The sequence below is a fragment of the Streptomyces sp. NPDC020747 genome (assembly GCF_044334695.1).
Classification (GTDB): Bacteria; Actinomycetota; Actinomycetes; order Streptomycetales; family Streptomycetaceae; genus Streptomyces.
This window is the reverse complement of record NZ_JBIRTJ010000023.1, coordinates 57672-114657: the sequence shown is the minus strand read 5'-3', so window position 1 is coordinate 114657 and position 56986 is coordinate 57672. Positions and strand designations below refer to the sequence as shown.

Sequence of the window (56986 nt, the reverse complement as noted above, 5' to 3'; positions counted from 1 at the left end):
TTGGTACGTATCCGACCTGTGGGTGGGCACGCCCGTGCTGCTCGCCGTACTCGCCGGCGTGGTGCTGATGGTGACGGTCAGCGCGCTGGCGGGACTGCGTCAGGTCGTCGTGGGCCCGCTCGGTGTCGTACGTCGCTCACGTGCTCCCCGCATCATGGCCGTGCGCGCGCTGCTGTTCGTCGCCGTACTGATCGGCTACTGGCAGATCACCAAGAACAACCAGATCGGCATCAACACGGTGGTGTACAGCTGCGCCGCGGTCTTCGCGGCGATGTCCGTCATCGGCCCCTGGGTGGTCGGTGCGCTCGGCAGTCTCGTCACCGGACTGGCCAAGCGCCCGACGACACTCCTGGCAGGACGCCGACTGCTCGACGACCCCAAGTCCGTGTGGCGCGCGGTGTCGGGCCTGACGCTGGCGGGCTTCGTGGCAGGCTTCTTCGCCCTGTTCGGCATCGCCGGCGACTCTCCCTGGGGCAGCCCGGACCAACTCGCGATGTCCGTATCGAAGGAGCGGGTCGCGGTAGTACAGCAACAGGCCGAGGCCCGCCTGAAGCACGCGCACATCGACGCCACCACCGGCACGAACACCGAATGGGTCGCCACGGGTACGGGGGAGGACGGCGCAGTCCAGGTCACCGCGACCATCACGAACCCGGATCAACTGAACGCGGCCCGCGCCGCACTCACCGGCCTCGTCCCCGGCCAGTACCCGATCACCGGCACGGACGTCGCCTGGCAGTCGCGCCAGTTCGATGACGACTTCCACCTCTCGACCCTGGCCGTGCTCGGCGCGAGCTTCGCCATCGCCATCGCCTCGACAGGCATCACGGCCGCCTCATCCGTCCTGGACCGCCGCCGCGCCTACGGCCTCCTGCACCTGGCGGGCACCCCGCTACGGGTCCTGGACGCGGCCAGGCGCACGGAGTCGGTACTCCCCGGCGTCGTACTCACGAGCGGCGCGGTCCTCACCGGCCTGTTCTGCGCGGCGCCGCTGACGTTCGCCGGAGGTACCCCGCAGCTGGACGCCCGAGGTGTCACGCTCCTCGTCGGCTGCCTGGCGCTGGGCTTCACCGGTCTGGCCGGCGCGAGCGCGGCGAGCCGCCCGCTGTTGCGCAGGATGGTGAAGGACGCGGGCCCGCGCCCGGACTGAAGCATGCCTCCTCGGCCGACCGGGCAACCGGGCAAGGCAGTCCAAGGGACCGCGCCCTTCCCCGCGCCCCTCTCGGGGCGCGGGGCGCGTCGGCTCATGCCATCGTCAAGAACCTCTGCACCAGTGAGGCGAGCAGCAGCGCCAGCAATGGCAGTGAGAACCAGAAAGTGCTCTGCAGCCACTGCAGTTGACGCACGCTCGGGCGTACGGCCACCCGTACCACCTCGCGGGTCGTCAGCAGGAGGATCAGGGCGATCGCCGCGAGGCCTCCGACGACCGACCAGGGTGTCCAGGTCACCTGGGGGCCGATCGGGCCGGGGTCGGGCTTGGCGACCTTGCCGGCGGGCTGTTTGCGCAGCGTGTAGATGGTCACGTCACCGTTGGTGAACGCCTTGCGCAGCTCCGGCCGGGCGTCGAGGTTGTGGACGAGCCGGGTGTCCCAGGTCTTGGAGTAGCCCACGTCCAGTTGGAGATAGGTCACCTGGCTGCGGTTGACCATGAGGAACGAGTTCGGACCAGCGTCCTTGAGGGACTTGACCAGGCCCGACACCAGGACCGGATCGGGCGGCGCCAGCGTCGGCAGGTACTCCACCTTCTCCATGTCCCTTGCGCCCCACGGCATCGCGGGCGTCACGTTGTTCACCGTGTCGTCGCTGAGCCACAGCAGCCGTACGGTCGGCTTGTCGTGCGCGTACACGTACTCCATGCCGGCGACCTCGCCCGGCCGGATCCGCTCGAACGGCTCGTTGCCCCAGCGTGCCACCAGGAAGCCGCCCATCAGGACGAGACCCGCCATCAGGGCGGCGAGCGGGGCGAGGCTCACCCGGTCCTTGTCCCGTTCCTTCGCGGTGACACCGGTGCGCGGGAAGAGGGCGAGCGCGGCGAGCAGGGCCGCCCCCGGGAGGGCGAACATGAAGACGCGCAGCGCCATTTCGCCGCCGTACGACTGCATGCCGAAGCCCAGGAACGGGACGAAGGTGAGGACCAGCAGCGACCGCTCGCGGTACTTGTGGTCGCGCCGCCGCCACCAGCCCCAGCAGGCCAGCGCCATCACACCGCCGGCCAGCACGACACGCGCGTACAGGACGAGCTTGTGGGTCGAACTGCCTTCCCCGATACGGCCGGAGACCGACGAGGACACATTGCTGCCCACGCCGCCGACCCCGCCGAACAGCTCGTCGAAGTGCCCCGACCAGTACGGCTCGGCGAGGAAGCCGATCCACACGGAGACCACGACGGCGAACAGGATGGGCAGGCCCCGCAGTTCGGAGCGGCCGACCAGGACGAGCACCGCGAGAACGCCCAGCATCACGAACGGCGTGAGCTGGTGCGCCGGGACGGTCGCCATGAACAGCCCGATCAACACCATGAGCAGCACGGCCCGTTGGCGCCGGTCGGTCGGCTCGACCTCCAGCTCGCCGGGCCGCGCCTTCGTCCACAGCACCCGTGGTGCCCGGAACCACACGAGCAGGATCGCCACGAAGACGAGATAGAGGAGGTACGTGAAGCCCTGCGGCGAGAAGTAGTCCTGGCCGACCCAGCCGCTGAGCACGAAGATCCAGATGCCGGTCCACTTGGCCCGCCAGCTCGCGCGCATATGGCGTACGAGCAGGAACAGCGGTGCCAGATAGAGGAGTTGCATGGCCGTCGGCCACCAGCGGATGACCTCGGTGAGGTCGTTGACCCCGCAGGCCTTCGTGACGAACGCGGCCACCGCGAAGAAGCCGGGCCAGCTCCAGCGCGCGTCCAGGTCGGGCACGGCCGACCCGGTCCGGTCGATGTAGTCGATGAACCCGAGGTGCTGCCAGGCCGTCGCGAACCGCGGCTCGGTCTCGATGACCGCGGGCAGGGCGTGCAGTGACACCACGGTGGCCAGCAGTGTGACCAGCAGCAGGGCCCGGTGCTCGTGGCGCAGCCAGAGCAGCGAGGCGAACACCGTCACCAGCAGACCGGCCCCGACCAGCGTCGGCGTCGGCAGCACGGAGACCAGGCCGAGCCCGCCCATCCGGTCGAGATCGCGCTCCCCGAGTCCGGCCGCGGGCACCCAGTACAGGACCAGCGCGGCCGTCAGCAGTCCGCCGAGCACCACCCCGAGCCGGGTCGGCCGCAGCCGCTCCCACACGGACACCGGCGGCGCGGACGGACCGGACTGACCGGGCGTACCGGACGATCCACCCGCTTCGAGCGCGAGCGGCGAAGACCCCTTCCCGCGCACCGCCCCCGACGCGCCGTACGCGCTCCGTTCGCGGGAGCCCTCCGACTCGTACTCGTCGCCGGCCCTGCTGCCCACCGACGACTCGAAGGGAGCGTCCACCTCGACCTCGGACGGGCCGAGGGAGGTCTCGGAGCCGGGTTCCCGTTCCTCGACGGGCAGGCCCACCTCCACGCGGGGGGCGGGTAGTTGGAGGGGCGCCTTGAGCGCCCAGGTCGGCCGGTGGTCAGGACGCGGCTCGCTCCGGTGCTCCGGCCGTTCGACCTTCGGCGTCCCGACGGGCGGGGTCCCAGGACCGGGCCGTACGTCCGGGCGCCGCTCCAGGTGGTCGAAGTCCAGCTGCACACCGAGCGCCAGCGTGTCCGTGTCGAGCCGCTGCGCCCAGGCCGGGCCGCGCCCCTTCTTCGGCGTGCTCTGCTGCGACACGGGCACCTCGCGGGCACCCAGGTCCGCCAGGTCGCCGTCGGGAGCAGCGCCCTCGGGCACGGCGTCGGCCGGCGCGGTCCTGACGATCCGGTACAGCCTCGGCGCGGCGAGCGCCACGATGACCGCGAGGCTGGAGATCTCCGCCACGCCCGCGCCGACCAGGCCCATCCGGGGCAGCAGGATCACCGTGAGGCCGAGTACCAGCAGGCACAACAGGCCCTGCAGCCAGGCGAGTCCGGAGGTGCGGCTCTGGGCGCGCAGCACCGCGAAGTACGTCTCCATGACGACCCGCAGCACCGCGCCGACCGCGAACCAGCGCAGCAACGGCGTCGCCGCGTCCGCGTACCCCTGGCCGAACACGCCGAGTATCCACGGCGCCCCGAAGAACAGGACGCAGGCCACCGGCAGCATGATCCGTGCCATCCGGCGCAGCGCGGCCCGGGTGTTGGCGGCGAGCCGCGCCGGATCGTGCGAGCCCTCGACGGTCAGCGAGGCGCCCATGTTGATGGCGAGCAGGTTGACCGTGCCGCCGATGGTCGTGGTGATGTAGAAGTACGCGTTGTCGGTGGAACTGACCTGCGCGGCGACGATCACCGGGACGAGGTACACCACGGCGAGCGAGAACAGCGAGCCGGTGTAGTCGCCCGCGAGGAACCGCCCGATCTCCCTCGTGGTGGGCGCCTCGGTGTGCTCCGCGGTCGCCTTCACATGCCGCGGCACCAGGCGGCGGAACACCAGCCAGCCCAGCGGCAGCACGGACACCGCGATGGCCGCGACCCACGACACGAAGACGCCCATGGTCGGGACCGCCGCGGCGAACGCCACCAGCAGCACCAGCTTCACCGCCGAGAACACGGTGTTGCCGACCGGCACCCACAGCGCGCTGCGCAGCCCGGTCAGCACCCCGTCCTGGAGCGTCAGCACCGACCAGGCGACGACGGCCAGCACGAAACCGACGGCGATCGGCGGGCTGTGCAGGAAGCGGTACGAGGAACCCCAGAGGCTCAGCGTGAGCAGGAAGACGCCCGCGGCCAGCGCCACGACCACCGAACTGCCCGCGTACGTACGGAAGATCAGCCGTCCGGTGCCCCGCCCCGCGACCGGGATGAAGCGGGCGAGAGCGCCCGTCAGCGTCACCGCGGTGAGCCCCGCGAGGAGCTTCATCGCGGCGATCGCGGCGGAGCCCTGGCCGACCGCGGACTCGGAGTAGTACCGGGCGGCGGCCAGCCAGAAGCCCAGCCCCAGTACGGCGGAGATCCCGGTGTTCAGCATCAGGGCGTAGGCGTTCCGGAACAGCGGGCTGCCTCCGGACGACCGGCCGAGGCCGGGCAGGCGAAGGCGGCGCCCGGACCGCTCGGGTGCCTCGGGCGTGGGAGTGTCGGCCTGGGCCGTGGTCGTGTCAGACACGGGAACGGATGGCCTTCCGGCGAACCTGTCGTGCTCTGCGGACCATGGCGTACCCCTTGGTGAGGGCCCGGTCCCTGGCGAAGGTACGGGCGATCGCGCGGCCCTCCACGAGCCGCTCGAACTCCTCGATACCGGTGCTGCGGCGCACGGTGACCCGCCGCAGCGCGTACGGCCCCTGGCGGCGCCGCGCGAGGCCGTTGCCGACGGCGAGCGCCTGGGCGAACCCGGCCTCGCGCACGATCCGGCGCACCCGGCCGCTGGAGTAGCCGTACGGGTACGCGAACGACGCCGGACGCGCGCCCAGTTCGCCGGCGACGATCTCCCGGCAGCGCAGCAGCTCGAACCGGAGCGCCTCGTCGGTCAGTTGGTCCAGCTGCGGATGCGTGTGGCTGTGGCCGCCGATCTCGACGTCCGCGCCCGCGAGTGCGCGCACCTGGTCCCAGTCGAGCATCTCGTCGAGGGCGCCCCCGCTGTCGTACGCCCCGCGCAGCCAGCCGGTCGTCACGAACAGCGTGGACGCGAAGCCGTGCTCGGCGAGCACGGGCAGCGCGTGCCGGTGCACGCCCTCGTAGCCGTCGTCGAACGTGATCAGCACCGGCCGGCTCGGCAGCGGCTTCGACGCACGCCAGCACTCCGCCAGAGCGGCGGTGTCGACCGGCGTGAACCCCAGGTCGCCGAGGAGCGCCATCTGTTCGGTGAACGCCTCGGGCGCCACGGACAGCTCCCGGGTCGCGTCGTTCGGCGCGGTGGCGACGGAGTGGTACATGAGAATCGGCACGCGCGCGTCACGCGGGTCACGCGGATCATGTGAGTCACTCATCGTTCGGCCCCCTCGATCTGCACGACCGAGAACGTGGCCCCACCCCTGCGTGCCCGGACGCTGCCGAGTACGTACCCGCCCGCCGCCGTCACCACTCCGGTCACGATGGCCGCCGCCCGGCCCGCGCCGCCGGGGCGGGCGAGCAGCGCGTCGCGCAGCCCGCGCGCGACCCCGGCGGGCAGCACGCGCGTGGTGTACCGGCGCTCGGACTCAAGGCCCTTGCCGGCGCCCACACTCCGCGCGACCAGGGCCTTCGACAGGCCCTCGGCGTACGTACGCGTACGGAAGTACGCGAAGTGCTCGCGCGCCTCGGGCACCCGGTGGTGGATCACCGCACGGTCGTCGATCAGCAGGATCGCCTCCGGCCGGGCGTGCGTGAGGCGGATGCACAGCTCCGTCTCCTCGCAGCCCAGCGGACGTTTGTCGCCGTCGCGGCCGATGCCGGTCGCGAAGCCGCCCGCCGCGTCGAAGGCGCTGCGCCGGAACGAGGCGTTGCCGCCGAGCACGTTGCGCACCTGGACCCGGCCGGGCGGCAGGCCCTTGTACGTGCAGCCCACGACCCAGTCGAACTCCTCGGGGAACCAGGCCGGCCGGCGGCCCGACGCCCAGATCGGCACCGTACGGCCGCCGACGGCCATGACCAGCGGATCCTCGTACCCCTCGGCGAAGTGGAGCAGCCAGTCGCGCTCGGCCACCGCGTCGTCGTCGAGGAAGGCGATCACGTCGCCGTACGAGGCGGCGATGCCGGTGTTGCGGCCCGCGGAGAGGCCCCGGGGGCCCGCGTTGGCGAGCACCCGAACCCCTTCGGTCTCCTTGTACTCCTTCGACAGCCGGTCCAGGAGCGCCTGGTTGTGGTCCACCACCAGGAGCGTCTCCAGGGCCGGCCTGGACTGCGCCCGCACCGAGGTGACCGCCGCGAGGATGTCCTCCCAGCGGTCCTCGGTGTAGACGCAGACCACCACGGAGATGTCCGGAGTTCTCAAGACACCTCTCCCGGACCGGAGTTGAGTGCCACGGCGTGCGGACGACGGCGCAGCGAGCGCCGGTTGGAGCGCTCCTTGAGGATCACCTTGAGCACCCGCAGCCCGTCCCGCACGGCCCGCAGATTGCTGGAGCCGTGGATCCGGAGGTACTCGTGGCTCGGTATCTCCTGGACCTTGAGCCCCGCCTTGACCACCCGGATGTTCATCAGGGTCTCCACCTCGAAACCGGTGCAGTCGAGGTCGATCTTGTCCAGGCAGTGCCGCCAGAAGGCGTTGTAGCCGTAGCAGAGGTCGGTGTAGCGGGCGCCGAACTTGGCGTTGACGGCCGCGCACAGCACATGGTTGCCGAGCTTGCGGATCGGCGTCATGTCGGAGGTGCCGCCGCCGTTGGCGAACCGCGACCCCTTCGCGAAGTCAGCCCCGGAGACCAGCGCGGAGACATAGCTGACGATCTCGTGGCCGTCGGCCGAGCCGTCCGCGTCGACCATGACGATGATGTCGCCGGTGGACGCCTCGAACCCGGTGATCAGGGCGTCTCCCTTGCCCTTGCCGACCTGCTTGACGACCTTGACGTCGGGCCACAGTTCGCGGGCGACCTCGACGGTGTTGTCGGTGGAATTGCCGTCGACGAGAACCACTTCGTGGATCCATCCCGGCAGTGTCTTGAAGACGTACGGGAGATTCTCCGCCTCGTTCATGGCGGGAATCACGACGCTCACCGGAGGCGCTATGGCCAGGTGAGTCGATATGGGCCGGTACTTACTGGCTGTGAGCGGATCCTGGCCCGAAACCGCCGGGCGCACAACAGAACTCATGAGTCTGGTCCCTCTCGTCCGGTGGACCGCCCGCCCCTGGGCGGTCCGGCATTTTGTCCGGTTCGAAAGGGGGGTTTTGTCACTTACGGCATGCCGAAATCGATCTCCGTGCAAGCCGGGTGAGCTGGCAAAGCTGGCCGACTGACTGGGTCGGTCGCGCGGCGGCACTCGGCACAAAAGCGGTTACCGAGCACGGCACCCCCCTACCGCGCCCCGCGCCGGGCCCTCTTCGCGATCCTGAGCCCTCCCCTGAATCGCATGTGCGTGATGGTCCGATGCGGGTGGATGTACGACGGTATTGATGATTGAGACGATATGGCAAGACCTGGAACGTGGCCTCACGTTTTTGTTGGTTTGGACGTTACCTAACGGCCCGAGCGGATCTTCCCCATCCGCTTGAGCGCTTTGTCGGCCGGCTCGAACAACTCCGGCCGCGACAGCACCACGTTCCGCAGTGCCCGGACCGGGGCGCGACGCGCCCTGTGCCCGAGCGCCACGGGATGGCGGCGCGTGACCAACCCCTCGGACACGGCGAGTTCGCGTGTCTTCAGGGAGTCCTTGTATTCCTTCTGCCCCCGGCCGAGATCCAGATAGGCGATGCCGTCGGCGGCAGCCGCCTCGGCCATGCGCAAATGCAGGACAAGGCCGGGGGAGTACTTGGAGAACGCCGGGTCGTACGCGGGGAACCAGCACGCCAGGACGCGCCCGGAGCGCAGCCCGAAGTGCGCGGCGATCGGCTTGCCGCCCGCGTAGAGCACCGACAGGATTCCGGCGAACGGCTCGGAACGGGTGTGGAAGAGCTGGTGCGTCAGCCGGGTGATCCACGGCTGCGCGAAGCGGTCGCTGCGTCCCGTCCTGCGGTACTGCGCCGACTTCCACCCCATCAGCGTGAGCAGCGCCTCGGGATCACGCTCGTCGTGCACATAGCGCACCTCGCCGTGATCGCGGCCGAGCCTGCGGTCCTTGGCGAGCGTGGTCCGGGTGAACTTCGGTGACCGGGCCCGCAGTTCGGCGAGATACGTCTCGTAACCCCGGTCGACGTCCATGACCGGGGAGGGGAAGGTGCCGGAGGCCTCGGCCTCGAACGGCTCCTGGCCCTCCACCAGATGGTCGAACTCCCACACCGCGAGCCCGCAGGCCCGCAGCAGCTCCCGTGCGTCCCAGGTGAAGCCGGGCCCGTGGACGAGGCCCTGACAGTCGGAGACACCCAGGCCGACGGCCCGGCCGACGCCGGCGGTGGTTCTCTGGAACGGGAAGAAGGCCACCGGTTCGCCGCGCTCTCTGACCACGGCGATCCGTACGCCGCGCCGGCAGCGTCCTACGGCGAGCGTGAACTCCGGTGACAGGAACGGGTTGGCGAGTTCCGGCGAGCCGTGCAGATGCGCCTTCGACTGGAGGGCCGACCACGCCGCCCGGTCGGCGGCGGTCAGTTCGCCTGGGCGGTACACGCTGATGTTCACGTCAGGATGCCCGTCTTCTCACCGTACGGCCACGGAACCGCCGTACCAGGACCAGCAGGAGAATGAGGGAGCTGAGCGCGGCCACGGCCGCGATTCCGCCACGGACCGACCACCGGTGCACCGCGAGCATGCCTTGGGCGACCAGGAGGTTGAGAGCTACTGCTGCTGACAGGGACGCCACGGTACGGCCGAACGGTTCCATGCCGCGCAGTGCGATTCCGACCGCGGTTCCCGGAGCGGCCAGCAGGAAGAAGAGCGCGAACGGGGCGCGCAGTGGCGAGTCCACGTCGGTGAGGGCCAGCACGGCTCCGACGCCGGCGATGGCCACGGCGGCGCCCGCGAGCAGGGGGAGCAGGTCCCTCCCCGGATCCTGGTCCAACCGCTCGTCACCACCCGGTGGAGATGGGTCCGATGAAGATGGCTTGATACGTAAGGTCTGCATTGGCGACTTTGCCCCCCGACGCGCCGGATGCCGGGCTTCAATGTGGCCCAGCGCGGCCCGGGGCGTCAAGACGAGGGCGCCGTTGATGTTTGGCCGCGGCGTCGTTGTGGCTGGTCGCGCAGTTCCTCGCGCCCCTAAAAGCTAAAAGATTGCGCAGTTCCTCGCGCCCCTAAAAACCAAAAGACTGCGCCGTTCCCCGCGCCCCTCAAGAGGGGCGCGGGGAACGGCGGCTTGCGTGTTACGGGACGATCTTCAGGAGGCGGTTCGGGGAACCCGTGCCGGGGCTGGTCACCACGCCGGTGGTGGCGCCGTTCACGAGGGCCGTGGCCACCTGGGCCGGGGTGGCCGAGGTGTGGCCGGCCAGGTAGACGGCGGCCGCGCCCGCGACGTGCGGGGTGGCCATGGACGTACCGGAGATGGTGCTCGTGGCGGTGTCGCTGGTGTTCCAGCCCGCCGTGATCGACGAACCGGGGGCGAAGATGTCGAGGATCGAGCCGTAGTTGGAGTAGCTGGCCTTGGCGTCCGTGCTGGTGGTGGCGCCGACCGTGATCGCCGTGGCGACGCGGGCCGGGGAGTACGAGGAGGCGTTGGCGCTGCTGTTGCCCGCCGCGACCGCGTAGGTCACGCCGCTCGCGATGGAGCCGGCCACCGCGTTGTCCAGCGTGGTGGAGGCGCCGCCGCCGAGCGACATGTTGGCGACCGAGGGGCCACTGTGGTTGTCGGTCACCCAGTCGATGCCCGCCACGACACCCGCGGTGGTGCCGGAGCCCGAGTTGTCGAGCACGCGGACCGCCACGATGTTCGCCTTCTTGGCGATGCCGTAGGTCGAGCCGGCGATGGTCGTGGCGACGTGCGTGCCGTGACCGTTGCCGTCCGAGGCGGTGGTGTCGCCGTCCACGGCGTCGTAGCCGTAGCTGGCCCGGCCGCTGATCTGCGAGTGCGTGATGCGCACGCCGGTGTCGATGACGTACGCCGTCACCCCGCTGCCCGCCGTGTCCGGGTAGGTGTACGTGCCGGAGAGCGGGAGTGCCGCCTGGTCGGAGCGGTCCAGGCCCCAGGGGGCGTTGGACTGGGTGGTGTCGGTGACGTGCACCGTCTGGTTCTGCTCGACCACGGCCACCGACGGGTCGGCTGCCAGTCTCTTGGCCTCGGTCGCGGACAGAGTCGCCGTGTAGCCGTTCAGCGCGGCGCCGAAGGTCTTCTTGACCGTGCCGCCGTACTCCTTGATCAGGCCCTTGCCCTCGGCCGACGAGGCCTTGAAGTCCACGCCCTTCTTGAGCGTGACGATGTAGCTGTCCTTGACGGCGGTGGGGGAGTCCGCCGCGAGGACCCGGCCCTCGGCCGGTGCGGCCTGGGCGGGAAGCGCGGTGACGGCGCCGAGCAGAGCGGCGGTCGCCACGGAGGTTATCGCGGCGATCCGGATCTTCTTGCTACGCAGCTGTGCCATGCGAGGGAGTCCTCCTCATAGGCGGCGTGCGCCTGGGTGGGGCGCACGTCTGTGGGGGATGCGCGCGTGACCGCACGCACAACCAGGAGCGTCGCGTTCCGCTACCGGTTGAGACATCAGCGTGATCGATCCACGGGTGCAGCTCAAGGGAGTTGACGCTTTGTCACGCGTCTGTCATGAACACGCAATCGAACTCACAGTGAACACACAGCGGGGGTTCCGGTAGGTCCTGAAAAGTCTTGGCATGGACACTTCCTGTCAACACGCGTAGCTGCTACGAAAGTTACGGCAGAGATCCTGCTAAAGGGAGGTTCCATGAGACGTTCCCGACTTACGGCATACGTGACCTCGCTCCTCCTCGCCACCGCCTTCGCCCTCACCGGCGCGACGACGGCCCAGGCGTCCCGGCAAGCCGCCGCCACGGGCTATGTGGCCCTCGGCGACTCCTATTCGTCCGGTGTCGGCGCCGGCAGCTACATCGGCTCCAGCGGCGACTGCAAGCGCAGCACGAAGGCCTACCCCTACCTCTGGGCGGCCGCCAATTCACCCTCGTCGTTCAGCTTCACGGCCTGCTCCGGCGCTCGTACGGGTGATGTTCTGGCGAACCAGCTGGGCCCGCTCGGCTCCGGCACCGGCCTCGTCTCCATCAGCGTCGGCGGCAACGACGCGGGCTTCTCCGACGTCATGACGACCTGTGTCCTGCAGTCCGAGAGCGCCTGCGTCGCCCGCATCAACACGGCGAAGGCGTACGTCGACTCGACGCTCCCCGGCAAGCTCGACTCGGTCTACTCGGCGATCAGCGCGAAGGCCCCGGCCGCCCATGTGGTCGTCCTGGGCTACCCCCGGTTCTACAAGCTGGGCGGCAGCTGTCTGGCCGGCCTCTCCGAGACCGAACGGACCGCCATCAACAACGCCGCCGACTACCTGGACAGCGCCATCGCCAAGCGCGCGGCCGACCACGGCTTCACCTTCGGCGACGTACGCCCCACGTTCACCGGTCACGAGATCTGCTCCGGCAGCGCCTGGCTGCACAGCGTCAACTGGCTGAACATCGGCGAGTCGTACCACCCGACGGCCTCGGGCCAGTCGGGTGGCTATCTGCCCGTCCTCAACGCCTCGGACTGATCACCGCCGAGGCCTGACCGCTCCGTTCGGCGCGAGCGCCTACTGAGCGTCCGGGGAGGAGGTCCCGCCCGTCGGGACCTCCGTCTCGCACGTCACCGAGAAGGCCACCTGGTCCGAGTTCGTCTCCACGGGGCTCCGGACCTCGACACCGATCTTGTTCTCGTAGGTCCCCGACGCGTCGTACGTCGTCACGATGACCGTGTTCTGCTTGGTGTTCCCGCCGTTCGCGGGGAACGAGAGCGTCTTCCAGGTCGAGTCCGACACCTCACCCTTCTCCGTCACCCAGCGGTACTCCACGTCCGCCGGCACGACCGCCACCGTGAACGTCGCCGTGAAGGTCGGCGCCTCGGCTTCGGGCGGCGGGCAGGCGCCGGTGTAGTCGGTGTGCGAGCCCGAGACCGTGACCTTCACGGACTGGGCGGGCGGCTTGGTGGTCTGGCCGCCGCCGGTGGTCGAACCGCCGTCGCTCCCGTTCGAGCCCGAGCTCTCGGTGGCCGTGCCGCCGTCCGTGCCGCCCCCACTGCTCCCGTTGCTCCCGCCGTCGTCACCGCCGCCCGTCGAGCCGCCGGTGCTCGACCCGCTGTTGGTGGTGTCGTCCCCGCCGCCTCCGTCGTCCCGGTTGACCAGGGCGTACGTCAGTCCCCCGAGCGCGATCGCGAGCGCGGCCAGACCCGCGATCACCACGATCGTCGCGCGCCGCGGATGGGCGGGCCCGGTGGTCGTGGTCGTCGCGGACGGCGCCTGCCGGGACCCGTAGGAGGGCTGTGTGTAGGCGGGCTGTGCATAAGCCGGACTGGGGGTCGGCGGGGTCGGGGCGGGCTGCGGCAGCGCCGCGACCGTCGGCGCGTAGGCGGCGCCGCCCGTACGGGGTGTGTCGCCCGCCGCGACGAGCCGGAGATCCCGTTCGGCGTCCTCCGCCGACACCCGGTCCGCCGGGTCCTTGCGCAGCAGGCCCTCGATCACCGGAGCCAGCGGCCCCGCGCGCAGCGGCGCCGGCAGCTCGTCCTCGACGACCGCCCGCAGGGTGCTCAGCGGGGTGTTCTGGCGGAACGGCGAGTTGCCCTCGACCGCCGCGTAGAGGAGCACACCGAGCGACCACAGGTCGGACTCGGGTCCAGGCGTACGCCCCAACGCCCGTTCCGGGGCGAGGAATTCGGGCGAACCGATGACCTCACCGGTCATGGTGAGCGCCGAAGTGCCCTCCACCGTGGCGATCCCGAAGTCCGTGAGGACCACCCGGTCGTCGTTCGACAGCAGCACGTTGCCGGGCTTTACGTCCCGGTGCAGGACCCCCGCCTCGTGCGCGGCCCGCAGCGCGGCGAGCACCTCGGCGCCGATGTGCGCGGCGCGCTGCGGCGACATCGGGCCCTCGGCGTCCAGAAGGTCGGAGAGCGCGATCCCGCGGATCAGCTCCATCACGATCCACGGGCGCCCGTCCTCCGTCGCCACGTCGTAGACCGTCACCACATTGCGGTTGGCCACTCGGGCCGCCGCCCACGCCTCGCGCTCCAGCCTCGCGTACATCCGCTCGGCGTCCGGGCCCGGCAGCCCGCCCGGGGCCCGTACCTCCTTGACGGCGACCTCGCGGTGCAGCACCTCGTCATGGGCACGCCAGACCGTCCCCATCCCGCCCTCGCCCAGCGGAGAGAGCAGACGGTAGCGCCCCGCGATCACTCGTTCACCAGCTGGTTCCTCAGACACGGGCGCCCCCCATCAGCATCCGCACGATTCTGAACAAAAGTAGCTCAACCGAGCACGGTTGCCGCCCCCCTGAACACCAATCCAGCCCCAAGGGCCACCACGACGAACGCGGATCCGATAGGCACGGTCCGCCGGAGCAGGGCCGCGGTCCGGCCGCCCGACCACCGGGCGCCGTTCTCGATGGCCTTCGCGACCCGGCTGCCGATCTTGACCACGGCGAACCCGGCCGCCGTGAGCGTGAGCGCGAGCCCCGCCCCGAAGGCGAGTACGAGCAGCAGCCCGAACCAGGCCTTGCCGAGCGCGGCGGCACCGACGAGCACGACGACCGCGGAGGGACTCGGTACGAGCCCGCCGGCGAAGCCGAGAAGAAGGGTGTCCTTGAGCTTGAGAGAGGGGGAGTGGGAGTGGGTGTGCGGGTGGGGATGGGAGTGGTGGCCGTGACCGTGATCGTGGGGGGCGTCGTGGTCGTGGGCGCGGGAATCGTCGTGGTCGTGGGTGTCGGACGGGCCGTGGTCGTGGGACGGCGCGTGATCGTGGGTGTGGGACGGGCCGTGGCCGTGCGTCTGCTTGTCACCGTGTTCGTGGTCGTCCCTGTGTGTGTGGACGCCCTTGTGGCCGTCCTCGTGCCCCTGCGCATGCGCAAGAACAAGCGCGCGATCCTGACTGTGGGCGTGAACGTGGCCATGGCTGTGGCTGTGCCCATGGCTGTGACCGTGACTGTGTCCATGGCCGCCGTGGGAGTGGCTGTGCCCCTGTCCGCGCTGCCGCCAGGCCCGTCGTGCGAGGGTCGCGCCTGCCAGCATGACGATGACGCCGCTCGTCACGCCCAGCCAGGCGATCACCGAGGGCGCGGCGGCCGAACCGGCGGCGACCAGGATGCCGAGGGCGACCACGCCCAGCGTGTGGGTGACGGTCACGGACATGGCGAGCGGCATCACGTCGCGCATCGTGGCGTTGCCGCGGGCGGCGGCCGTGGCGGCCATGATCGTCTTGCCGTGACCGGGCGCCAGTGCGTGCATCGCGCCGAGCAGCACGGCGATGCCCAGGGCGAGCGCGGCGAAGCCGAGGGTCAGGTCCTGGCGGGACACCAGGTCGTCCAGCGCGCGGGTGAAGCGGTCGGCGCCGCGCGGCAGGATGGACGAGCCGGGCGCCTCCGAGTTCTCCTCGACGAGCGCGGGACCGCCGGGGCGGACGCGCAGCGAGGCCGTCGCCGTGTCCGCCGGGGACGACAGCAACTCCTTGGGGTACTCGGTCAGTTCGTGCGAGACGGACTTCGTCGGTACGTCCGAGGCGGTGAGCGTCATCCGGTCGCCGCGTGCCGTGACCTCGCGCCAGCCGGGGCCGTCGTCCACGGAGGCGTGGAAGCGCACGGACACGTGCTTCTCGGTCTTCTCCGGCAGCTGGGCCGTCCAACGGCACTCCACCCGGAGGGTGTTGAGCCCGGCCTGACCGGGCCGCACGTGGGCGACGCTCTTGCCGACGGTCAGCGCGACGGCCTCCCCATCGACGGTCACCCGGCTCTTGTCGGCCGCCGTCGCGCACCGCTCCCGGGCCCAACTCTCCATGCCCGCCTCGTCGATGGCGGGCTTGGCCTGGGTCGCCGGGATCTCCGCGAGGTCCTCCACATGGTCGACCCGCACCTTTTCGGGACCGATGACGAGTCCGTCGTACCGGTTGACGGTGAAGTTCCCGAGCGGATGCGCCGACGCGGAACCGGCGGGGACCAGGACGAGCGCGCAGGCCGCCACCAGGACCGCCGCACCGGACGCGAACACGCGGCGGCGCAGGGCCACTTGCCGGGCCGGCCGGACGCGGAGGCCACGCGCGGGGACGGTGCTCACTTGGCACCGCCCAGCGCCGTCAGGGTCTTCTCGGCCAGCTTCGCGCCCACCGGCGAGAAGCCCCGGTTGAGCTTGAGCGCGGCCGACAGACTGCCGCGGGCCTCCTTCTTGTGGCCCGTGGCCTGTTCGATCATGCCGCGGTGGTAGAGGAACGTCGCGTCGCGGTAGCCGGTGGCCGTGGCGCGTCGCGTGTAGGGAAGGGCCTCGTCGTCGCGGCCGTTGACGTGCAGGGCCCAGGCGAGCGCGTCCGCGGTGTGGACGGTCTCCCGGCGCTCCCACTCGGCTTGGGCGGCGCGCAGGGCGGCCTTGCGGTCGCCGTGGTCCGCCGCCGCGAGGGCCGTGTCGAGGTCGGCGTTGACGCCGTTCGCCCGGGCCAGCGCGGTCCAGGCGTTGACCAGGGCGTACTGGGCGCGGGCCTTCGCCTTGTCTCCCTCGTCCCCGCGGGCCTCGTACAGCTCGCCGAGGACGACCAGCGGGCCGGGGAGCGGGAAGCGGGCCACGACGTCCTCCATGCCGGTGATCGCGGCCTTGCGGTCGCCGTTCGAGGCCTGCGCCCTGGCACGGCCCTCCATCGCCGGGAGGTACACCTTGTCGGCCCGCAGGGCCTGTTCGTAGTACGTCAGCGAGGTCTTGTACTCGCCCTCGCGCCAGGAGAGCTGTCCGAGCGCCGTCGCCACGTACGCGATGTCGCCGGGGGTCGAGGCGCTGGCGAGCGCCTGCTTCAGCACACGCCGCGTGGCCGTGACGTCGCCGCGCAGCTCACGTACGTAGGCGTAGCGGGTGAAGACCGGGATGCCGGGGCGGCGGGCGTCGGCCTGGTCGGCGGCCTTGGACGCCTCCTTGTAGCGGCCGAGTTCGACCAGGGCGTCGATCCGTGTCGACAACGCCCGCTCGTTGTACGGGTTCTCGTACAGCGCCTTGTCCGCGTACCGCAGCGCGTCGGGGAAGTCGTGCCGGGCCGCGGCCAGCGCCGAACGGCCCGCGAGCGCCGGGTCGTTGTCCGGCATCAGCTTCAGTGACCGGTCCAGCGCGCGTTCCGCCTGCGGATAGCGGGACGGGTCGCCGTTCGTGCGCGCCTGCTCGATGTAGGCGGCACCGAGTGTGGACCAGCCGCCGTAGTCCTTGGGCTGTGCCTTGAGGTGGGTCTGCAGTGCGGAGATGCTGGAGGCAAGGCTTCCGGTGGCCAGCAGTTCAGGAGCGAGACCGGGCGCGGACGCCACCGTACGCACGCCGTCGTCGTCCTTGTTGCCCAGCACCACGGCCCCGGCGGTCATCGCGACGGCGATGGCGGCAGCGCACGCGCCGAGCCGCAGCATCCGCGCCCGCGGGGACTCCGGACTCCGCTTCGGCCGGTCGGGCCTCTCGGACCGGTCGGGCTGTTCGTGGCTGTCCTCGCCCTCGGGCGGCGGGGTCACGTCCGCGCGATCGTTCTCCGGCGCGTCCTCGTTCGTACCCGGGGCCATGCCCTCTCCTCAATCTCCTTGATGGAAGCGGTGGTTCGGGGGGAGCGGCGCGGCCCGCGCGCCGTGGGGGACGGATACGCGCGGGCCACGCCAGTCGGAGTGCGGGTCAGTAGGCCCGGCGGCGGCTGCGCCACCACAGGAGACCCGTGCCGATGAGCAGGAACCCGGCCGCGCCCGACGCCGCCGAGACGGCGATCAGGGTGGTGTCGTTCATGCCGGCCACGCCACCCGTGGTGCCCGCGGGCTGCAGTGCGTCACCGAGCTGGTTGCGGACGTCGTTCGTGCCCGTCGTGCCCTTGGCGAGCGGACCGCGCGAACCGGAGGTCGGCAGTGCGACGTACGGGAACGCCTTCTCGAACTTCTGGTCGTTCTTGTCGACCGCGTCGCCCAAGTCGTTCTTGGCGCCCACGAGTTCGCCCTCGACGACCTGCAGCGCGATGTCCAGCACGTCGTCGCCGAGCCGGCGTCCGTTCGGGAAGCCCGCGTTGTCACCGTCCAGCACGCCGAGCCGCTTCTCCTTGGCCGCCGGCTTGATCGAGGTGTTCAGACGCAGCATCTCCGAAGGAGTCACGTGAGGCGGCTGGTTGAGCTCCGGCACACCCTTCAGGAACACGTCGACCAGGTCGTTCCTGGGCTCCTTCGGGGCCGGGATCTTGTAGATCGCCTCGATGAGCTTCGGCAGCTCGGGGTTGGTGACGTTCTCCAGGAAGTCGGCGTCGTACTCGGGCTCGGACGCGTTGAACTTGTCCTTGTCCTTGATCGGGTTGACGACCTCGTTCACCAGCGGCATACCGAGGCGCGAGACCTGCCGGTACTCACCGCTCGCGCTCCTGCGCTGGGTCGTCGACCAGATGCCCACGATCGGCTGCTCGGCCGACTCCTGGATCATGTCGCTCGGCAGCTGGAGGGCAACGGAGTTGACGTTGTACTCCTTCAGCGTGTCGTTGCCGACCTCGGACAGGTTGCCGCCGTACAGCAGGTCGAAGACGCGCAGGTCCAGGAAGAACGGGTCGTCCGCCTGACCGGCGAACGTCTTCGCCCCGCCCGGGAGTTCGTGCACGGCCTGCTCGCGGAGCTTGGCGTAGTCCGGCATGGACGCCTGGCCGACGTTGGACGGGGCGACCGGCACGTCGTCCGCGTACGTCGACTTCTTGACCAGATGCCCGCCCTTGCGCTGCAGCAGGTCGATGTCGTAGGTCTGCGTGATGTTGAGGTCCGGGTCGTCGAGGCTCTCGACCGGACCCGTGTTGTACAGGAAGGTCTTGTCGTTCTTGACGTGCGTCTTGAACGTGTAGCGGAAGACCAGGTCTTCCTTCGCGTCACCGTCGTTGTCGATGTTCAGGTCGTACTGGGCGTCCTCGGCGAACGTGAAGAAGTTCGGCCCGCCCGCCGGTTCCTCGAACGGGATCCAGTTGGCCACGAGCGTCGTGGTGTCCGGATGGTCCGGACTGACGAACGCGTACACGTCCGTGTTGTCGAACTGCGGCTGCCCCGAGATGAGCGGAGCCTCCCGGTGGCTGGACGCGCTCGCCGTCCCCGGTCCGAGCGCGGTCACGCCGACGGCCGCGAGCCCGCCGGTGGCCAGCGCACCGCAGACAAGGGTCGCGAGGCTCCTGCGTCCCACGAACCCGCTGGTGAAAGGTGTCATGCCGTCCGTCCTCTGTCCCAAAGCTGTGTCCCGGCGGTGATGTCCGCGAGGAGTGACCCGTCGACTGGTCTCTCCCGCTCTCGTTCCGCGTCGGTTGGTGTTGCCTGATGCACGCCATTCGGAGCGGTCGGTCGGAAGGATTGGTTCGGGATTCACCCGCGTTTTCGAGCAGTTGATCCGTAACCCCATCCGAAGGCGTTCCGGCGCCGAATACGTGAGGATGAGACGGGCCGTTCAATGGCCGGAGAGGGGGAAACAAGTGGAGGCGGACGAACTTCTGGTGCTCGTGGCCGGAGGAGACCAGAAGGCCTTCGAGGATTTGTACGGGTTGGTGTCCGGGCCGGTGTTCGGGCTGGTACGCCGCGTGGTGCGGGATCCGGCCCAGTCGGAGGAGGTGGCCCAGGAGGTGCTCCTCGAACTCTGGCGGTCCGCCGGACGCTACGACCCCGGCCGCGGCAGCGCGTTGTCCTGGGTCCTCACCCTTGCGCACCGCCGGGCGGTGGACCGGGTCCGCAGTGCCCGCGCCGCCGGGGAACGCGAACTGCGCATGGCCCGGCGTTCGAACGGTCCCGCCTTCGACCAGGTCGCCGAGGAGGTCGAGGCAGGCCTCGAACGAGAATGGGTGCGCCGCTGCCTGGACCGGCTCACCGCACTGCAACGACAGTCCGTCACCCTCGCCTACTACGACGGCTACACGTACCGTGAAGTGGCCGAACGGCTCTCCCTGCCGCTCGGCACGGTCAAGACGCGCATGCGCGACGGACTCACGCGGTTGCGCGACTGCCTGGGAGGTGTCGCATGACCAGCCTCTTCCGGCGGAGTGATCTGCACTCCCTGGCCGCCCCCTACGCCCTGGACGCTCTGGAACGTCATGAGCACAAGCGTTTCGAGAAACACCTGAGGCGCTGCGACAGCTGCGCCGCCGAGGTGCGCGCGCTGCGCGAGGACGCGGTCCGCCTCGCCTGGTCCACGGCCGCCCCGGCACCGGCCGCGATGCGCGACCGGGTCCTCATGGCCGTACGGACGACCCCTCAGGAACCGGCGGCCTTCGCCCAGCCACCGGCTCGGTCGATCACGGACCGGTACGAGGAGCGGGCGCCGTCGCGGGCCCGTCGCTCGTCCTTCTCGCCGTTCCTCATCCCGCTCGCGTCCACCACGGCCGCGGCCGCCCTTGTCGTCGCCGCGCTGTTCGGCATGCAGGCGGCCCGCACCCAGGACCAGCTGGCCCAGGAGCGGGCCCAGTCACGTGAGATAGCACACGTCCTCGCCGCGCCGGACGCCCGCGCGAGCACCGGACGCGACGCGAACGGACAGGGCATGAGCGTCGTCGCGTCCGCCTCGCAGCGCACCGCGGTGGTGACCGCGGCAGGACTGGGTACACCTTCGAACGGAAGGGTTCACCAGCTGTGGCTCATGCGACCGGAGGAGAAACCGCGTTCCCTGGGACTGCTCGACGGCGACACGCCCTTGATTGCCACCGGGCTGAACACGAACGCGACATCACTCGCTGTCACCGTCGAGCCGTCGGGAGGTTCAGTGCAGCCAACAACCGCACCGGTTGTCCAACTCGCCCTGGAATCAGTTGGATTCGGAGAGTAACCGTCAACACCCTTACCGGAAAGGTGAATCCCGCGCCCGGGATACACGGGTGTGGAGAGGGAGCGATAGGGTTAACCTGCCCGGGCCGGGTGCCCTCGTATGGGTGGGGAGTGACATGGAACAGATAACAGTGCGTGGCAGGGCGCGAGTCCCTGCGATCACGTGTGGCAGCACCGCGACCAGTTCGCGTCTCGACCGCCATCTCTCGGTGATGGGTGGCCCAGCCATCCCTCAGCGCGAGGCGGCAGAGGCGACGGACCTGATGCGCGAGCTCACCGCACGTGACACCGCGCACGACCGCACCGGCAGGGGCGCGCGAGTGAGGCGAGTCTCGCTCTTCGCACCGCTGCGCCGGCTGCGCCGTTCCCTGTTCGGCGGCCGCTGAGCGGCCTCGGCCGCTGACAGGCGGCCGAACCCGAGCAGGACCCCGACCCGCGCTCAGGCGGCCACACCGTCCCGGCGCAGTGCTGCGATCTCATCGTCCGTCATCCCCACGGCACGCAGCAGCGCCCCGGTGTGTTCCCCGAGCGCGGGTACGGGCCCCATCCGCGCCGATTCCCCGCCCGGCAGCGTGATCGGCGGCAACAAGGCCCTCAACGGCCCGACCGGCGAACCCACTTCCCGCCACCGGTCCCGCGCCGCCAGCTGAGGATGCTCCGCGACCTCCCGTACGTCCCGCAGCCGCGCACACGCGATCCCGGCCGCCTCAAGACGCGCCACCGCCTCGTCGGTGACCAGCGCCGCCAGCGCCTTGCCGACCAACTCGTCGGTGTGCTCCCGGTGTTCGACCCGCGCCGCGTTCGTCGCGTACGCCGGGTCGTGCGCCAACTCCGGCCGCCCAAGCACCTGTTCGGCCAGCCGCCGCCACTCCCGGTCGTTCTGCACCGACAGCAGCACCCGCCCGCCGTCCGCCGTCGGATAGGCGTCGTACGGGGCGATGACGGCGTGCGCGAGACCGGTACGCGCCGGGGGAGTGCCGCCGTGCATCGCGTGGTGCAGCGGATGCCCCATCCACTCGGCCAGCGCCTCCAACATCGACACCTCCACCGGCCCGCCGCGCCCCGTCGTGCCACGCCGCACCAGCGCCGCCAGCACCCCCGAGAACGCGTACATCGCCGCCGCGATGTCGGCCGCGGGGATCCCCGCCTTCACCGGCTGGTCGGCCGTCCCCGTCACGGACACCAGCCCCGCCTCGCACTGCACGAGCATGTCGTACGCGCGCTTGCCGGCGTACGGACCGAAGGCCCCGTAACCCGAGATGTCCACGGCGATCAGCCGCGGGTCCGCCGCGCACAGCGTCGCCGCGTCCAGGCCGAGCCGCGCGGCGGCCCCCTGCGCGAGGTTCTGCACGAAGACGTCGGCGTCCGCGACGAGACGGCGTACGACGTCAAGGCCGCGCGGGTCCTTCAGATCGAGGGCGATGGACTCCTTGCCGCGGTTGCACCACACGAAGTGCGAGGCGAGACCGGCGGCCGCGGTGTCGTAACCCCGCGCGAAGTCACCGCCGTCGATCCGCTCGACCTTGACGACCCGGGCGCCGAGGTCGGCGAGCTGTCGGGTCGCGAAGGGCGCCGCGACGGCCTGCTCGACGGCGACGACGGTGATGCCCTCCAGGGGCAGGGGAAGCGGCTCCATGCGAGGGATCATGGCCCGTGCGCCAGGGCTTTGTCATGCGGGGCCGGGCGACACGGCCCTGGGGGCGAGCGGTCAGCGGCCGCCGTTCGCGTACCGGCGCACCGCGAGCGGCATGAACACCGCGATGAGGACCGCGCACCAGGCCAGTGACCCCGCGACGGGGTGCGTCACCGGCCAGGCGCCGTCCGTCGGCACCGGCGCGTTCCCGAACAGGTCGCGCAGGGCCGTGGTCACCGCGCTGATCGGGTTCCACTCGGCGATCGTGCGCAGCCAGCCGGGCAGGTTGTCCGTCGGGATGTACGCGTTCGACAGCAGCGGCAGGATGAACGTCGCGCCGCCCAGCTGCCCGGCCGCCTCCTCGCTCTGCGAGGCCAGGCCCAGCAGGATCCCGATCCACGTGGTCGCGAACCGGAAGAGCAGCAGCAGACCCACCGCGCCGGCCGCGTCCAGCGCGGAGCCTTCCATCCGCCAGCCCACCGCGAGCCCCACCAGCAGCACCGGCACCGTGCCCACGGCCGTGACGACCAGGTCCCCGGCCGCCTGCCCGAGCGGTACGGCGGCCCGGCTGATCGGCAGCGTGCGGAAGCGGTCCATCACGCCCCGGTGCGAGTCCTGGGCGGCCTGGAACATCCCGGTCATGATCCCGTTGGCCGCCGTGGCGACGAGCAGCCCCGGCACCAGGAAGGCCCGGTACTCCTCGCCGGGCATCGCGAGTGCGCTGCCGAAGACATAGCCGAAGAACAGCAGCATCGTGATCGGCATGGTCTGGGTGAGGATCAGCAGCCCCATGTTGTGCCGGATCCGCCGCAGCTGACGGCCCAGCATCGCGCCGCTGTCGTACGCCAACGCACTCATGTCACAAGCTCCTTGCTGTCGGTGCGGCCGCCGGACTGCGTGTCGGCCCGGTCGTCGGTCCCGGCTTCGGTCGAGCTGCCGGTCAGGCGGAGGAAGACGTCGTCGAGCGTCGGCGGGCGCAGGTTCACGTCCAGCAACGGCACACCGGCGGCGTCGAGTTCGCGTACGAGGCGGGGGAGGGTGAGCGTCGGGTCGGTGGTGACCGCGCCGACGGCGTGCCGCTCCTCGTCGAAGTCGGGCCTGGAGCCCGTCAGTTGGTCGAGGACGGCGGCCGCTCCGGCCATGGCGTCCGTGTGGGCGACCACCGCCTCCGCGTACGAGCCGATGAGCGCCTTGAGTTCGGCGGGCGTGCCCGAGTGCGCGACCCTGCCGCGGTCCACGAGGGCGATGTCGTCGGCGAGTTGGTCGGCCTCCTCCAGATACTGCGTGGTGAGCAGGACCGTCGTGCCCTCCGCCTTCAGCGCGCGCACGGTCTCCCAGATCTGGTTGCGGCTGTGCGGGTCGAGGCCCGTCGTCGGCTCGTCGAGGAACAGGACCGCGGGCCGGGTGATCAGGCTCGCGGCCAGGTCGAGGCGCCGCCGCATGCCGCCGGAGTAGGTGGATGTGGCGCGGTCCGCCGCGTCGGCGAGTTCGAAGCGGTCGAGGAGTTCGTCGGCGCGGGCCGTCGCCTTCGGGAGGCGGCGCAGCTTCGCGAACAGCCGCAGGTTCTCCCGCCCCGTGAGGTCGCCGTCGACCGAGGCGTACTGCCCGGTGACGCCGATCGCGCGGCGCACCGCGTCCGGCTCGCGGACGAGGTCGTGCCCCGCGACACGCGCGGACCCGGCGTCGGGCCGCAGCAGCGTGGTGAGCAGCCGCACCGCCGTCGTCTTGCCCGCGCCGTTCGGCCCGAGCAGCCCGCAGACCGTGCCCTCCGCCACGGCCAGGTCCAGCCCGCGCAGCGCCCGGACGTCCTTGAAACTCTTCTCCAGACCTTCACTAAGTACAGCGTACGTAGTCGTCATGGTGCGACCATACCTCACTACGTACGCTGTACGTAACTACGATGGGGGCGACAGGATCCACCGATGGCAGGACTGACGACACCGATGGCAGGACGCGCCGACGTACCCGAAGTGATCTGGGCCCGACCCGAGCGCACGGGACGCGGGCCGCGGCCCGCGTTCACCCGGGCCGACATCGCGGCCGCCGCGGTGCGGATCGCGGACGCGCAGGGGCTGGACGGGGTCTCGATGCGACATGTCGCGGCCGAGCTGGGCTGCGGCACGATGTCGCTCTACAACTACGTGCCGCGCAAGGAGGACCTGTACGAGCTGATGGTCGACGCCGTCGGTGGTGAGCACGAGTTGTGGGAGCCGGCGGGGGACTGGCGGGCCGACATGCTCCGGGTCGCCCATCAGGCGCGTGCGCTCATGCTCCGGCATCCGTGGCTGCCGGCTCTCATGTCGCCGGTGTACGGGTTCAGCCCCAACGCCCTGCGCTATCTGGAGCACTGCCTTACGTGCCTGGACTCCTTCGAGGGGACGTACGGCACGAAGTTCGAGCTGATCGCGATGGTCAACGGGGTGGTGACGACGTACGTGGGGAATGAGCTCGCCACGGTCGAGCGGGTGCGGGCGTTGCCGTGGTCGGAGGAGCGGGAGAACGCGGTGCGCGGGGCGTATCTCGGTGGGCAGGTCGCCACCGGGGCGTATCCGCGGATGGCGGCGGCGTTCATGGAGGATGCGGGGCCGATCGACATGGAGGCTGTGTTCGAGCGGGCGTTGGTGCGGGTGCTCGACGGGTTTGACCCGTCTCGCTGAGTGTCGGGGAGAGGTGGGGATGGGGATGGTGGTGTTGAAGGTGCGGGTGGGCCGTGGCTGGTCGCGCAGTTCCCCGCGCCCCTTTGGGGGCGGCCCTCTCTCAGAGCAGTGCGAACTGGCCCTCTGGGCCCTCCTCGTGGTGGTCCAGGACCGATGCCGGTTTGCGGGATGTGTCCGGGGGTGGCAGGACGCCCGCCTGGTGTAGCTCGTTCGGTGTGATGGGGGACTCGATCGTCAACTCGGCCTGCTGCGGGCGCAGTTCCGCGAGCAGGGACAGGACCGTGATGACCTCCAGCAGTTCGGATGTCCAGGGCTGGGGCCAGGTGGTGGGGCGGATGGACTCCAGGGTGCCGGGATCCGGGCGGGTGGTTCGGGTGGTGAGCCACTGGTCCAGGACTCGGACGCCGCCGACCTCGAAGTCCCAGGCGGCGGGCGGGACGGGGGAGATGCGGCCCTCGTCGAGGTACAGGGTCTCCTCGTCGCGGTCGTAGCGGAGTTCGAGGGGGCGGGAGGGGAGTGGGGACCGTACGTAAGGGCGGCGGCCACCGGGGAGTTTGGGGCGTTCGCCGTCGCGGTGCATCAGCCACAGCATGCGGTGGCCCAACTCGGTGCCGTGCGCCCAGAGTCCGGGGTCCGACGTGAGTGGAACCGTGCAGCCGCGCGGCCCCGGGCGGGCGACCGCGATCGTCCAGGCGAGGACGTCCAGCGGGGTGGGGGAGTGGCCCAGGCGCTCGGCCAGGAGGTCCAACAGGCCCGGCGCCAGGTTGGGTTCGCGGCCCTCGGGACGCCGGTACAAGGGGTGGATCCGGCCCGGCCGTGCGGTGGGCACGGTCTTCGACTGCGGGAGGACCACCGGCAGGGTCGACGTGACGAGGAGCGGCGGTCCGTCGGGTGCGGGGGCCTGCTCGACAGCGAACACCTGTCGATCGTCGGCCACGCGCCACAACTCCGGCCGTGCCGCGTCGATCAGCCGGTGGTCGGGGATCAGCCACTGCTCGTCGAACGGCCCGTGCAGGACCCGTACCGGCTCCGCGCAGGGGCCCGACGCGCGGGCCAGCCGGACCGTTCCGGTGGACTGGCCCGGCAGTTGACTCACCGCCGAGTGCAGCGTCCGCGCGCGCGTGACGCCGAACAGCGCCTCGCGGTCGGGCCCTTCGGCCTTCACGAGGGCGTCCCAGCGCGCTTTCAGGGACGCCGGGTCGGGCGCCGCCGGCCACCCGCGGCCCAGCCGGGGAGGTGCGACGGACCACGGCATGAGGTCCGCGAGCAGCGGAGCGTCGTCGTGCGGCACGCTCGGCATCGTACGACGTGGGCTCTCGGAGGCGACCTGGTCCCGCATGCTCAGTGGGCGTCGAGGGTGACGGTGAAGGAGAAGCGGTCGCCGCGGTACTTGATGCGGGCCACGTCGAGCGCCCGGCCGTCCTCGCCGTGCACGACGCCCGTGTAGTGCAGGATCGGGCTCAGCAGCGGGACCTGGAGCAGCCGCGCGGTCTCCGGGTCCGCGAGCCGGGCCTCGACGGTGTCGGTGATCTGGCTGATCCTCGCCCCCGCGACGTCCCGCAGCACCTTGGTCATGGGCCAGCGGACCAGGTCCTCGGGGTCGATCAGGGCCGCCAGTTCGGGCCGTACGTAGTTGCGGGCGTGGTTGGTCGGCTCCCCGGTCTTCTCGTCGCTGCGCAGCCGGTGGTAGGTCGCGACCTCCGTCAGGTCCGGGAAGTGCTCGGAGAGCTCCGCCGACACGGGCTCGGTGCCGTGGTCAAGGAGCCGGGTCGTCATGCCCGACTGCTGGGCCACGATCGCGTCGACCGAGCCGAGCAGCCGGACCGGGGCGCCCCGCGCGGCGCTCGGCTCGATGAACGTGCCGCGCCTGCGATGGCGGGTGATCAGCCCCTCGTCCTCCAGCTCCTTGAGCGCCTGCCGCATGGTCAGCACGCTCACCCCGTAGTGCTCCGCCAGCTGTTCCTCGGTGGGCAGCCGCAGCGGATCCTGCGCGGACCGCCCGAGTATCGAGGCGCGCAGGGACTGCGACACCTGATACCAGAGCGGCAGCTTGCGGTTCAGGACGATCGAGTCCGGGGCGAAGGAGGTCACGAGGGTATCCGTACCGTCCGCGGGCGCCGCGTGCAACGGGCGGTCACGGCCGGTCCCGGCCGGTCACGGTCGCCGCACCGGCCGGAAGTGCCGCTGGAGGCCCCGCCACACGTCGTCGTACGCGCCCTGGAGATGTTCCGCCCCGGCGGCCTGCGCGGTGGCGGTGACCGGCCAGCGGGTCTCGAACATGAAGGCCAGACCGTCGTCGATCCTCTGCGGTCGCAGCTCGGCGGTGCTCGCCCGGTCGAACGTCTCCCGGTCGGGACCGTGCGCCGACATCATGTTGTGCAGCGAGCCGCCCCCCGGCACGAAGCCCTCCGCCTTCGCGTCGTACGCGCCCTCGATGAGCCCCATGTACTCGCTCATCACGTTCCGGTGGAAGTACGGCGGCCGGAACGTGTCCTCGCCCACCAGCCAGCGCGGAGCGAAGACGACGAAGTCGACGCCGGCAAGGCCGGGGGTGTCGCTCGGCGAGGTCAGCACCGTGAAGATCGACGGGTCCGGGTGGTCGTAGCTGATGGTGCCGATCACATTGAACGCGCGCAGATCATAGGCGTACGGCACATGGTTACCGTGCCAGGCGACGACATCCAGCGGGGAGTGGTCGTAGGTGGCCGTCCAGAGGTTGCCGCAGAACTTGTTCACCACCTCCACCGGGCCCGCTGTGTCCTCGTCGTCCTCGTACGCGGCGACGGGCGCCCGGAAGTCGCGGGCGTTCGCCAGACCGTTGGCGCCGATCGGGCCGAGGTCGGGGAGCTGGAAGGGCGCCCCGTAGTTCTCGCACACATAGCCCCGGGCCGTCGGGCCCGGGTCGTCGTCGGACGCGGCGTCGAGCAGCTCCACACGGAAGCGCACCCCACGAGGGATCAGCGCCACATGTCCCGGCTCCACATGCAGCAGCCCGAACTCGGTGCGCAGCAGCAGCCCGCCGCGCTCCGGCACGATCAGCAGCTCGCCGTCGGCGTCGCTGAACACCCGCTCCATCGACGCGTTGGCGTGGTAGAGGTGCACGGCCATGCCGGTGCGCTGCGTCGCGTCGCCGTTGCCGCCGAGCGTCCACAGGCCCGCCAGGAAGTCGGTGCCCGGGGCGGGCTCGGGCAACGGGTTCCAGCGCAGCCGGTTCGGGTCGGGCACCGTCTCCGTGAAGGGTGCCGTGCGGACGGCGCCGTTGTCGGTTCGGGTGAAGGCCGGGTGCGCGGCCGACGGGTGGATCCGGTACAGCCACGACCGGCGGTTGCGCGCCCTCGGCTCGGTGAACGCCGTACCGCTCAGCTGCTCCGCGTACAGCCCGAGCGGAGCCCGCTGCGGGGAGTTGCGGCCGTGCGGCAGGGCACCCGGCACCGCCTCCGAGCTGTGCTCGTTGCCGAACCCGGTGAGATACGTCAGCGCCTCGACGGTCTTCCGCCGTGCCTCGGCGGTGATCCGCCCGTCCCCGCTCATGATCGCTCCCTCGTTCCTGATTCCTATGTATCACCGTAGGATTCGCGAAATCCGTGCGCAAGAGGGAGATGCCCGTGCCCACGGGGGCGACCGCACGATCGCGCCAAGACCGCCGGAGTACCCGAGAACCAGACTTCAGAGGGATCCGGTTGTCAGAGCGGTGCTCTAATCTCCCCGGCATGTCGTGGACGCGCGTACTCCTCACCGCGCTCGCGGCCTGTGCCATGTCCGGCGCTCTGCTCGTCGGAGCGACGGGCTGCGGGTCCGGCGAAGCGCGCGAGGACGACGGAGTGAAGCCGTCGCTGGTGGGCAAGGTGCTGGAGGACACGGACGAGGAAGGACGGCACTACCGTGAGATCGACAAGAAGGACGCACCGAAGGTCGACATCGAGATACAGCCCGACGCCGACAGCGGTGGCTGGGACGTACGCCTGACCGTCCACGACTTCCGCTTCTCGCCGGCCGGTACGAGGAAGACGGCCGAACCCGGCCGCGGGCACGCCCTCCTCCGCCTCGACGGCCGCCCCCTGTCCTTCCTCCGCGGGCCGACCCACCACATCGCCGACGCCCTCGTTCCGCGCGGCACCCACCAGGTCACCGTGCGCCTGCACGCTGACGACGACACGGTGTGGGCCGTGGACGGCGAGCCCGTCGGCAGCACGGCGGACATCACCGTGTCCGATCCCGGGCCGACGGACACGGAGTCCGCGAAGGCGAGGACGAAGGTGAAGACGACGGCAACGGCGACGAGCGGCCCGGGCGCGCACAAATGAGTGGCATGAGCATCGAAACCCGTACCGAAGGGCAAGGTTCACCGGACCCCGGCGGAAAGGCATCATGAAGCCCGTGCCCCCTGCGACCTCGCTGCGCCGCGCGCCCGTTCAACGCCGTAGCGCCGAAAGACTCACCCGCATCCTCGACGCCTGCGCCGATCTCCTCGACGAGGTCGGTTACGACGCCCTCAGCACCCGCGCGGTCGCCCTGCGCGCCGGCGTGCCCATAGGGTCCGTCTACCGCTTCTTCGGCAACAAGCGCGCCATGGCCGACGCGCTCGCCCAGCGCAACCTCGACGTCTTCACCGAGCGTGTCGCCCTCCGCCTCCAGGAGACCGCCGGCGCGGGCGGCTGGCGGGCGGCCATGGACGCGGTCCTCGACGAGTACCTCGCGATGAAACGCACCGCGCCCGGCTTCTCCCTCGTGGACTTCGGCAACCAGATCCCCGTCGGCACCCGCGACGCCGAACCCAACACCCGCGTCGCCGACCGCCTCACCGACATGCTCTCCTCCGTCGTGGGCCGCGAACCCGACGAGGACCTGCGCCGCACCTTCCTCATCGCCGTCGAGGCCGCCGACACCCTCGTCCAGCTGGCTTTCCGCCTCGACCCGGCCGGTGACGAACGGGTCATCGACGAGACCCGGGAACTGCTGCGGGCCTATCTGGCACGGTCGCTCGACTGACGGAGCGGCCGGGCGACGGCGTTGCCCGGCCCCCTCCCGGCCCGTCCCCGCCCGGCGCGGACACCCGTACGGCGCGTGAATTTCCGACGTGACCCCCGTGACCCCTCCCCACCGTCCATACCGGTCGGTATGCTCGGCCGGGTAAGCGCGCCATCGTCGTCGCCATCCCCTCCGGGAGGACCCGTGTCCACCACCGCCGACTCCCGAACAGCTCTGCGCATCTGTCCTCTCTGCGAGGCGACGTGCGGGCTGACGCTCACCATCGAGGGGACCCGGGTGACGAGCGCGCGCGGGGACCGCGACGACGTGTTCAGCCAGGGGTTCATCTGCCCGAAGGGCGCCTCGTTCGGGGCGGCCGACGGTGACCCCGACCGGCTGCGGACGCCGCTGGTACGCAAGGACGGCGAGCTGCGCGAGGCCACCTGGACGGAGGCCTTCGACGCCGTCGCGGCCGGACTGCGGCCGGTCGTCGAGCGGTACGGGCCGCACGCCGTCGGAGCCGTCCTCGGCAACCCGAACGTGCACACCATGGCCGGCGCCCTCTACCCGACCGTGCTGCTCGCGGGCCTCGGCACCCACAGCCTCTTCACCGCGTCCACGCTCGACCAGATGCCCAAGCACGTCTCCAGCGGCCTGCTCTACGGCGACGCCAACGCGATCCCCGTGCCCGACCTCGACCGCACCGACCACCTGCTGCTGATCGGCGCCAACCCCCTCGAATCCAACGGCAGCCTGTGCACCGCCCCCGACTTCCCCGGCAAGCTCAAGGCCCTCAAGGCGCGCGGCGGCACCCTGACCGTCATCGACCCACGCCGCACCCGCACGGCCAAGCTCGCCGACCGGCACGTGGCCATCCGCCCCGGCACCGACGCGCTGCTGCTCGCCGCCATGGCGTACGTCCTCTTCGAGGAGCAGCTCACCGACCTCGGGGAACTCGCCGAGCTGGTGCAAGGGGTCGACGAACTCCGTGAGGCCGTACGGGACTTCACCCCGGAAGCCGCCGCCGAGGCCTGCGACGTCGACGCCGGCACGATCCGCGCGCTCGCCCGGGAACTGGCGGCCGCGCCAACCGCCGCCGTATACGGCCGCATCGGCAGCTGCACCGTCCCGCACGGCACCCTGGCCAGCTGGCTGGTCGACATCCTGAACATCCTCACCGGCAACCTCGACCGGCCCGGCGGCGCCCTCTTCCCGCAGGCCGCCACCGACCGGACACCCCGCCCCGCAGGACCCGGCCACGGCTTCGCGCTCGGCCGCTGGCACAGCCGCGTGAGCCGCCACCCCGAGGCCAAGGGCGAACTGCCGATGGCCGCGCTCGCCGAGGAGATCGACACCGCGACCCGCGAGGGCGAGCCGATCCGTGCCCTCGTCGTCATCGCCGCCAACCCCGTCCTGTCCGCGCCGGACGGCGACCGGCTCGACAAGGCCCTCGGCTCGCTCGACTTCATGGTCAGCGTCGACCCGTACCTCAACGAGACCTCACGGCACGCCCACGTCGTGCTGCCGCCGCCCCCGCCCTCGCAGAGCCCGCACCACGACTTCGCCTTCAACACCCTCGCCGTACGCAACCAGGTCCGCTACACCCGCGCCGCCGTCCCCCTGGAGCCCGGCCGCATGGCCGAGACGGAGATCCTCGCCCGGCTCGTCCTCGCCGCGACCGGCATGCACGGCGCCGACCCCTCCGCCGTCGACGACCTGGTCATCAGCCAGACCCTCGGCAAGGCCGTCAAGGAAACCCGCTCCCCGGCGCACGGCCGCGACCCGCGCGAGCTCGCCGCACAGCTGACCGGCGAGACCGGCCCCGAGCGGCGCCTCGACATGATGCTGCGCCTGGGCCCTTACGGCGACGGGTTCGGCGTACGCCCCGAAGGGCTGACCCTGGAGAAGCTGCTCGACCAGCCCCACGGCATCGACCTCGGACCGCTCCAGCCGCGCCTCCCGCAGCCCCTCAAGACCCGTAGCGGACTCGTGGAGCTGCTTCCGCAGCCGCTCGCCGATGACCTCCCGCGCCTGCGCGACGCACTGCGCCGGCGCCCCGAGGGGCTCGTCCTCGTCGGCCGCCGCCATCTGCGCTCCAACAACAGCTGGATGCACAACATCCCCGCCCTCACCGGCGGCACCAACCGCTGCACCCTGCACATCCACCCCGACGACGCCGACCGCCTCGGCGTCACCGACGGGGCGCCGGTACGGGTGAAGGGCGCCGGAGGAGAGGTCGTCGCCCCCGCCGAGATCACCGACGCCGTACGCCGTGGGGTCGTGAGCCTGCCGCACGGCTGGGGACACGACCGTCCCGGCACCCGGACGAACCACGCCGCCGAGAACCCCGGCGTCAACGTCAACCAGCTCCTCGACGGCAGCCTGCTCGACCCGCTGTCCGGCACGGCGGTACTCAATGGCGTACCCATCGATATCGCGCCAACAGGCACAACGCCCTGACCTGGAGTTTTGCGCTTATTGCTCGCGTGTCAACATCTTGTTAAGCCTTACGTGGCCGACCTAACGTCACTCGAACCGCTGTCCCTGGTGGAAGTTCAAGGGCGAACGTTAGGTATCCACTCATGCTGACCATCCTCGGCTTCACCATGATCGCGACCTTCCTGGTCCTGATCATGATGAAGAAGATGTCGCCGATCGCGGCGCTCGTACTGATCCCGGCACTCTTCTGTGTGTTCGTCGGAAAGGGCGCACACCTCGGCGACTACGTCATCGAAGGGGTGGGCACCCTCGCGCCCACCGCCGCGATGCTCATGTTCGCCATCGTGTACTTCGGCGTCATGATCGACGTCGGCCTCTTCGACCCGATCGTCCGAGGCATCCTCAAGTTCTGCAAGGCCGACCCGCTGCGCATCGTCGTCGGCACGGCCCTGCTCGCCTCGATCGTCTCCCTCGACGGCGACGGCTCGACGACCTTCATGATCACGGTCTCGGCGATGTACCCGCTGTACAAGCGCCTCAAGATGAGCCTCGTGGTGATGACCGGCGTCGCCGCCACCGCCAACGGCGTCATGAACACGCTGCCCTGGGGCGGCCCGACCGCCCGCGCCGCCACCGCGCTCAAGCTCGACGCCGGCGACATCTTCGTCCCGATGATCCCGGCGCTCGCCGTCGGCCTGGTCGCCGTGATCGCCCTCTCGTACGTCCTCGGCCTCCGCGAGCGCAAGCGCCTCGGCGTGCTGAGCCTGAACGAGGCGCTCGTCGAGGAGAAGAAGCCGGCCGAGGAGCCCGAGACCGAGACGGTGCTCGTCGGCGCCGGTGCCGCCGCCTCCGGCGGTCCGGGCGACGGCAAGGTCCGCATGACCAAGACCACCGGCGGCGCGGGCTCCGGCACCGACGCCACCGACGACGGCGACGACGAGGAGGAGGACGACGTCCGCCTCCAGGGCCTCGACCCGAACCGTCCGACGCTGCGCCCCAAGCTGTACTGGTTCAACGCACTGCTCACGGCGACGCTCCTGACCGCCATGATCATGGAACTGCTGCCGATCCCGGTCCTGTTCGTGCTCGCCGCCGCGCTCGCCCTCACGGTCAACTTCCCGCACATCCCCGACCAGAAGGCCCGCCTCGCCGCCCACGCCGACAACGTCCTCAACGTCTCCGGCATGGTCTTCGCCGCCGCCGTCTTCACCGGCGTCCTCCAGGGCACCGGCATGGTCGACTCCATGGCGAAATGGCTCGTCGACGGCATCCCCGACGGCATGGGCCCGCACATGGCCCTCGTCACCGGCGTCCTCAGCCTCCCGCTCACCTACTTCATGTCGAACGACGGCTTCTACTTCGGTGTCGTGCCGGTCCTCGCCGAGGCGGGCGCTGCCCACGGGGTCTCCCCGCTGGAGATCGCCCGCGCCTCGCTCGTCGGCCAGCCCCTGCACATGTCGAGCCCGCTCGTCCCGGCCGTGTACGTCCTGGTCGGCATGGCCAAGGTCGAGTTCGGCGACCACACCAAGTTCGTGGTCAAGTGGGCCGCCCTCACTTCCCTCGTGGTACTCGGCGCCGGGATCCTGTTCGGCATCATCTGAGCCTCGGCTCCCGGGAGTCCGGCCGGGGCCGGACTCACCCCGTTCGTCCGCTCCATCCGTCCATTCGCCCCGTCCATTCGCCCAACGGAGGGTGTCACTGTGAGGCCCGGTGGGAACCGCGGCTGGCTGCTCCGCCTCGTCATCGCCTTCAGCTTCGCGCAGGGGGCGGTGTCGATGGCGCGGCCCGCCGTCTCCTACCGGGCCCTCGCGTTGGGCGCCGACGAGCGAGCGATCGGCGTGATCGCGGGCGTCTACGCGCTGCTGCCACTCTTCGCCGCCGTACCGCTCGGCCGCCGGACCGACCACGGCCGGTGCGCCCCGCTGCTCCCGGTCGGCGTCGTCCTCATAGCCGGGGGCTGCGCCCTCAGCGGTACGGCGAACTCCCTTGCCGCGATGGCTGCCTGGAGCGGAGTGATGGGCCTGGGACACCTCTCCTTCGTGATCGGCGCCCAGTCGATCGTGGCCCGCCAGTCGGCGCCGCACGACCAGGACCGCAACTTCGGCCACTTCACCATCGGCGCCTCGCTCGGCCAGCTCGTCGGACCGATCGCCGCCGGCGCCCTGATCGGCGGCCCCGACATGGCGGGCACCAGCGCCCTCGCCCTGCTGGTCGCGGGCGCCGTCGCCGCGGTCTCGTTCGTCTCGCTGTGGCGCATAGAGCACCGCGACCGGCCCAAGTCCCGTACCGGACGCGGCGATCGGGTCCCCGTGCACCGCATACTGCGCACCCGGGGCGTACCCGCCGGCATCTTCATCAGCCTCGCCGTGCTGTCCGCGACGGACATCCTCACCGCGTATCTGCCGGTCGTCGGCGAGCACCGGGGCATCGCGCCCTCCGTGATCGGCCTGCTGCTCAGCCTGCGCGCGGCGGCGACCATAGCCTGCCGCCTGGTCATGACACCCATGCTGCGGCTCCTCGGCCGGGCCGCGCTGCTCGCCACGACGTGCCTGCTGGGCGCCCTCCTGTGCGCCGGGATCGCGCTGCCCGTGCCGGTCTGGGGCCTCGCCGTGATCCTCGCCCTGCTCGGCTTCTGCCTGGGTGTCGGCCAGCCCCTGTCCATGACCACGGTCGTCCAGGCCGCCCCCGACGACGCCCGCTCCACCGCCCTCGCCCTGCGCCTGACCGGCAACCGGCTCGGCCAGGTAGCCGCGCCCGCCGCCGCGGGTCTGGTCGCCGGAGTCGCAGGAGTGGCCGCGCCGTTCGTCATGCTCGGAGGGCTGCTGCTGATCGCCTCAGGGCTCGGACTGCGACAGGGGCGTACGGGCGCCGCCGGGCCCGAGCCGACGGAACGTAGAGGGCGTACGCCATCCGCACCGGAGCCCGAGAGACACTGAACAGGCCTCTTTCACACCGGAGTTGGCCGAAGCCCGGGTTTCACGAGGAGGCCCTCCCCACGATCCGTCCGATTCCGCCGCAAGTCTTCCCCGGGATGTGCGCGGTCCGTTAACTTCCGTGACCCATAGGTCTCGTACGACCCGCGAGACCTCCGATCGCGGAGCGCCAGCGCCCTGTGAGCCCCCGGGGGTCACGTCCCATGTCACGCGCCATCTCCCTTCGACAGGTCAGCAAGTCCTACACACGCGGTGTCTTCGTGGTGGAGAGGTTGTCGCTCGACGTCGCACCCGGCGAGTTCCTGGTGCTGCTCGGGCCGTCCGGCTGCGGCAAGTCGACCGTGCTGAGGATGATCGCCGGCCTCACGGACCCCACCGAGGGACAGGTGCGGCTCGACGGCGAGTACGCCAACCATCTGGAGCCCGCGGACCGGAACATGGCGATGATCTTCCAGAACTTCGCGCTCTACCCGACCATGAACGGCCGCGACAACATCGGCTTCCCGCTGCGCATCGAGACGCCTGGCCAGGACCCGCGCTCACGCGTCGACGCCACCGCCCGGATGCTCGGCATCGAGGAACTCCTCGACCGCTTCCCCCACGAGCTCTCCGGCGGCGAACGCCAGCGCGTCGCGATGGGCCGGGCGATCGCACGGCACCCCTCCGCGTTCCTGATGGACGAGCCGCTGGCCAACCTGGACGCCAAGCTCCGCAACCGGCTGCGCGCCGAAATCGCCCGCCTCACCAGGGGGTTGGGCGTCACCACGGTGTACGTCACCCACGACCAGGCGGAGGCGATGTCCCTCGGCGACCGGGTCGCGGTCCTGCGCGGCGGTGTCCTCCAGCAGGTCGGCACCCCGCGCTCGGTCTACGCGCTGCCCGAGAACGTCTTCGTCGCCGCCTTCGTCGGCACCCCGCGCATCAGCCTCCTGCGAGGCGTCGTCCTCGCCCCGCTCGACGGAGCCATGTCGATCGGCCTCGGCCGCCAGGCCCTCGTCCTGCCCGAACCCCTGTGCCTGGACCACCGGTTGCTCCGGGTGCACCAGGGTCACGAGGTCATCGTGGGCCTGCGCTCCGAGGCCGTACGCATCGCCAAGCCGGGGGAGGCCCGGCCCGGCGAGGTGGCGATCAGCGGGCTCGTCGAGCACGTGGAGTTCCAGGGGCACGAGGTCCTCGTCCACTTCAACACCGGCTCGCAGCCCGCCGTCGTACCCGACCTGGAGGCACCGCGCCCCGTGCCCCGGCCACCGCGGCGCCGCCGTCCCGTGGGGCGCGTCCTGGGCCGCCTGCGGGACCGGGCGGGCGCACTGCGGGCCGGACCCGTCGTGGTCCTGGAGGACGCCGCCGACCCGGACCGGACCGAACTGCCGCCCCCCGAGGGCCGGTTGCCCGGCGACCTCATCGTCCGTACGACACCCGACCACGAACTCCACCACGGCATGCAGGTCCCCCTCCTCGTGGACCTCGCCCATCTGTTCGTCTTCGACCACGAAGGCGTACGGATCTCCCCGGCTCCGGCGCGCCTGCCCGACCTGGAGGACTGAGGCCCGCTAGGTATGCGTTCATGATCATGAACACCACGCGTACCCGCCTCGCCGTCGCGACGGCCTCCGCCCTCCTCTTCGCCGGCGCCCCGGCCGCATACGCCACCCTCACCGACGCCGGGACCCGGCCGACGACTTCGACAGCCCCGACAGTCCCGACGGCCAGGGGTGCGGCGTACGTCGAGACCCGTCTCTTCTTCGGCACCGAGCGCCCCGACGGAGGCCCGGCCGTCACCGACGGGCACTTCATGGACTTCGTCGACCGGCAGGTCACCCCCGCCTTCCCGGACGGGCTCACCGTGCAGGACGGCCGCGGGCAGTGGCGCGACAGGAACGGCGTCATCGAGCGCGAGCGGTCGTACGAGCTGATCCTGCTGTATCCCGTGGGGCGGGCGAAGGCCGCCGATCCCGGGATCGAGGGGATCCGGGACGCGTACGAGAAGGAGTTCGGCCAGGAAGCCGTGGCCCGGCTGGACGAACCGACGCGCGCGGACTTCTGAGGTGTTCCTCCCGGTGGGCCCTGTGCTCGTCCTGCTGCCCCTGCTGCCTCCGGTGTCCCTGGTGCCTCTGGTGCCCAAAAACTAACACCGCTAGTTTGGGGTCTCGGACGACGGCTAGGTTGGGCGGCGGAGACGACGCCCCTCCCGGGAGGAACGCATGAAGGCACACGACGGCATGTACATCGACGGCGAGTGGCGCCCGGCCGCCGGGACGGACACGATCGCCGTCGTGAACCCGGCCGACGAGCAGCTCATCGCCCACGTCCCGGCCGGTACCGCCGACGACGTGGACGCCGCCGTACGAGCCGCGCGCGGAGCCCTGCCGGCCTGGGCGGCCACACCGCCCGCCGAGCGGGCCGCGCGGATCGCCGCACTCCGGGACGTCCTCGTCGCCCGCAAGGACGAGATCGCCGAGACGGTGACCGCCGAACTCGGCTCACCGCTCAAGCTCTCGCAGGCCGTGCACGTCGGAGCGCCCATCGCGGTCGCCGGTTCGTACGCCGAGCTGGCCGCCTCGTACGCCTTCGAGGAGAAGGTCGGCAACTCGACCGTCCATCTGGAACCGGTCGGCGTGGTCGGCGCGATCACCCCCTGGAACTACCCGCTGCACCAGGTCGTCGCCAAGGTCGCCCCGGCCCTCGCGGCCGGCTGCACGGTCGTGCTGAAGCCCGCCGAGGACACCCCGCTGACCGCGCAGCTCTTCGCGGAGGCGGTCCACGAAGCGGGCCTTCCGGCCGGGGTCTTCAACCTCGTCACCGGACTCGGCCCGGTCGCGGGCCAGGCGCTCGCCGGGCACGAGGGCGTGGACCTGGTCTCCTTCACCGGCTCGACGGCCGTCGGCAGGCAGATCGGCGCGACCGCGGGCGCGGCCGTCAAGCGGGTCGCCCTGGAACTCGGCGGCAAGTCCGCCAACGTCATCCTGCCGAGCGCCGACCTCGCCAAGGCGGTCAACGTCGGCGTGGCCAACGTGATGTCCAACTCCGGCCAGACGTGCAGCGCCTGGACCCGCATGCTGGTCCACGACTCGCAGTACGACGAGGCGGTCTCGCTGGCCGCGGAGGCCGCCGCGAAGTACGGCGAACGCATTGGACCCGTCGTCAACGCCAAACAGCAACAGCGCGTGCGGAGTTACATCGAGAAGGGCGTCGCCGAGGGAGCGCGACTGGTGGCCGGCGGTCCCGAAGCCCCGCGCGAACAGGGCTACTTCGTCAGCCCGACCGTCTTCGCGGACGTGACCCCCGACATGACGATCGCCCAGGAGGAGATCTTCGGCCCGGTCCTCTCCATCCTGCGGTACGAGGACGAGGCCGACGCGCTGCGGATCGCCAACGGCACGGTGTACGGGCTGGCGGGGGCCGTGTGGGCCGGCGAGGTGACGGAGGCCGTGGCCTTCGCGCGGCAACTCGACACCGGACAGGTGGACATCAACGGCGGACGCTTCAACCCCCTCGCCCCCTTCGGCGGTTACAAGCAGTCGGGGGTCGGCCGGGAGCTGGGCTCGCACGGCCTGTCCGAGTACCTCCAGACCAAGTCCCTGCAGTTCTAGTTCAGGAGGGGTGTACGACATGGCTCGTGCGACGCACACGGTTCGCGCCGCGGTCCTGCCCGCCGTCGGTGCTCCACTGGAGATCACCGAGATCGAGTTGCCGGAGCGGCCGGGTCCCGGGCAGGTGAGGGTGCGGCTCGCCGCCGCCGGGGTCTGCCACTCCGACCTCTCCCTGTCCGACGGCACCATGCGGGTGCCGGTGCCCGCCGTGCTCGGCCACGAGGGGGCGGGGACCGTCGTCTCCGTCGGACCCGGGGTCGCACACGTGGCGCCCGGGGACGGTGTGGTCCTCAACTGGGCTCCCTCCTGCGGCAGTTGTCACGCCTGCTCGCTGGGCGAGGTGTGGCTGTGCGCCAACGCGCTGGCCGGGGCGGGGGAGGTGTACGCGCGGCGCTCCTCCGACGGGGCCGAGCTGTATCCCGGCCTGAACGTCGCCGCGTTCGCCGAGGAGACGGTGGTGGCGGGTGCCTGCGTGCTGCCGGCGCCCGCCGGGATTCCGCTGACGGAAGCGGCGCTGCTCGGCTGCGCCGTGCTCACCGGGTACGGGGCCGTCCACTACTCGGCGCGGGTCCGGTCCGGGGAGACCGTGGCCGTGTTCGGGGTGGGCGGGGTCGGTCTCGCCGCGATCCAGGCCGCGCGGATCGCGGGCGCCTCGACGATCGTGGCCGTGGATGTGTCGCCGGAGAAGGAGTCCCTGGCGCGGGCGGCCGGGGCGACGGAGTACGTCGTCGCGTCCGACACCACCGCGCGGGAGATCCGGGGGCTCACGGGCAAGCAGGGGGTCGATGTGGCGGTGGAATGCGTGGGCCGGGCCGTCACGATCCGTACGGCCTGGGAGTCGACCCGCCGAGGCGGCCGTACGACGGTCGTCGGCATCGGCGGCAAGGACCAGCAGGTCTCCTTCAACGCCCTCGAACTCTTCCACTGGGGCCGCACGCTCTCCGGCTGCGTCTACGGCAACTCGGATCCGGCCCGGGACCTGCCGCTCCTCGCCGACCACGTCCTCGCGGGGCGCCTGGACCTGGGCTCCCTGGTGACCGAACGGATCACCCTGGAGGACATCCCGTCGGCCTTCGACAACATGCTGGCGGGGAAGGGCGGCCGGGCGCTGGTGGTCTTCTAGCCCACCAGAGGCCTTTCCTCGCCCCCGCCGCCCCTACCCGCGCCGGCCTGGGGGTCTCCCCCCACCACCCCCCACCTTTAATTACCCCCCCTCGGGGTTTTGTGGAGCGGGGGTTCGGGGGCGGGCCCCCGAAAGGGACGGGAATGGGTAGGGGCGGCGGGGGCGAGAAGAAAACGCACCCGGGGCCCGCCTAGGCCTGCTCGTGCGCGGTGGCCGCCCCGGCGGCACCGGCAGGCGCAACGTCCGCCGCCACGGCGGTCGTTCGCGGGCGCGACCGCGAAACCGCCACCCCCGCCAGACACACCAGCCCGCCGACGAGGGTGATCCAGCCCGGCACCTCGTCGAGCGCCACCCAGGACATCAGCACCACCAGCGCGGGCACCGCGTACGTCGTGGCACCCATCTTCCCGGCCGTCGTACGGGCCAGCGCGAACGCCCAGGTGGTGAACGCGAGGGCGGTCGGGAAGACGCCCAGGTACAGCATGTTGAGGGTCGCGGACAGCGGGGCGTCGGCGGCGTCGGACACCAGCTGCCCCGCGAACGGCAGACAGGCCACCGCACCGATCGCACAGCCGAACGTCGTCACCTGGAGCGCGGAACCGTGCCGCAGGGCCGGCTTCTGGGCGACCACACCTCCCGCGTACGCCACCGCGGCGAGCAGACAGAGCAGCACGCCGAGCACGGAGGCGCTGCCCTCGCCCGACATCGACAGGCCGACGACCGCCGCTCCCGCGAACGACACGGCCATTCCGGCGAGCAGTCGTGGCGGCAGCCCCTCCTTGAGCAACCACCCCGCGAGCAGGGCCATGATCAGCGGGCCGACGTTCACCACGAGGGCGGCGGTGCCCGCGTCGACCTTCTGTTCGCCCCAGTTGAGCACCACCATGTAGAGCCCGAACCAGAGCAGCCCGGACACCACGATCCCCGGCCAGGCGGCGCGCGGGGGCAGCCCCTCCCGGCGTATCAGACAGATCACGCCGAGGACGAGCACCCCGGAGAGGAGCCGGCCCAGTGCCAGCGCGCCGGGCGCGTACGCCTCGCCCGCACTCCGGATGGACACGAACGCGGAGGCCCACAACAGCACGGTGACCGTCGCGGCTCCGGCCGCGAGCAGTTCCGTACGGGGGAGGGAATGGAGAGACTTCATCACGATCCAGAGGCTAGGTGGGGTGACGGGAAAGGGCTCGCGGTTTTTGGACCGGGCGTCGAGCTCCGCCGGATACCGTCGTCTGTCTGCGGGCCGGTGGGGGCTGGTCGCGCCCACGCGGCGGAGCCGCACGTCGATACGGCCCCGCGCCCCTCGAAGGGGCGGTCAGCGCAGCGTCTCCGACTGGATTCCCAGCAGCTCCGCGAGCGCTCGTTCGCCCTCGGCCGTGACCTTCACGGCTCGCTCCGAGCCGATGCGTACGCACCAGCCGGCGTCCAGGGCGTGCCGGCACAGCGCGGCTCCCGCGACGCCGGCGAGATGGGGACGGCGTTCCGTCCAGTCCAGGCAGGCCCGGGCGAGCGGGCGCCGCCCGGTGTGTACGAGGGGGACGCCGAGGCCGTCGAACCAGCGCACTCCTTCGTCGGTGAGCGCGAACCCCGTGTCCTGCCGGAGCAGTCCGAGGCCGGTCAGCGCGTCGGTGACGGCGATGCCGAGGCGGCCGGCCAGGTGGTCGTAGCAGGTGCGGCCCCGGGCCATCGCGCTGCCCGCGCCGGCCTCACGCAGGGTGCGCGGCCGGACGGCGGCCGCCGGCGCGACCTGGGCGGTGAGGTCCTCGACGAGCTGGGCGACCCTGGCGTCGGCCAGCCATACGTACCGGTGCCGTCCCTGCCGTTCCTCGGCGAGCAGCCCGCCCGCGACGAGCTTGCCCAGGTGTTCGCTGGCCGTCGACGCGGCGACCCCCGCGTGCCGGGCCAGCTCCCCGGCGGTCCACGCCCGCCCGTCGAGCAGGGCCAGCAGGAACCCGGCGCGCGTCTCGTCGGCGACCAGGGAGGCGAGGGCGGCGAGCCCGGCGGCCTCGGCGCGCGCACTGCTCGTACGGCCCGTACGTGAGGAGGTCATGCATCCAGCATGCGCGACGCACACTTCGGCGAGCGCCGAACGATGGGGCACCGGCGCGGAGCGCTCACACCCCGCGCAGCCCCTCATACTGCAGCGCCAGCCCGTCCAGCAACGCCCTGAGGCCCGTCTCGAAGGCCCGTTCGTCGATCTTCTCCTGCTGTTCGGCGAGGAGATGGGCCTGCCCGAGATGCGGATAGTCGGCGGGGTCGTACGCGTTCTCGTCGTCCACGAAGCCCCCGGCGAACGATCCCAGCGCGGAGCCCGTCACGAAGTACCGCATCAGCGCGCCGATGGACGTGGCCTGCGCCGGGGGCCACCCCGCCTCGACCATCGCACCGAAGACGGCGTCGGCGAGCCGCAGTCCGGCCGGGCGGCGGCCGGGGCCGCGGGCCAGGACCGGGACGATGTTCGGGTGGTCGCGCAGGGCGGCCCGGTAGGAGAGGGCCCAGTCGTGGAGCGCGGTGCGCCAGTCGCGCCCGTCCTCGAACATCGACAGGTCGACCTGCGCGCTGACCGAGTCCGCGACCGCCTCCAGGATCTGGTCCTTGGTCCGGAAGTGGTTGTAGAGGGACGGACCGCTCACCCCCAGTTCGGCCGCGAGCCGGCGCGTCGAGACGGCGGCCAGGCCCTCGGCGTCCACCAGCGTCCGGGCCGCCCCGACGATCCGGTCGGTGCTGAGGAGGGGCTTGCGCGGTCTGGCCATGGCGCACATAGTAGGGCCGCGAACCAGAAACTAGCAGTGCTAATTTAATGCTGCAGCAGTCGATGTTGCAGCAGTCGTGTCGCGGCCGTCACGTGGCCTTCGAGGGGGAGTACTCGTCATGTACCTGGGGCTCAGCGAGGAGCAGACCGCCGTCCGACGGCTCGCCAGGGACTTCGTCGACCGGGAGATCGCCCCGCACGTCGTCGCCTGGGACCGGGCGGAGGAGGTCGACCGCTCGATCGTGAAGAAGCTCGGTGACATCGGCTTCCTGGGCCTCACCATCGACGAGGAGTACGGCGGATCCGGCGGTGACCACCTCACGTACTGCCTGGTGACGGAGGAACTGGGCCGGGGCGACTCATCGGTCCGCGGCATCGTCTCCGTCACCCTCGGCCTGGTCGCCAAGACCATCGCGTCCTGGGGGAGCGAGGAGCAGAAGCGGCAGTGGCTGCCGGGGCTCACCTCGGGCGCGTACGTCGGCTGCTTCGGCCTCACCGAACCGGGCACCGGCTCCGATGCGGGCAACCTCACGACCAGGGCGGTCCGCGACGGTGGCGACTACGTGATCAACGGCAGCAAGATGTTCATCACCAACGGCACCTGGGCCGACGTCGTGCTGCTCTTCGCCCGCTCGACCGACGCCGCCGGCCACAAGGGCGTCTCCGCGTTCCTCGTACCCGCCGACACCCCCGGCCTGACCCGCCGCACCGTCCACGGCAAGCTCGGGCTGCGCGGCCAGGCCACCGCCGAACTGGTCCTCGACGACGTCCGCGTGCCCGCCTCGACGATGCTCGGCCCCGAGGGCAAGGGTTTCTCCGTCGCCATGTCCGCGCTGGCCAAGGGCCGGATGTCCGTCGCGGCCGGCTGCGTCGGCATAGCCCAGGCCGCGCTGGACGCCGCCGTGACGTACGCGACCGAGCGCGAGCAGTTCGGGAAGACCATCGCCCACCACCAGCTCGTCCAGGAACTGCTCAGCGACATCGCCGTGGACGTCGACGCGGCCCGGCTGCTCACCTGGCGGGTCGCCGATCTCGTCGACCGGGGCGAGCCGTTCGCCACCGAGTCCTCCAAGGCCAAGCTCTTCGCCTCGGAGGCCGCCGTGCGCGCCGCCAACAACGCACTCCAGGTCTTCGGCGGCTACGGCTACATCGACGAGTACCCGGTCGGCAAGCTGCTGCGCGACGCCCGCGTGATGACCCTCTACGAAGGCACCAGCCAGATCCAGAAACTGGTCATCGGCCGTGCGCTGACAGGGATTTCGGCCTTCTGAGTACGCGTCTGAGTACGCGAGCGGATGTGGCTGCGGCCACGTCGGCCGATTCTGGTCCGCATGAGTGAGACACCGGTCAAGCAGCAGAACACCGCCGCCTTCTACGGCCAGGCGGTCCTATCGTTCGGCGTCGCCGTCGTCGCCACCACCATCGGCATCTTCAAGCTGGAGGCCGACACCTGGGTGCGGGCCTTCCTGGGGATCGCCGTCCTCTACCTCGTCACCTCCGCCTTCACCCTCGCCAAGGTGATCCGTGACCGCCAGGAGGCCGGGCAGATCGTCAGCCGGGTCGACCAGGCCAGACTTGAGAAGCTCCTCGCCGCACACGACCCCTTCGAGAAGCTGTGAGGTGCTGAGCAGCACCGAGCGGGTTTTCCATGCCTCTGATCGGGCATTCTAAGCGCTCGCTCAGTATCGGAGGTATGGTGTTCGTTCTGCCAGTGGAAGGGGCGAACCAGCGATGAGTACGGCGGAGGAGACGGCCGGCGCGGAGATGCCGCCGTGGGCCGAGGTCACCCCGGACGCGGCCCGGCGGCTGCTGGTCGCCGCGGTCGAGGCCTTCGCCGAGCGCGGGTACCACGCGACGACGACCCGTGACATCGCGGGCCGGGCGGGGATGAGCCCGGCCGCGCTCTACATCCACTACAAGACCAAGGAAGAGCTGCTCCACCGGATCAGCAGGATCGGCCACGAGAAGGCTCTGGACATCCTGCGGACGGCGGCCGGGCGCGAGGGCAGTGCCGCCGAGCGGCTCGCGGACGCCGTGAGCTCGTTCGTCCGCTGGCACGCCGGGGGCCGCACCACCGCGCGGGTCGTGCAGTACGAACTGGACTCGCTCGGCCCGGACGCCCGGGCCGAGATCATCGCCCTGCGCCGCCAGGTCGACGCCGAGGTCCGCGGCATCATCCAGGACGGCGTGGCGGCGGGCGACTTCGACGTCCCGGACATCCCCGGCACCACCCTCGCGGTCCTCTCCCTGTGCATCGACGTGGCCCGCTGGTTCAACGTCAACGGCGCCAGGACGCCGGAAGACGTGGGCGCCTTGTACGCGGACCTGGTCCTGCGGATGGTCGGGGCGGAGCCCCGGTAGGGGCGCGGGGCTGTGGTGATCCACGGCTCCGCCGCGGGGCGCGACCAGCCACGACGGGCCCCGCGGCCCACGCGCGACCGGCGTCTAGATGTAGTACCGGGACACGGACTCGGCCACACAGACCGGCTTGTCGCCCCCCTCGCGCTCCACGGTGAACCCGACGGACACCTGCACACCGCCAGGCACCTCGTCGACCCCCGTGATCCTCGCCGTGGCACGCAGCCGCGACCCCACCGGCACCGGAGCGGGAAAGCGAACCTTGTTCGTCCCGTAGTTCACACCCATCTTGACGCCCTCGACCTTGATCAGCTGAGGCCCGAACAGCGGCAGCAGCGACAACGTCAGATACCCGTGGGCGATGGTCGTCCCGAAGGGGCCCGCCGCGGCCTTCTCGGGGTCCACGTGAATCCACTGGTGGTCCCCTGTCGCCTCGGCGAACAGGTCGATCCGCTTCTGGTCGACCTCCAGCCAGTCGCTGTACCCCAACTGCTCACCCACCGCCGCCTTCAGTTCGTCGACGGACGTGAAGATCCTCGGCTCTGCCATGTCCCTGGCCTCCCGCGTAGCAATGTCTGAGCGACTGTATCTAAGCAACTGCTTAGCATGATAGGGCGAGGGTTCTCTGTCAACGGACCGGCGGCGTGACGCGTGACGAGGAGGCCGGGTGAGCCCGGCCGACGGCATGGGTAGGCTTCGAGGGGTGCCCCAGATTCCCGAGAAGATCCACGAACTCACGGTCGGCCAGCTGTCGGCCCGCAGCGGCGCCGCCGTCTCGGCCCTGCACTTCTACGAGTCCAAGGGCCTGATCAGCAGCCGCCGCACGACAGGCAACCAGCGCCGCTACCACCGCGACGCGCTGCGCCGGGTCGCGTTCGTACGGGCCGCGCAGCGCGTCGGCATCCCGCTGGCCACGATCCGCGACGCGCTGGCCGAGCTGCCCGAGGAGCGGACTCCGACGCGCGAGGACTGGGCCCGCCTCTCGGAGGCCTGGCGGTCCGAACTCGACGAGCGCATCAAGCAGTTGGGCCGCCTGCGCGACCACCTCACGGACTGCATCGGCTGCGGCTGTCTCTCGCTGGAGACCTGCGTACTGTCCAACCCCGACGACGTCTTCGGCGAACGGCAGAGCGGCTCCCGCCTGATGGTGGAACGCCCGGGTGCGGGTGCCCGGCAGCAGCGCGACCAGCCGGAGAAGGAGCCCAGGGGCTGCGGCTGAAGCGGCCCCTGAGCTCCTGAGGCCCGGGGTTTCTGAGACCCCGGGCCCGGCCCCGCCTCACTCGTACTCCGTGCCGCCCTTTCGGGTCAGATACGCCGGGCTGACCGCCTTCGCGACGGCTCGGCCGCCCGTGACCGGGCTGTACCGCTCGGTGGCGGGCCTGATCACGACACCCTCGCGCAGATGGAGGCCCCGCCCGGAGACCGTCTCGGGCCCGGAGGCGAACTCCAGGACGCGGTCGACGTCGTACGGACCCTCGTAGAGCCGTGGCACGAGCGGCAGTTCACCGGTGAGCAGCTCCGCCGCATCCAGCCAGCGGACCTCGCCGTCGATCTCCGCGGACACGTCGAACACCGCGTACCCGAGCGTCTCGCGGCGGCCGTCGGCGCCGTAGGTGAGGTCCTGTACGCCGGCTCCGTACACCTCGCCGAAGACGCCGACCCGGCGTGCCCCGAGCCGTTCGGCGAGCCGGGCCGCGGCCGCCGCGACATCGTGGCCGTGGACCGCGCGCCAGTACAGGTTGCGCGGGTCCTCCGTCAGGGCCAGGTACTTGGCGCCGAAGCCCTTCGAGGAGACCTGGGCGCGGCCGTCCTCGGCGAAGTACGTGAGCAGGCAGGCCGAGCCGTGCAGCTTCTCGGTCAGGACCACATCCTCGCCCGGGGCGAAGATGTCCGGGTAGCGCTGGATGTTCTCGATGTCGACCCAGGGCAGCAGACCGGGCGCCGACTCGACCTCGCCGTCCATCGTGGGCGGTATCGGCGGCACCCACTTGGTGATGCCGAGCCGCTCCGCGAAGTCCGTGCCGTCCGCGGCGGCCCGCGCGAGGTCGACGCCGGCCAGCGCCTTCGGCCGGCAGACGATCCCCTGCGACAGCTCGCCGCGCAGCCGCACCGCCTTGACCCGGTCCGACCTGCTCCCCGCGAGGCGTCCGGTAAGCCCCAGCTCCTCGATCAGCTCCTCGGGCAGCACGGACTGCTCGGGGATGTAGACGGCGGTCTCGCCGGTGCGGTACACGCCCTTGGCGACGACTGCTCGGTACAGGCCCACCTGGGCCAGTTCGAGCGCGTCGGCGTTCGGATGCTCGTGGATGGTCAGCACTTCGGCGGTGACGCGCAGCGTCGACATGGTGGGACTCCTCGGGTTCCTCAGACCGGTTTCATCGCCTCCAACTGTCCGTACGGGAAAGGGGTGGAGCGAAGGGTTTTGGGACTGGTATGTGCTTGGCCGGAACCGGAGGCCGGGTGGTCAGAGGGCGTGCCGCGCCCTCTCGTACTGGACCAGCCCCTCCGCCACCAACTCCGCGTTGGACACCGCCCGTTGTCCGTCCGGCAGGACCAGCGTGTCCTCCAGGCCGATCCGCGTCGCGAGCCCGAGGCGTCCGGCGAGCCGGAGGACGGGCCAGGTGCCGCCCTCCTCGCCGTGCAGCAGGACGGGACGGCCGTGAGCCGTGCCGAGCGAGGCCAGGAGCTCCCGGGCGGAGTCCTCCGCCGTGTCGGGATCCGGGTCCGTCGCCTCCGCCAGGACGCGCAGGACCCGGGGGCCGAGCGGTGACGCCGCGAACCGCGCGGCCCCGTCCGTGCCGGACCAGATGCCCGCCTCCACGGCCACGCCCCGCTCAAGGAGCGCGGCGGCGACCCGCTCGGCCCCCGGCTCGTGCCAGTTGACCGAGGCGTGGTCGGGCAGGACCGTCCACTCGCGGACGCGGGCGACCCGGGCCGCGGCGTCGGGCTCGGCCCAGGCGCCGGTGGTCACGCCGACGGGAACGCCGACACGGGAACGTATGTGCTCCAGCGTCGCTGCAACCGCTTTCGGCGACAGCGTGTCTTCTCCACAGGGGGACTTGGGATGCACATGGATGTCCGACGCCCCGGCCGCGACGGCCTCCGCCGCGGAGTCGGCCATCGCCCCCGGCGACAACGGAACGAGAGCACCGTCGCCGGACCCGCGTCCCCCGTTCACACACACCTGCACCATGTTCCCGATGGTGCCAGGCGCCACTGACAACCGGAGATCGAAGGAGGAACAGGCGATGAGCCTGGCCATCTGCTCGCTCAAATGGGAAGCCGCGCACACGGGGGCGCAGACGATCACGTACGACAGCGACGGGTACCACCTCGTGCGCTTCCCGTACGTCACGGGGGAGGAGCAGTACGACCCCTGGAACATGCACGACCCGGCGAAGGGCGGCGACAGCGCGTCGACGTTCCCCGACGCCCGCTCGGGCCTGATCTGGCCCAGCCACGACGGCTGGGGCGTACTGTCCGCGATGGTCTTCTGGGAGGCGGACTCCGCCGGACTCGAATACCGGGCGCGCTACGTCCGGGACCCGCTGAACCTCTCGACGGGCTACAACTCGACGGCCACGACGGACATCGCACCCACCCGCGGCGGCCAGTACCGCACCTACATGTGGCAGATGTTCGTCCACCCTGAGACGCCGCTCGGTCTGAAGATCTCCGTGCGCGGCGCGGGGGACGTGAAGGTCTCCACACCGCTGATGCTCGCCGAGTTCAAGCTCGCCGTCCACACCGACGTCAAGACGCCGTAGCCGATCGCCCGGGGGTGCGGTTCCGCCGGCGCACCCCCGGTACGCCTAGCTCGCCACGGATACCAGTAGGCGCCCTCTTCTGGCTTCTGCCAGGGCCTCGGGCGTGAGAACCGGCCGCGGGACCACGATCCCGCAGGCCGTGCAGACCGGGCCCGTGGACGGTTCGTGGGCCAGGTCGTACTTCCAGGTGAGGCGCTCGCCCGAGCAGACCGGGCAGACGGTGCCCGGCTCGCGCTCCAGGGCGGCGATCAGCCGGCGCAGCACCTCGGCCATCGGCTCATGGGGGTGGACCCGCGGGTCGTCGCACCAGGCGACCCCGAAGCCGCCCCAGGTGAGCCGGTGCCAGTCGTCCACGCTGCCGGGGCTGCGCAGACCGTCGTGCTTCTCCTTCTTGCGGCGCTGTGCGAACTCGACCTCGTAGGCGAGCCATACGGAGCGCGCCTCCTCCAGTTCGTCCAGTGCGGCCACGAGCCGCGCTGGATCGGGGGACCGGTCCTCGGGGCCGAACCCGGCCCGGGAGCACAGATGGTCCCAGGTCGCCCGGTGACCGTAAGGAGCGAACCTCTCAAGGCACTTGCGCAGTGAATAGCGCCGCAGTGCCAGATCGCTCCTCGGGTCGCGCACCTGTCTCGCCAGACTCCGAAAGCCGGCCATCGCCCTGCACCTCCGTCACACCTGCACCTGTACTTCGGTCACTTCGGCGTCGTCGAAAGGACGTCGCCGAATAGACGTATCGACACGCGATTCGGCTCCATCTGTTTTTCCGCGACCGTTATAAAGCCGCCAATCGGGCGCTTTCGGACTGCCCGCCAGACGGTTCTCGGCCGTCCGTCGTCTGCTTCTCGCCGTCGGCCGGTGCGGCCGGTGGCGCGTCGGGGATCCTCCGGCCTCTCCGACGCCAAAAGTGACGCATGTTCATCTTCAAACTCGGGGATACCGGCGGTAACGTCCGGCTCACCCCCGTCGCGAGGAGCCAGCCATGCCCCGGCGTACCCCACGCACCATCCTCGACAGACAGAGAACTCCCCGCAGATTCACCAAGTTCCTCAAGGGCGCATCCATATGCGTGCTCGTTGCCGGTCTTTTGTCACCTCTTTCCCAAGCGACCGCCGCGCAGCCCGCTCAAGCGACCGCCGCGGCAGCGGCCAACGACTACTGCGGCGGCCGGTGTTCGGACATCCTCCCGGCGGGCCAGAACGGCAACGCGACCCTCGCCGAGATCCTCCTGAACCAGGCCTTCGGCAGCCAGCCCGCGCACGCGGACGACCAGCTCGCGCCGTACGGCAACCTCGCGTCGGGCTACTCCGGGCTCACCGACGCCAAGATCAACGACTTCTTCAGGGACGCCTCGTTCGGGGTCCCCGCCGACCAGGTCGAGTCGACCATGAAGCCCGCCGGACGCACCGACGTCACGATCGTCCGCGACAAGAAGACCGGTGTGCCACACATCACAGGCACCACCCGTTACGGCACGGAGTTCGGCGCCGGGTACGCGGCCGCCCAGGACCGGCTGTGGCTGATGGACGTCTTCCGGCACGTCGGACGCGGCAAGCTGACCCCCTTCGCCGGCGGCGCGCCCTCCAACCAGGGCCTTGAGCAGGAGTTCTGGCGCCACGCCCCCTACACCGAGGCCGATCTGCAGGCCCAGATCGACAGCGCCGTCGCCACGAACGGCGCCCGCGGCCAGCAGGCCCTCGCCGACGTCAAGGCCTACCTCGCCGGCATCAACGCGTACATCGACGCCTCCGACAGCGGTCGCTACTTCCCCGGCGAGTACGTCCTGACCGGCCACAAGGACTCGATCACCAACGCCGGGACCATCGAGCACTTCAAGGAGACCGACCTGGTCGCCCTCGCCTCGGTGATCGGCGCGCTCTTCGGCTCCGGGGGCGGCGGCGAGGTCAACAACGCCATCTCACTCCTCGGCGCCCAGTCCAAGTACGGCGTGGAGGAGGGCACCAAGGTCTGGGAGTCCTTCCGCGAGCGCAACGACCCCGAGGCCGTGCTCACCGTCCACAACGGTGAGAGCTTCCCGTACGCGACCAAGCCGGCCGCCCCCCAGGGCGAGGCCCTGCCCGCCGCGGGCTCGGTGGCCGAGGAGCCCCTGGTTTACGACCGCACGGGCAGCGCGGCCACCACCACGGCCACCGGCACGTCCGCCGCGGCGACGTCGAGCGCCCTCAGCTCGGCGAAGCGCGGCATGTCCAACGCCCTCGTGGTGAGCGGCGAGCACACCGCGAGCGGCAACCCGATCGCCGTCTTCGGACCGCAGACCGGCTACTTCGCGCCACAGCTGCTGATGCTCCAGGAGATCCAGGGCCCCGGCCTCAGCGCCCGCGGCGCCTCCTTCGCGGGCCTGAGCATGTACGTCGAACTCGGCCGCGGCCAGGACTACGCGTGGAGCGCCACGACCTCCGGCCAGGACATCATCGACACCTACGCCGTCGAGCTGTGCCAGGACGACACCCACTACCTCTACCGCGGCACCTGCACGGCCATGGAGAAGATCGAGCAGACCAACGCCTGGAAGCCCACCACCGCCGACGGCACCGCGGCCGGCTCGTACCGCATGCAGGTCTGGCGCACCAAGTACGGCCCGGTGACGCACCGCGCCACGGTCGACGGCAAACGGGTCGCGTACACCACCCTGCGCTCCTCCTACATGCACGAGGCCGACTCGATCATCGGCTTCCAGATGCTCAACGACCCCGACTACGTGAAGAGCCCCCAGACCTTCCAGTCGGCGGTGCAGCACATCAACTACACCTTCAACTGGTTCTACGCCGACTCGCAGCACACCGCCTACTACAACAGCGGCGACAACCCGGTCCGCGCCAACGGTGTCGACGCCGAGTTCCCGGTCTGGGCGCGGCCCGCGTACGAGTGGAAGAACTGGACGCCGACGACCAACACCGCCGACTACACCCCGGCGTCCGCGCACCCCAACTCCATCGACCAGGACTACTACATCTCCTGGAACAACAAACAGGCCAAGGACTACACCACGGCTCCCTGGGGCAACGGCTCCGTCCACCGCGGCAACCTCCTGGAGGACCGGGTGAAGAAACTGGTCACCGCGGGCGGGGTGACAAGGGCGTCGCTTACCAGGGCGATGGCCGACGCGGCGCTGGCCGACCTGCGCGCCGAGGACGTACTGCCCAAGCTGCTGAAGGTGGTCAACAGTTCGCCGGTCACCGACTCGGCCGCCGCGGCGGCCGTGACGAAACTGTCCGACTGGGTGACGGCCGGCGCCAAACGCAAGGAGACCTCGGCCGGTTCGAAGGCGTACGCCAACGCCGAGGCGATCCGCATCCTGGACGCCTGGTGGCCGCTGCTGGTGAAGGCCGAGTTCGAACCCGGCCTCGGCAGCGACCTCTACACCGCCATGACCGCCAACCTCCCCGTGGACGAGGCCCCGTCGGCAGGACACGGGCCCACCGGCTCGCACGCCGGAAGCTCCTTCCAGTACGGCTGGTGGAGCTACGTCCACAAGGACATCCGGGCGGTGCTCGGCGAGACCGTGGAGGGCGGACTAGCCAAGCCCTACTGCGGCGGCGGCAGCCTCGCTGCCTGCCGGACCATCCTGATCAACACCCTCAAGGAGGGCGCCGCCAAGACCGCCGCCCAGGTCTACCCGGGCGACGACCTCTGCTCGGCCGGCGACCAGTGGTGCGCCGACTCGGTCAACCAGCGCACGCTGGGCGGCATCAAGCACAACAAGATCAGCTGGCAGAACCGGCCGACGTACCAGCAGGTCGTGGAGTTCGCCTCACACCGGTGACGACAGGCACCAGCGGGCGGCGGGTCACCGGATACGGCCCGCCGCCAGCACCACCTGCGCCAACTCCCGGTGACAGATGTCGCTGTGGGCCCCTGACGGGGCTCCGCCGCGCTTCACCACCGCGGACGCGTCGATGTTCACGCACCCCGACACGGGCAGCTTCGCCCGCAGTGCGTCGGCGAGCTCGAACGCCTTCGTACCCGCCACCGCCTGCACCCCGTCGAACCCCAACGCCCCCCACTTGCCGCCCAGTAGACGCGGCAGCCGCAGGTCGACGGCGGAGTCGCTGTCGCCCGCCATCCGGGAGGCCATCGGGTAGACCGTCCCGAGCGCCGAGTCGAAGCGGGAGAAGCAGCAGACCAACGGGCCGTCGACACGGTCCTGTTGACCGTGCAGGACGCCCTTGCCCCGCGCGTCGTGCGGCAGCCGCGCCGCGAACGCGTAGTGGGAGAAGGCCGCTTGGAGCAGAGTCACCGACTTCACGTTCCGTACGCCCTTGGGCAGCCCACGCAGCGCGAACGACACCAGGCGCCCGCCGAAGCTGTGCCCCACGAGATGCACCCGCAGCCCGGGCGCCACCTGCGAGAGCCGCCCGACCAGCGGGCCAAGACCGCGCTCACCGACCGTGCCCGCGCGCCGCTTCATGGCGAAGTACGTTGCCTGCCGCAGCAGTTCATGCGCGCCGTCCCAGACCCGGGGAAGCCCGAACGAGGCCTGGACCCCCTCGGTCCGGACCCCTGTCCCTGTGCCGGCCCCGACGCCGACCGCGAGCTCGCCGTCGGCGCCGGCCCGGTCCTCCGCCAGCGCCCGCGCGAACTCCCGGCACAGTCGAGCCGTGTCCCCGAGGAGCATCTCCGGGTCGCACTGCGGCCCGGCCTCCGCCACGGTGTCCGCGGCGAACACCGTCCCCGGCGCCTCGGGACGCAGCTCGACGAGCAGCCGTACGAGCCGCCCGAACTCCTCCAACGCGGCTTCGTCGTCCGGCTGTTGGTCGAGCATCCGGGCGATCTGGTCGACCAGGGTGGCCCGGCCTGGGAAGACCTCCAGCAGGCCGCCGCGGGTGCCCTCGTCCAGAGCCGGACCCACGGTCGCCGCCGTCACCGTCCGCTCGAAGTCGGGGATCGGCTCGTCCGAGAACCGCATCGACGGCCACACCACGCCCACGAACCCGAGCCGGGCGTTCGGCGCGAGCCCGGGGAACGGTTCGAAGAACCGGCTGTAGAGCCGTGTCGCCCCCGACCGGTCGCTGTTCCAGCCGTGCGCGAACACGATCAGATCCTTGACGCCCCGCTCCGGCGCCTCCTTCAGCAGCCGGTCGCGCTGCTTGGCGTTCACATCCCCGTCCGCGTCGAACGTCAGCTCCCAGTAGGGAGTCACACCCACTTCCGGCTCCGTCATGACGAGCCCCCTTCGGCCCCCGCAACCCGCTCATACAGGGGCATCGTCCCGCCGGGGAGGGGAGTTGGCCATACGCCACGTGGGGTCCGGCGGGACCGAACTCATTTCTCAGCGATACCGGGGATATTGGCGATATCAGCGATAGAGGAGGTACTTCCCGCGCATCCGGCGGAAGGCCGCCAGCTCACCCTGCCAGGCCGCCACGACCTCGTCGGCACCCGCGCCCGCGTCGATCATCGTGCGGACCTGCGTCGAGCCCGTCAGCTTGTCGATCCAGTTGTCGGAGCGCCAACCGAAGCCGCTCCACACCTTCTTGGCGGTCACCAGCAGCGCGACCCCGGTGCGTACGGGGTCGTACGCGGCCCGGTCGTGGACATGGAGCTGTACGCCCCCGACGGTCTTCCCCTGGAACTTCGAGAAGGTGGGCGCGAAGTACGCCTCCCTGAAGTGCACACCGGGCAGCCCGAGTCGGCCGACCTCGGCGGCCCACCGCCGGTCGATCCCTTCCGCGCCGAGCAGCTCGAACGGCCGGGTCGTGCCGCGCCCCTCCGACAGGTTCGTCCCCTCGAAGAGACACGTCCCCGAGTACACGAGCGCGGTGTCCGGCGTCGGCATGTTGGGGCTCGGCGGCACCCAGGGCAGGCCGGAGGCGTCGTAGAAGTCCGACCGCCTCCAGCCCGACATCAGCACGGTGTCCAGCGGCACCGGCGCCGCGAGGAACTCCTTGTTGAACAGCCGCGCCAGCTCCGCCACCGTCATCCCGTGCGCCTGCGCGATCGGCTCCCGGCCCACGAAGGTCGCGAACTCCTTGTGCAGCACGGGCCCTTGGGCACTCCGGCCGGTCACCGGGTTCGGCCGGTCGAGCACCACGAAACGCTTCCCGGCGAGCCGGGCCGCCTCCATGCAGTCGTACAGCGTCCAGATGTACGTGTAGAAGCGGGCGCCCGCGTCCTGGATGTCGAAGACGACGGTGTCCACGCCGGAGGCCGTGAAGATGTCGGCCAGCGGCTGCCCGCTCTTGAGATACGTGTCGTAGACGGGGAGGCCGGTCGCCGGGTCGTCGTAGCGGCCCTCGGAGCCGCCGGCCTGGGCGGTGCCGCGGAAGCCGTGCTCGGGGCCGAAGACGGCCACCAGGTTCACGCGGTCGTCCGCGTGCATGACGTCGACGATGTGGCGGACGTCCCGGGTGATGCCGGTCGGGTTGGTGACGATCCCTACGCGTTCGCCGTCGAGGACGGTGTAGCCGTCCGCGGCGAGACGCTCGAAGCCGGTCCGCAGGCGGCGGGCGCCCTTCGGTTCCTGGACGGCCGCCGCCGTGGTGGGCGGGTTCGCCGAGAACGCCGCCGCGGCGGTCGTGGCGGCGAGGAGACTCCGTCTGGACAGGCGGCGCATGTGGTGACCTCCGTGATTGCGGAAGGCTGGCACGAGCACGCTAAGGGCTCCGCCGGTTGTTCGTAAGCTGTGGGTGCGTTGTGGCTTGTCGCGCCCACGCGGCGGAGCCGCGGACGACACAGCCCGCGCCCCTCACAGGGTGCGCCGCTGTCGCCCTTCCCCCTTACATACCGACTGGTTAGTCTGTGTGTGAAGTGGAGCCGAATCTCGTCGTGTCGAAGGAGACCGAACGTGGAAGCCGTGCAGGGTGCCGGAGTGGTTGTCACCGGAGCCGGAGGGGGCATCGGAGCCGCGCTCGCCCGGCGGTTCGCCGCTGAGGGGGCCCGGGTCGTCGTCAATGATCTGGACGCGGGGAAGGCGAAGGCCGTCGCCGAGGAGATCGGGGCGATCGCCGTTCCGGGGGACGCCTCCGCGATCGTGGCCGAGGCCCGGGACGCCCTCGGCGGCACGGTCGACGTCTACTGCGCCAACGCCGGGCTCGCCTCCGGCGGCTCGGAGGCGGCTCCCGAACAGGTCTGGGAGCTCGCCTGGGACGTGAACGTGATGGCCCACGTCCGCGCGGCCGACGAACTGCTCCCCGCCTGGCTGGAGCGCGGCAGCGGCCGTTTCGTCTCCACGGTCTCGGCGGCCGGCCTGCTCACCATGGTCGGCGCGGCCCCGTACAGCGTCACCAAGCACGGCGCGTACGCCTTCGCCGAGTGGCTCTCCCTCACGTACCGCCACCGCGGTCTGAAGGTCCACGCGATCTGTCCGCAGGGCGTGCGCACCGACATGCTCGCGGGCACCGGCAGCGCGGGCGACCTCGTGCTCAAGCCCACCGCCATCGAGCCCGAGGACGTCGCGGACGCCCTCTTCGCCGGGATCGAGGAGGACCGCTTCCTGATCCTGCCGCACCCCGAGGTCGCCGACTACTACCGGGCGCGGGCCACCGACCCCGACCGCTGGCTGACGAACATGAACCACATCCAGCAGAAGTGGGAGGCGGACGGCCGGTGACCACCTCCCTGTACGCGGCGCAGCCGTGGCTCGCGCTCCTGAACGACGTCCAGCGCGGGCCCATAAGCCCCGTCGACTCCCCGGTGCACGCACTGCGCCGGGCCGTCGCCGAGGCCCCCGACCGCACCTTCCTCACCTACTTCGACGGACGGCTCACCTACCGCGAAGTCGACGAGCTGAGCGACTCCGTCGCCGGGCACCTCGCCGCCCGCGGCCTGGAGCGCGGCGACCGGGTCGCCGTCCTGCTGCAGAACTCCCCGCTCTTCGTCGTCGCCGTCCTCGGCGCCTGGAAGGCCGGCGCGACCGTCCTGCCCGTCAACCCCATGTACAAGTCGGGGGAGGTCACCCACGTCCTGCGGGACGGCGAGGTCACCGCGCTGATCTGCTCCGACCGGGCCTGGGAGTCGTATCTGCGCGAGACGGCCACCGACTCGCCCGTACGCGTCGTGCTGACCGGCTGCGAACTGGACCTCCAGACGCGGGGCGACGCACGCGTGCTGAACTTCGAGCGGCTGCCGCAGGCGCCGGACGCCGACGACCTGCTCACCGTCGCCAGGGCCGGACACAAGGCCCCGGAGGGCCGCGCCCCCGGCCCTGCGGACGTGGCGCTGATCAGCTACACCTCGGGGACCAGCGGCGCCCCCAAGGGAGCCACCAACACCCA

49 protein-coding genes (2 of these 49 only partly in view) are annotated in these 56986 nt (G+C 71.1%); 23 read left to right on the top strand and 26 right to left on the bottom strand.

Going from position 1 to position 56986, the window contains the following annotated elements; genetic code table 11:
- A protein-coding gene (locus ACH4YP_RS43260) for an FtsX-like permease family protein (protein ID WP_398496732.1) crosses the window boundary here: on the top strand, window positions 1-1150 show its 3' portion. Its footprint begins 854 nt before the window's first position; the window shows 1150 of its 2004 coding nt (coding positions 855-2004); its start codon lies beyond the left edge, outside the window; it ends in the stop codon at window positions 1148-1150.
- A 94-nt stretch (window positions 1151-1244) separates the two neighbouring features.
- Here the strand turns inward: ACH4YP_RS43260 and ACH4YP_RS43255 are convergent, their stop codons facing one another.
- The 7 genes from ACH4YP_RS43255 to ACH4YP_RS43225 form a co-directional block, all read right to left on the bottom strand.
- On the bottom strand, window positions 1245-5195 hold the full coding sequence (locus ACH4YP_RS43255) for a polysaccharide biosynthesis C-terminal domain-containing protein (RefSeq protein WP_398496731.1): 3951 nt from the start codon (window positions 5193-5195) through the stop codon (window positions 1245-1247).
- On the bottom strand, window positions 5188-6015 hold the full coding sequence (locus ACH4YP_RS43250) for a polysaccharide deacetylase family protein (RefSeq protein ID WP_398496730.1): 828 nt from the start codon (window positions 6013-6015) through the stop codon (window positions 5188-5190). The genes ACH4YP_RS43255 and ACH4YP_RS43250 overlap by 8 nt, the downstream gene beginning before the upstream one ends.
- Window positions 6012-6998, bottom strand: a complete 987-nt coding sequence (locus tag ACH4YP_RS43245) for a glycosyltransferase family 2 protein (RefSeq protein WP_398496728.1) — start codon at window positions 6996-6998, stop codon at window positions 6012-6014. The genes ACH4YP_RS43250 and ACH4YP_RS43245 overlap by 4 nt, the downstream gene beginning before the upstream one ends.
- On the bottom strand, window positions 6995-7813 hold the full coding sequence (locus tag ACH4YP_RS43240) for a glycosyltransferase family 2 protein (RefSeq protein ID WP_361068825.1): 819 nt from the start codon (window positions 7811-7813) through the stop codon (window positions 6995-6997). The genes ACH4YP_RS43245 and ACH4YP_RS43240 overlap by 4 nt, the downstream gene beginning before the upstream one ends.
- A gap of 365 nt (window positions 7814-8178) precedes the next feature.
- On the bottom strand, window positions 8179-9273 hold the full coding sequence (locus ACH4YP_RS43235; RefSeq protein ID WP_361068828.1) for a GNAT family N-acetyltransferase: 1095 nt from the start codon (window positions 9271-9273) through the stop codon (window positions 8179-8181).
- Window position 9274: 1 nt separating this feature from the next.
- Entirely contained in the window at window positions 9275-9652 is a 378-nt protein-coding gene (locus ACH4YP_RS43230) for a hypothetical protein (protein ID WP_361068831.1), read from the bottom strand.
- Window positions 9653-9953: 301 nt separating this feature from the next.
- On the bottom strand, window positions 9954-11162 hold the full coding sequence (locus ACH4YP_RS43225) for a S8 family peptidase (RefSeq protein WP_398496726.1): 1209 nt from the start codon (window positions 11160-11162) through the stop codon (window positions 9954-9956).
- A 315-nt stretch (window positions 11163-11477) separates the two neighbouring features.
- Here ACH4YP_RS43225 and ACH4YP_RS43220 point away from each other — a divergent pair, with 315 nt between their 5' ends.
- Complete coding sequence (locus ACH4YP_RS43220) at window positions 11478-12287, top strand: SGNH/GDSL hydrolase family protein (RefSeq protein ID WP_398496724.1); 810 nt, start codon at window positions 11478-11480, stop codon at window positions 12285-12287.
- A 39-nt stretch (window positions 12288-12326) separates the two neighbouring features.
- Here the strand turns inward: ACH4YP_RS43220 and ACH4YP_RS43215 are convergent, their stop codons facing one another.
- The 4 genes from ACH4YP_RS43215 to ACH4YP_RS43200 all read right to left on the bottom strand — a co-directional run bounded on the left by ACH4YP_RS43215 (window position 12327) and on the right by ACH4YP_RS43200 (window position 18940).
- The gene (locus ACH4YP_RS43215; protein WP_398496722.1) at window positions 12327-13988 is read right to left on the bottom strand and encodes a serine/threonine-protein kinase; all 1662 of its coding nucleotides are present in this window, start codon (window positions 13986-13988) and stop codon (window positions 12327-12329) included.
- A gap of 44 nt (window positions 13989-14032) precedes the next feature.
- The gene (locus tag ACH4YP_RS43210) at window positions 14033-15781 is read right to left on the bottom strand and encodes a sulfite exporter TauE/SafE family protein (protein WP_398496740.1); all 1749 of its coding nucleotides are present in this window, start codon (window positions 15779-15781) and stop codon (window positions 14033-14035) included.
- A 44-nt stretch (window positions 15782-15825) separates the two neighbouring features.
- Window positions 15826-17292 (bottom strand): tetratricopeptide repeat protein, encoded by a 1467-nt coding sequence (locus tag ACH4YP_RS43205; protein ID WP_398496720.1) that lies wholly within the window; start codon window positions 17290-17292, stop codon window positions 15826-15828.
- 106 nt (window positions 17293-17398) lie between these two features.
- The gene (locus ACH4YP_RS43200) at window positions 17399-18940 is read right to left on the bottom strand and encodes a DUF4331 domain-containing protein (RefSeq protein WP_361053557.1); all 1542 of its coding nucleotides are present in this window, start codon (window positions 18938-18940) and stop codon (window positions 17399-17401) included.
- Between the two features lie 259 nt (window positions 18941-19199).
- Here ACH4YP_RS43200 and ACH4YP_RS43195 point away from each other — a divergent pair, with 259 nt between their 5' ends.
- The 3 genes from ACH4YP_RS43195 (at window position 19200) to ACH4YP_RS43185 (ending at window position 20924) form a co-directional block, all read left to right on the top strand.
- Complete coding sequence (locus tag ACH4YP_RS43195) at window positions 19200-19742, top strand: sigma-70 family RNA polymerase sigma factor (protein WP_055616860.1); 543 nt, start codon at window positions 19200-19202, stop codon at window positions 19740-19742.
- Window positions 19739-20539 (top strand): anti-sigma factor domain-containing protein, encoded by an 801-nt coding sequence (locus ACH4YP_RS43190; protein ID WP_398496717.1) that lies wholly within the window; start codon window positions 19739-19741, stop codon window positions 20537-20539. Before ACH4YP_RS43195 ends, ACH4YP_RS43190 begins: the two co-directional genes overlap by 4 nt.
- 115 nt (window positions 20540-20654) lie before the next feature.
- The gene (locus tag ACH4YP_RS43185) at window positions 20655-20924 is read left to right on the top strand and encodes a hypothetical protein (protein ID WP_361053550.1); all 270 of its coding nucleotides are present in this window, start codon (window positions 20655-20657) and stop codon (window positions 20922-20924) included.
- Between the two features lie 53 nt (window positions 20925-20977).
- Here the strand turns inward: ACH4YP_RS43185 and ACH4YP_RS43180 are convergent, their stop codons facing one another.
- Genes ACH4YP_RS43180 through ACH4YP_RS43170 form a run of 3 tightly spaced genes read right to left on the bottom strand, consistent with a single transcriptional unit; the run spans window position 20978 to window position 24030 of the window.
- Window positions 20978-22186 carry a CaiB/BaiF CoA transferase family protein gene (locus ACH4YP_RS43180; RefSeq protein WP_398496715.1) on the bottom strand — a complete coding sequence of 403 codons (1209 nt, stop codon included), beginning with the start codon at window positions 22184-22186 and terminating at the stop codon, window positions 20978-20980.
- A gap of 60 nt (window positions 22187-22246) precedes the next feature.
- Window positions 22247-23029, bottom strand: a complete 783-nt coding sequence (locus ACH4YP_RS43175; RefSeq protein ID WP_361053545.1) for an ABC transporter permease — start codon at window positions 23027-23029, stop codon at window positions 22247-22249.
- Entirely contained in the window at window positions 23026-24030 is a 1005-nt protein-coding gene (locus tag ACH4YP_RS43170) for an ATP-binding cassette domain-containing protein (RefSeq protein WP_398496713.1), read from the bottom strand. Before ACH4YP_RS43170 ends, ACH4YP_RS43175 begins: the two co-directional genes overlap by 4 nt.
- Before the next feature lie 84 nt (window positions 24031-24114).
- On the opposite strand from ACH4YP_RS43170, the gene ACH4YP_RS43165 reads away from it, so the two are divergent.
- Entirely contained in the window at window positions 24115-24828 is a 714-nt protein-coding gene (locus ACH4YP_RS43165; RefSeq protein WP_361053582.1) for a TetR/AcrR family transcriptional regulator, read from the top strand.
- 100 nt (window positions 24829-24928) lie between these two features.
- Here ACH4YP_RS43165 and ACH4YP_RS43160 read toward each other — a convergent pair whose 3' ends face one another.
- From ACH4YP_RS43160 to hmgA, 3 genes are all read right to left on the bottom strand, one after another.
- The gene (locus tag ACH4YP_RS43160; protein ID WP_398496711.1) at window positions 24929-26128 is read right to left on the bottom strand and encodes a type ISP restriction/modification enzyme; all 1200 of its coding nucleotides are present in this window, start codon (window positions 26126-26128) and stop codon (window positions 24929-24931) included.
- A 41-nt stretch (window positions 26129-26169) separates the two neighbouring features.
- A complete protein-coding gene (locus ACH4YP_RS43155) occupies window positions 26170-26919 on the bottom strand; it encodes a GntR family transcriptional regulator (RefSeq protein ID WP_361053539.1) in 750 nt (249 codons plus the stop codon).
- A gap of 63 nt (window positions 26920-26982) precedes the next feature.
- Window positions 26983-28359 (bottom strand): homogentisate 1,2-dioxygenase, encoded by a 1377-nt coding sequence (gene hmgA / locus ACH4YP_RS43150; protein ID WP_398496710.1) that lies wholly within the window; start codon window positions 28357-28359, stop codon window positions 26983-26985.
- A gap of 179 nt (window positions 28360-28538) precedes the next feature.
- Between hmgA and ACH4YP_RS43145 the strand changes: the two genes are divergently transcribed.
- From ACH4YP_RS43145 to ACH4YP_RS43105, 9 genes are all read left to right on the top strand, one after another.
- Complete coding sequence (locus ACH4YP_RS43145; protein WP_361053532.1) at window positions 28539-29132, top strand: hypothetical protein; 594 nt, start codon at window positions 28539-28541, stop codon at window positions 29130-29132.
- A gap of 64 nt (window positions 29133-29196) precedes the next feature.
- Window positions 29197-29817, top strand: coding sequence for a TetR/AcrR family transcriptional regulator (locus tag ACH4YP_RS43140; protein WP_361053529.1), 621 nt, complete (start codon window positions 29197-29199; stop codon window positions 29815-29817).
- A 183-nt stretch (window positions 29818-30000) separates the two neighbouring features.
- Window positions 30001-32256 carry a molybdopterin oxidoreductase family protein gene (locus ACH4YP_RS43135; RefSeq protein WP_398496707.1) on the top strand — a complete coding sequence of 752 codons (2256 nt, stop codon included), beginning with the start codon at window positions 30001-30003 and terminating at the stop codon, window positions 32254-32256.
- A 122-nt stretch (window positions 32257-32378) separates the two neighbouring features.
- Complete coding sequence (locus tag ACH4YP_RS43130; RefSeq protein ID WP_361053524.1) at window positions 32379-33836, top strand: citrate:proton symporter; 1458 nt, start codon at window positions 32379-32381, stop codon at window positions 33834-33836.
- Window positions 33837-33935: 99 nt separating this feature from the next.
- Entirely contained in the window at window positions 33936-35171 is a 1236-nt protein-coding gene (locus tag ACH4YP_RS43125; RefSeq protein WP_398496705.1) for an MFS transporter, read from the top strand.
- A 200-nt stretch (window positions 35172-35371) separates the two neighbouring features.
- A complete protein-coding gene (locus tag ACH4YP_RS43120) occupies window positions 35372-36712 on the top strand; it encodes an ABC transporter ATP-binding protein (RefSeq protein WP_398496703.1) in 1341 nt (446 codons plus the stop codon).
- Between the two features lie 20 nt (window positions 36713-36732).
- Window positions 36733-37212 carry a DUF3574 domain-containing protein gene (locus ACH4YP_RS43115; RefSeq protein ID WP_398496701.1) on the top strand — a complete coding sequence of 160 codons (480 nt, stop codon included), beginning with the start codon at window positions 36733-36735 and terminating at the stop codon, window positions 37210-37212.
- A 157-nt stretch (window positions 37213-37369) separates the two neighbouring features.
- Window positions 37370-38758: an aldehyde dehydrogenase family protein gene (locus tag ACH4YP_RS43110; RefSeq protein WP_361053512.1), complete on the top strand. Its 1389-nt coding sequence runs from the start codon at window positions 37370-37372 to the stop codon at window positions 38756-38758.
- A 19-nt stretch (window positions 38759-38777) separates the two neighbouring features.
- Window positions 38778-39881, top strand: a complete 1104-nt coding sequence (locus ACH4YP_RS43105; protein ID WP_398496699.1) for a Zn-dependent alcohol dehydrogenase — start codon at window positions 38778-38780, stop codon at window positions 39879-39881.
- Between the two features lie 190 nt (window positions 39882-40071).
- On the opposite strand, the gene ACH4YP_RS43100 is transcribed toward ACH4YP_RS43105, so the two are convergent.
- The 3 genes from ACH4YP_RS43100 to ACH4YP_RS43090 all read right to left on the bottom strand — a co-directional run bounded on the left by ACH4YP_RS43100 (window position 40072) and on the right by ACH4YP_RS43090 (window position 42631).
- The gene (locus tag ACH4YP_RS43100; RefSeq protein ID WP_398496738.1) at window positions 40072-41028 is read right to left on the bottom strand and encodes a DMT family transporter; all 957 of its coding nucleotides are present in this window, start codon (window positions 41026-41028) and stop codon (window positions 40072-40074) included.
- A 165-nt stretch (window positions 41029-41193) separates the two neighbouring features.
- Window positions 41194-41928 carry an ArsR/SmtB family transcription factor gene (locus ACH4YP_RS43095; protein WP_398496697.1) on the bottom strand — a complete coding sequence of 245 codons (735 nt, stop codon included), beginning with the start codon at window positions 41926-41928 and terminating at the stop codon, window positions 41194-41196.
- Between the two features lie 64 nt (window positions 41929-41992).
- The gene (locus tag ACH4YP_RS43090) at window positions 41993-42631 is read right to left on the bottom strand and encodes a TetR/AcrR family transcriptional regulator (RefSeq protein ID WP_361069006.1); all 639 of its coding nucleotides are present in this window, start codon (window positions 42629-42631) and stop codon (window positions 41993-41995) included.
- Window positions 42632-42749: 118 nt separating this feature from the next.
- On the opposite strand from ACH4YP_RS43090, the gene ACH4YP_RS43085 reads away from it, so the two are divergent.
- The 3 genes from ACH4YP_RS43085 (at window position 42750) to ACH4YP_RS43075 (ending at window position 44991) form a co-directional block, all read left to right on the top strand.
- A complete protein-coding gene (locus ACH4YP_RS43085; protein WP_361069003.1) occupies window positions 42750-43901 on the top strand; it encodes an acyl-CoA dehydrogenase family protein in 1152 nt (383 codons plus the stop codon).
- A 60-nt stretch (window positions 43902-43961) separates the two neighbouring features.
- Window positions 43962-44249 (top strand): YiaA/YiaB family inner membrane protein, encoded by a 288-nt coding sequence (locus tag ACH4YP_RS43080; protein ID WP_055612233.1) that lies wholly within the window; start codon window positions 43962-43964, stop codon window positions 44247-44249.
- A gap of 112 nt (window positions 44250-44361) precedes the next feature.
- Window positions 44362-44991 carry a TetR/AcrR family transcriptional regulator gene (locus tag ACH4YP_RS43075; protein ID WP_361069000.1) on the top strand — a complete coding sequence of 210 codons (630 nt, stop codon included), beginning with the start codon at window positions 44362-44364 and terminating at the stop codon, window positions 44989-44991.
- A gap of 84 nt (window positions 44992-45075) precedes the next feature.
- Here the strand turns inward: ACH4YP_RS43075 and ACH4YP_RS43070 are convergent, their stop codons facing one another.
- Window positions 45076-45537 (bottom strand): MaoC family dehydratase, encoded by a 462-nt coding sequence (locus ACH4YP_RS43070; protein ID WP_398496695.1) that lies wholly within the window; start codon window positions 45535-45537, stop codon window positions 45076-45078.
- A gap of 154 nt (window positions 45538-45691) precedes the next feature.
- On the opposite strand from ACH4YP_RS43070, the gene soxR reads away from it, so the two are divergent.
- Window positions 45692-46207, top strand: coding sequence for a redox-sensitive transcriptional activator SoxR (soxR, locus tag ACH4YP_RS43065; protein ID WP_361068994.1), 516 nt, complete (start codon window positions 45692-45694; stop codon window positions 46205-46207).
- Window positions 46208-46264: 57 nt separating this feature from the next.
- Here soxR and ACH4YP_RS43060 read toward each other — a convergent pair whose 3' ends face one another.
- Both ACH4YP_RS43060 and ACH4YP_RS43055 read right to left on the bottom strand, forming a co-directional pair.
- Window positions 46265-47332, bottom strand: coding sequence for an RNA ligase (ATP) (locus tag ACH4YP_RS43060; protein ID WP_398496692.1), 1068 nt, complete (start codon window positions 47330-47332; stop codon window positions 46265-46267).
- Between the two features lie 120 nt (window positions 47333-47452).
- Window positions 47453-48181 carry a 3-keto-5-aminohexanoate cleavage protein gene (locus ACH4YP_RS43055; RefSeq protein WP_398496691.1) on the bottom strand — a complete coding sequence of 243 codons (729 nt, stop codon included), beginning with the start codon at window positions 48179-48181 and terminating at the stop codon, window positions 47453-47455.
- A 55-nt stretch (window positions 48182-48236) separates the two neighbouring features.
- Between ACH4YP_RS43055 and ACH4YP_RS43050 the strand changes: the two genes are divergently transcribed.
- Complete coding sequence (locus ACH4YP_RS43050; RefSeq protein WP_398496689.1) at window positions 48237-48755, top strand: hypothetical protein; 519 nt, start codon at window positions 48237-48239, stop codon at window positions 48753-48755.
- A gap of 45 nt (window positions 48756-48800) precedes the next feature.
- Here the strand turns inward: ACH4YP_RS43050 and ACH4YP_RS43045 are convergent, their stop codons facing one another.
- Complete coding sequence (locus ACH4YP_RS43045) at window positions 48801-49409, bottom strand: hypothetical protein (RefSeq protein ID WP_189840104.1); 609 nt, start codon at window positions 49407-49409, stop codon at window positions 48801-48803.
- Between the two features lie 325 nt (window positions 49410-49734).
- Between ACH4YP_RS43045 and ACH4YP_RS43040 the strand changes: the two genes are divergently transcribed.
- On the top strand, window positions 49735-52536 hold the full coding sequence (locus ACH4YP_RS43040; protein ID WP_398496687.1) for a penicillin acylase family protein: 2802 nt from the start codon (window positions 49735-49737) through the stop codon (window positions 52534-52536).
- Between the two features lie 24 nt (window positions 52537-52560).
- Here the strand turns inward: ACH4YP_RS43040 and ACH4YP_RS43035 are convergent, their stop codons facing one another.
- Complete coding sequence (locus ACH4YP_RS43035; protein WP_398496685.1) at window positions 52561-53934, bottom strand: serine-threonine protein kinase; 1374 nt, start codon at window positions 53932-53934, stop codon at window positions 52561-52563.
- 135 nt (window positions 53935-54069) lie between these two features.
- Complete coding sequence (locus ACH4YP_RS43030; protein WP_361068975.1) at window positions 54070-55326, bottom strand: DUF1343 domain-containing protein; 1257 nt, start codon at window positions 55324-55326, stop codon at window positions 54070-54072.
- A 231-nt stretch (window positions 55327-55557) separates the two neighbouring features.
- Between ACH4YP_RS43030 and ACH4YP_RS43025 the strand changes: the two genes are divergently transcribed.
- Both ACH4YP_RS43025 and ACH4YP_RS43020 read left to right on the top strand, forming a co-directional pair.
- Window positions 55558-56322: an SDR family oxidoreductase gene (locus tag ACH4YP_RS43025; protein ID WP_398496683.1), complete on the top strand. Its 765-nt coding sequence runs from the start codon at window positions 55558-55560 to the stop codon at window positions 56320-56322.
- On the top strand, window positions 56319-56986 hold the start of the coding sequence (locus ACH4YP_RS43020; RefSeq protein WP_398496681.1) for a class I adenylate-forming enzyme family protein. It continues 1000 nt past the right edge of the window; only the first 668 of its 1668 coding nucleotides appear in the window; the start codon lies at window positions 56319-56321; its stop codon lies beyond the right edge, outside the window. The genes ACH4YP_RS43025 and ACH4YP_RS43020 overlap by 4 nt, the downstream gene beginning before the upstream one ends.

Excerpts from the sequence above, each read along its gene's own strand:
- ACH4YP_RS43160 (WP_398496711.1), bottom strand. The coding sequence starts at position 26,128 with ATGCCGAGCGTGCCGCACGACGACGCTCCGCTGCTCGCGGACCTCATG.
- ACH4YP_RS43080 (WP_055612233.1), top strand. The coding sequence starts at position 43,962 with ATGAGTGAGACACCGGTCAAGCAGCAGAACACCGCCGCCTTCTACGGC.
- ACH4YP_RS43115 (WP_398496701.1), top strand. The coding sequence starts at position 36,733 with ATGATCATGAACACCACGCGTACCCGCCTCGCCGTCGCGACGGCCTCC.
- ACH4YP_RS43240 (WP_361068825.1), bottom strand. The coding sequence starts at position 7,813 with ATGAGTTCTGTTGTGCGCCCGGCGGTTTCGGGCCAGGATCCGCTCACA.
- ACH4YP_RS43170 (WP_398496713.1), bottom strand. The coding sequence starts at position 24,030 with ATGACGACTACGTACGCTGTACTTAGTGAAGGTCTGGAGAAGAGTTTC.
- ACH4YP_RS43145 (WP_361053532.1), top strand. The coding sequence starts at position 28,539 with ATGTCGTGGACGCGCGTACTCCTCACCGCGCTCGCGGCCTGTGCCATG.
- ACH4YP_RS43205 (WP_398496720.1), bottom strand. The coding sequence starts at position 17,292 with ATGGCCCCGGGTACGAACGAGGACGCGCCGGAGAACGATCGCGCGGAC.
- ACH4YP_RS43085 (WP_361069003.1), top strand. The coding sequence starts at position 42,750 with ATGTACCTGGGGCTCAGCGAGGAGCAGACCGCCGTCCGACGGCTCGCC.
- ACH4YP_RS43030 (WP_361068975.1), bottom strand. The coding sequence starts at position 55,326 with ATGCGCCGCCTGTCCAGACGGAGTCTCCTCGCCGCCACGACCGCCGCG.
- ACH4YP_RS43055 (WP_398496691.1), bottom strand. The coding sequence starts at position 48,181 with ATGGTGCAGGTGTGTGTGAACGGGGGACGCGGGTCCGGCGACGGTGCT.
- hmgA (WP_398496710.1), bottom strand. The coding sequence starts at position 28,359 with ATGAGCGGGGACGGGCGGATCACCGCCGAGGCACGGCGGAAGACCGTC.
- ACH4YP_RS43045 (WP_189840104.1), bottom strand. The coding sequence starts at position 49,409 with ATGGCCGGCTTTCGGAGTCTGGCGAGACAGGTGCGCGACCCGAGGAGC.
- ACH4YP_RS43250 (WP_398496730.1), bottom strand. The coding sequence starts at position 6,015 with ATGAGTGACTCACATGATCCGCGTGACCCGCGTGACGCGCGCGTGCCG.
- ACH4YP_RS43060 (WP_398496692.1), bottom strand. The coding sequence starts at position 47,332 with ATGTCGACGCTGCGCGTCACCGCCGAAGTGCTGACCATCCACGAGCAT.
- ACH4YP_RS43165 (WP_361053582.1), top strand. The coding sequence starts at position 24,115 with ATGGCAGGACGCGCCGACGTACCCGAAGTGATCTGGGCCCGACCCGAG.
- ACH4YP_RS43075 (WP_361069000.1), top strand. The coding sequence starts at position 44,362 with ATGAGTACGGCGGAGGAGACGGCCGGCGCGGAGATGCCGCCGTGGGCC.
- ACH4YP_RS43105 (WP_398496699.1), top strand. The coding sequence starts at position 38,778 with ATGGCTCGTGCGACGCACACGGTTCGCGCCGCGGTCCTGCCCGCCGTC.
- ACH4YP_RS43090 (WP_361069006.1), bottom strand. The coding sequence starts at position 42,631 with ATGGCCAGACCGCGCAAGCCCCTCCTCAGCACCGACCGGATCGTCGGG.
- ACH4YP_RS43070 (WP_398496695.1), bottom strand. The coding sequence starts at position 45,537 with ATGGCAGAGCCGAGGATCTTCACGTCCGTCGACGAACTGAAGGCGGCG.
- ACH4YP_RS43050 (WP_398496689.1), top strand. The coding sequence starts at position 48,237 with ATGAGCCTGGCCATCTGCTCGCTCAAATGGGAAGCCGCGCACACGGGG.
- ACH4YP_RS43110 (WP_361053512.1), top strand. The coding sequence starts at position 37,370 with ATGAAGGCACACGACGGCATGTACATCGACGGCGAGTGGCGCCCGGCC.
- ACH4YP_RS43180 (WP_398496715.1), bottom strand. The coding sequence starts at position 22,186 with ATGATCCCTCGCATGGAGCCGCTTCCCCTGCCCCTGGAGGGCATCACC.
- ACH4YP_RS43100 (WP_398496738.1), bottom strand. The coding sequence starts at position 41,028 with ATGAAGTCTCTCCATTCCCTCCCCCGTACGGAACTGCTCGCGGCCGGA.
- ACH4YP_RS43220 (WP_398496724.1), top strand. The coding sequence starts at position 11,478 with ATGAGACGTTCCCGACTTACGGCATACGTGACCTCGCTCCTCCTCGCC.
- ACH4YP_RS43190 (WP_398496717.1), top strand. The coding sequence starts at position 19,739 with ATGACCAGCCTCTTCCGGCGGAGTGATCTGCACTCCCTGGCCGCCCCC.
- ACH4YP_RS43130 (WP_361053524.1), top strand. The coding sequence starts at position 32,379 with ATGCTGACCATCCTCGGCTTCACCATGATCGCGACCTTCCTGGTCCTG.
- ACH4YP_RS43175 (WP_361053545.1), bottom strand. The coding sequence starts at position 23,029 with ATGAGTGCGTTGGCGTACGACAGCGGCGCGATGCTGGGCCGTCAGCTG.
- ACH4YP_RS43225 (WP_398496726.1), bottom strand. The coding sequence starts at position 11,162 with ATGGCACAGCTGCGTAGCAAGAAGATCCGGATCGCCGCGATAACCTCC.
- ACH4YP_RS43035 (WP_398496685.1), bottom strand. The coding sequence starts at position 53,934 with ATGACGGAGCCGGAAGTGGGTGTGACTCCCTACTGGGAGCTGACGTTC.
- ACH4YP_RS43095 (WP_398496697.1), bottom strand. The coding sequence starts at position 41,928 with ATGACCTCCTCACGTACGGGCCGTACGAGCAGTGCGCGCGCCGAGGCC.
- ACH4YP_RS43120 (WP_398496703.1), top strand. The coding sequence starts at position 35,372 with ATGTCACGCGCCATCTCCCTTCGACAGGTCAGCAAGTCCTACACACGC.
- ACH4YP_RS43185 (WP_361053550.1), top strand. The coding sequence starts at position 20,655 with ATGGAACAGATAACAGTGCGTGGCAGGGCGCGAGTCCCTGCGATCACG.
- ACH4YP_RS43140 (WP_361053529.1), top strand. The coding sequence starts at position 29,197 with ATGAAGCCCGTGCCCCCTGCGACCTCGCTGCGCCGCGCGCCCGTTCAA.
- ACH4YP_RS43200 (WP_361053557.1), bottom strand. The coding sequence starts at position 18,940 with ATGACACCTTTCACCAGCGGGTTCGTGGGACGCAGGAGCCTCGCGACC.
- ACH4YP_RS43040 (WP_398496687.1), top strand. The coding sequence starts at position 49,735 with ATGCCCCGGCGTACCCCACGCACCATCCTCGACAGACAGAGAACTCCC.